The following is a 56,082-nucleotide window of genomic DNA, read 5'->3' as shown; positions in this document are numbered from 1 at the left end:
CGTGTCTTTCCGCCCCCTGCGCGCGCTCGGCCCAGGGATCGATCTGCGCTTTCCGCTGCGATTCCAGGAAGCGGGCGCGCAGCGCCTTGCGGCCCTCGGCGTCGTCGACGATGCGGCTGTGCACGTACGGCAATCCCACCCTTTCGATCCAGTGTGCGGTGCGTTCCAGGTAGCGGGCTTCTTCCCGGTACAGTTGCAGGTAGGCCGCGGCGTATTCCATGACCTCCTCATCCGTCTGTACCTTGCACAGGAAATCGGTCGCCCGCACTTTCACGCCGCCGTTGCCGCCGACATGCAGTTCCCAGCCGGAGTCGACCGCCACCACTCCGAAATCCTTGATCGTGGCCTCGGCGCAGTTGCGGGGACAGCCGGACACCGCCATCTTGACCTTGGCCGGCGTCCAGGAGCCCCAGGTCATCTTCTCCAGCTCGATGCCCAGGGTGGTCGAATCCTGTGTGCCGAAGCGGCACCATTCCTTGCCGACGCAGGTCTTCACCGTCCGCAGCGACTTGCCGTAGGCATGGCCGGACACCAGGCCATGCTTGCCCAGCTCCGCCCAAATGGCCGGCAGCCGTGCCTTGGGCACACCCAGCAGGTCGATGCGCTGGCCGCCGGTGATCTTGACGCAGGGGACCCGGAATTTCTCGGCCACGTCGGCGATGGCCCGCAGTTCGCGCGGATTGGTCACGCCGCCCCAGATCCGGGGAACCACGGAGTAGGTGCCATCCTTCTGGATGTTGGCATGGACCCGTTCGTTGATGAAGCGGGATTGCGGGTCGTCCCGGTATTCGCCCGGCCATTGGCACAGCAGGTAGTAATTGAGCGCCGGGCGGCAGGTGTGGCAGCCGTCTGGTGTTCGCCAGCCCAGCGCACCCATGAGTTGCGGGATGGTTTTGGGACCGTGGGTACGCACGGCTTCCCGCACCTCCTCGTGGGTGAGATCCGTGCATCTGCACAAGGGCTTTTTGGCGGGACTGACCGAGTAATCGCTGCCCAGGGTGCTCTGCAGGAGCTGTTCGACCAGGCCGGTGCAGGAACCGCAAGAGGCCGAGGCCTTGGTATGGGCGCGCACTTCGTCCAACGTGAACAGTTTCTTCTGGATTATGGCATCGACGATGGTCTTTTTGCAGACCCCGTTGCAGCCGCAGACCTCGGCGTCCTCCGCCAGCCGGGCGGCATGGCTTTCGGCGCCATGGCCGGAATCGCCCACGTGGGCCTGGCCGAACAGGATGTGTTCGCGGAACGCGGAGATGTCGGTACCGTCGCGCATCATCTGGAAATACCAGGCACCGTCCACGGTATCGCCGTACAGCACCGCGCCGGCGACTTTGTTGTCGCGGACCACCAGTTTCTTGTAGACGCCGCGCGAAGGGTCCTGGAACAGCAGTTCCTCGAAACCGGGTCCGCCCTGGTATTCCCCGGCGGAGAAGAGGTCGATGCCGGTCACTTTGAGCTTGGTCGAGGTGACCGATCCTCGATAGCGGGCGATGCCGAATTCGGCCAGATGGTTGGCGCAGACCTTGGCCTGTTCGAACAGCGGCGCGACCAGGCCGAACAGTTCACCGCGGTGCTGCACGCATTCACCGACCGCATAGACCTGGGGATCGAAGGTCTGCATCGTGTCGCTGACCAGGATGCCGCGCTCGCAATGGATGCCGGCGGCTTTGGCCAGTTCTATGTTGGGACGGATGCCCACTGCCATGACCACCAGATCGGCGGGGATTTCCGAGCCGTCCTTGAAGCGGACGGCGCGGACCCGGCCTTCGCCCAGCAAAGCCTCGGTCTGGGCTTCCAGCTTGAAGCTGAGGCCGCTGTTTTCCAGGGCCCGTTGCAGCAGGGCCGCTGCCGGTTTGTCGAGCTGCCGCTCCATCAGGGTGTCGAGCAGGTGCGCCACGGTGACGTTCATGCCGCGCTTCTTGAGGCCGTTGGCGGCTTCCAGTCCCAGCAGCCCGCCGCCGATGACCACGGCGTGGCGGTGCTTTTCCGAGGCTTCCAGCATCCGCTCGACGTCGCGGATGTCGCGGAAGCCGACCACGCCTTCCAGGTCCCTGCCCGGCACCGGCAGGATGAAGGGCGTCGAGCCGGTCGCCAGCAGCAGGCGATCATAGTCCGCTACGGTTCCGTCTTCGGTGCGGACGCGGCGGCGGCCCCGGTCGATGGCGACGACTGTCTTGCCCTTGTGCAAAGTGATGCCGTGTCCGGCATACCAGTCCTCGTCGTTGAGGATGATGTCGTCCAGCTTCTTTTCGCCGGCAAGGACCGGCGAGAGCAGGATGCGGTTGTAGTTGGGATGGGGTTCGGCGCCGAACACCGTGATGTCGTACTTGCCGGGCGCCAGCTTCAGCAGCTCCTCCAGCGTGCGGACGCCGGCCATGCCGTTGCCGACGAGGACGAGTTTGGGCTTGCTCATCGCGAGTCTCCGTTATCGTGAATCAAGGGGTTATTGCGGGATGCCGCTTCCGAAGGCGGGCGGCAGGACAGTGAGAGGCGCAGGCCGGCCATGGCCAGCAGGGCCAGCAGCAGCGCCGCGACGGCCTTCCAGAACTGCAGGGGATTGCGCTCATACAGCGGCAGGGGGCGGCGGGGGGGACGCCTGCCGCCACCTTTTTCCAGACCGGCTTCCAGCTCGTAAGCCAGTTCGACGGCATCGGCCGGGCGCTGCGCCGGATCGGCCGCGATGGCACGGGCCAGCACCGCGTCCAGCCAGGCCGGGAGGTCCGGGCGGTGGGCGGTCAACGGTCTGGGGCTGCCGAAACGGGGTGTGCTGAAGGGTTCGACCTCGCCATAGGGGTAGGCGCCGCCGGCGAACGTCCGGTAGAGGGTCACGCCGAGCGCGAACACGTCGGTGGCGATGCTGCCGCGTTCGCCCTGGAACATTTCCGGCGCCATGTAGCTGGGGGTGCCCGGGATGGGGTCGGCCTGATCCTCGTCCCAGGCCGGCAGCCGGGCGATGCCGAGGTCCAGCAGCTTGAGGCCGCCTTCCGGGTCCAGCAGGACGTTGTCCGGCTTGATGTCGCGGTGGACGATCTGCTGGCGGTGCAGCGCATGCACCGCCTTGCACAGCTTCAAGGCGAGATCGATCCCGGCTTCCAGGCCGATGCGTGGCCGGCGCGCCAGCTCGTGCTCCAGGGAGGCGCCGGGATAGAAAGGCATGACCGAATAGAGCCGGCTCTGGCGTCCGGGAGTCTGCTCGAGGATCTCGCCGACCCAGGGGCTTTTCACCCGGGCGCCGATCCAGGCTTCGCGCACGAAAGCGTCGTAGTATTCCCGTTCGCTGGCGACCCGGGGATGCGGAAACTTCACCACCACCGGCTTGTCCTGGCCCAGAGTGTCGGCAGCGAGGAACAGCGCGCTGTAGCGTCCCGAGGACAGCAGGCGCTCCAGCCTGAAACCGTCCACCTCGTCGCCCACCTCCGGCAGATCCAGCAGCGGCAGGGATTCGATGGCGAGGCGCAGCGACTGCTTCTCCGCGGGCGGGAGGGCGATGACGTCCACCACCAGGGCGGTGATATTGTCCTGGCTGCCCTGCTCGAATGCCAGGCGCGCCAGCGCCTCGGCCGTGGTTTCGGGGGTGGCCCGCTCCTGCAGGATCTCCCTGATCTGTTCCTGTTGGAGGCTGCCGTGCAGGCCGTCGCTGCACAGCAGAAAGCGGTCGTGCGGCTCCAGCGGGTACACGCTGTAATCGATCCGGAGGCCGGGATCGAGTCCGACCGCGCGGTACAGCACATGATCCAGCCCCGGTCCGCTCAGGGTGTGATCCGAGGTCAGCAGCTCGGGTTCGTCGCCGCGCAGGCGGTAAATCCGGGAATCGCCCACATGCACCAGATAGGCGCGGCGGCCGCGGAAGATCAATCCGCTGAAAGTCGTGCCCATGTGTGCCAGCTCGGGATCGAGCCGGCCCATGGCGTGCACCCAGCGGTTGGCCGAGCCCAGGCAACGGTCCAGCAACTGTTGCATGCCCAAGGTTTCGGACAGGCCGTAGTAGGCTTCCATGAAACTGCGCACCGACACTTCCGCGGCGACCCGGCCGCCGCGGGCACCGCCGATGCCGTCGGCCACGGCCGCCACGAAGCCGCGCGCAGCGGCATCCCGCGGCGATGGTTCGGCGATGGCGGCAAAGTCCTGGTTGTCTTCGCGCCGCCCTTGCAGGGTGACGACGGCGGCGCGGAGGACGGGCTGGCCGGAAACGCTCATGGCGCTGTCGGGATCCGGCCCGCGGTCAGACCCGCGCCCCGGAAACCGCGCCCCAGGTCGTGCGCCAGCGTTTCCTCACCAGCATCAGCCCGCCCAGGCCGAGCAGCGGAAGGACGGCGAATACGCTGAATCCGAGTGCGAAGCCGTGCTGTATTTCCCATGACAGGCCGAGGGTTTTCGCCAGGAAGAAGCCGCCCACGCCGCCGGCGCAGCCGACCAGGCCGGTGACCACCCCGATTTCCTTGCGGAAGCGCAGCGGCACCAGTTGGAACACCGAGCCGTTGCCCATTCCCAGCGCCAGGGTACCGGCGAAGAAGACGGCGACCGCTCCCCAGCCTTGTGCCGGCAGTTCCCCCAAGCCCCAGCCGGCCACCTTGGCGGTGCCCAGCGCTTCAGGTGCCGGGCCTTCGGGCATGAACGAGATCGCCAGGTAAGCCAGCGACACCACCACGAACAGGATCTGGAGGGCGCGGATGCCGCCGATGCGGTCGGCGAGATAGCCACCGACCGGACGGAACATCGAGCCGGCGAACACCACGATGGCGACCATCATGCCGGCCGCGATGCCGGAGACGTGATACCAGTGGGTGAAGTACAGCGGCAGGGCGTTGCCGAGACCGACGAAGCCTCCGAAGGTGATGGAGTAGAAGAACATGAACCACCAGGCGTCCGGGTCTTTCATGACCGCGGCATAGTTCGCCAGGGTGACCGGCGTCCGCTTGTCCGGGGCATCCTTCACCAGCACCGCGTAGACGGTCAGGACGATCACCAAGGGAATGAGCAGGAAGCCGAACACCGCCTGCCAGCCGAACTTCTCGGCCAGCCATGGCACGATCATGGAGTCGAGCACCACGCCCATGTTGCCGGCCCCGGCGATGCCCATCACCACCCCCTGGAACTTGGGCGGATACCAGCGGCTGGCCTGCGGCAGGGCCACGGCGAAGCTGGCGCCGGCCACGCCCAGCAGCAGGCCGAGCAGCTCCACTTCCAGCTTGGAGTGCAGACCGAACCCGAACACATAGGCGAGGCCCAGGATCACCAGCAGCTGGGCCAGGATGCCGGTCGGCTTGGGGCCGACATGGTCGGCCATGGAGCCCAGGATGATGCGGAACACCGCGCCGGAGAGGATGGGTATGGCGACGATGGTGAACTTCTCTTCGAGCGGCAGCGTCAGGTCCTTGGTGATATAGAGGGAAAGCGGTCCGAGCATCACCCAGACCATGAAGGACACGTCGAAATAGAGAAAGGCGGAGAGCAGGGTCGGCCAATGTCCGGCCTGCTTGAATTCTTTTAGGTTCATGACGGTTGCTCCGGGTTTTCGGCCTTGCGGTGCCGCATCGGGGTAAGTCTTGACGCAAAAAAAAGCGTCCGGGCTTCGCGGAGGGCATTCCGCAAAAGCCCAAGACGCCTTTGTCCTGGTGCCGCGCCGCCGTTGGCGCAGGTTTCAATACGAGTGAAGCACTACCTGTGCCATACGCAGGTATTTGCGCTTAACGTATTGATAAAATTGAACGAAGAGATCATGGGAAGAGGGATGGCGAGATGTTTTCGAATGATTCGGGCGCCATTGCGGAACACTGTGCCTCGAAATGAGGCAGAGGAAGGACGCTGCGGTCTTGGAGTAAGATCGGCTTTCCGGCTCGTAAGGAGGTTCGAATGAAAAGAATCGTGGCTTTATTGGCGCTCGGCCTGGTTCCGGCTGTTTCACGCGCAGCGCCCAGCCACTGCACCGCCGAGGAGAAAACGGTGTTCTCCTGCAGTGTGGGCGAGAAGACCGTGTCGGTTTGCGCCTCGAAGGAGCTGTCGCCGACGGCGGGTTCCATCCAGTACCGGTTCGGCCCGGAAGGCCATCCGGAAATCAGGCTGCCCGAGCCGGCCGCTCATCCGGCGGCTGCCGCCAAAGGCGCAACCCTGATGTATTCCGGGGGCGGTGGCGCCTTTCTGCGCTTCAGCAAGGGCCAGTACGACTATGTGGTCTATACCGGCAGCGGCAGAGGCTGGAAAAAGGATGGCGTCGTCGTCGACAAGGGCGGCAAGCTCATCGCGAATTTCCGCTGCAAGGGCGCACCCGTTTCCGAACTCGGTCCGGAGTTTTTTCAGGGATCCGGCGTGTCGGAGGATGAACGGGCGTTCGAAATTCCCTGAAGGACTGCCGCGAGACGCCGCTGGTCCGGCCCTTCGCGCTGGGCGTCGGTCGGGTCAGCGGCGTTTTGCCCATTCAGAGGGTGCCGAGAATGGCGCGCTTGACCGAGTCCAGCTCGGCTTCGATGGTGACGGGCTTCTGGGTGCACTGGGCGATGGCGGTATCGGGGTCCTTGAGGCCGTTGCCCGTCAAGGTCAGCACCACGGTGCTGCCTTCGGGGATCTTGCCGCTCCGGATGTCGCGCAGGGCGCCGGCCAGGGAAGTCGCCGAGGCCGGCTCGCAGAAGACGCCTTCGCGTTCGGTCAGCAGCTTCTGGGCGGCCAGGATTTCCTCGTCGCTGCATTCGTCGAACCAGCCGCCGGATTCGCGGCTGACCTGCCAGGCCTGCTCCCAGCTTTGCGGATGGCCGATGCGGATGGCGGTTGCCACCGTCTCCGGATGGTCCACCATGTGGCCGCGCAGGAACGGCGCCGAGCCGCTGGCCTGATAGCCGACCATCTTCGGCCGGCTGGTCGAGACCGGCCCGCCGCTCACGAAGCGGCATTCGCCGTTGCAGAACGCGCAGGCCTCGGTCACGCAGTCGCGCCCGCCGCAGGCGTATTCGCTGTAGCCGATCCAATGCGCCGTGATGTTGCCGGCGTTGCCGACCGGCAGGCAGTGGTAGTCCGGGGCCCGGCCGAGTTCGTCGACGATCTCGAAGGCCGCGGTCTTCTGGCCCTGCAGCCGGTAGGGATTGATCGAGTTGACGATGGTGACGGGCGCTTCCCCGGCCACTTCCTTGACCAGCCGCATGCCGTCGTCGAAATTGCCCTTGATCTGGATCACCACCGAACCGTACATCATGGCCTGGGCCAGCTTGCCCATGGCGATCTTGCCGTCCGGGATCAGTACGAAGGCGGTGATGCCGGCGCGGGCGGCATAGGCGGCGGCGGCGGCGCTGGTGTTGCCGGTGGATGCGCAGATGATGGCGCGGCTGCCTTCCTCGACCGCCCGGGTCACGGCCATGGTCATGCCACGGTCCTTGAACGAGCCGGTCGGGTTGAGCCCCTCGTACTTCACGTAGAGCTCGACGCGCCTGCCCAGCAGGCGGGGGATGTTTTCCAGACGGATCAACGGGGTGTCGCCTTCACCCAGACTGATGATGCGGGTCTCCGCACTGACCGGGAGGCGGTCTCGGTAGCGTTCGATGAGGCCGGTGTAGCGTGTCGTCATGGTCATGGTTTCTCAACGTGAAACAACGCGAAGCGTTTCTTTGTCCCCCTCTCCCGCGAGCGGGTCGGGGTGATCGTCAACCCAGCGTTTCGAGCCGGATGCGTTTGACCGCGCCCTTGATCGTCGGTAGCGCCTCGATTTCCCGCACGGCGGCGTTAAGTTCGCGCTCGGTGACCTTCTGCGTCAGCATGATCACTGGCAGATGGCTCTCGCCCTCCGGCATCTCCTTCTGCAGCACGGCTTCGATGCTGATGTGGTGGGCGGCGAGGATGCGGGTCACGTCGGCCAGCACCCCGGGCTTGTCCTCGGCAGAGAGCCGCAGGTAATAGGCGGTCTCGATCGCTTCGATCGGCAGGATCGGGATCTCGGAGATCGCGGCGGGCTGGAAGGCCAAGTGTGGCACCCGGTTTTCGGGATCGGAGGTCAGGGTGCGGACCACGTCGACGATATCGGCGACCACCGCGGAGGCGGTCGGTTCGGCCCCGGCGCCCGCGCCGTAGTGCAGGGTGGGCCCCACGGCGTCGCCCTTGATCAGTACGGCGTTCATCACACCGTTGACGTTGGCGATCAGCCGGCGCGCCGGAATCAAGGTGGGGTGGACCCGCAGTTCGATGCCCTTGGGGGTGCGGCGGGCGATCCCGAGCAGTTTGATGCGGTAACCCAGTGCCTCGGCGTATTTGACGTCGGCCGCGGTGATGCCGGTGATGCCCTCGATGTAGACCTTGCCGAACTGCAGCGGGATGCCGAAGGCGATCGATGCCAGGATGGTGAGCTTGTGGGCGGCGTCCACCCCCTCGATGTCGAAGGTCGGATCGGCTTCGGCGTAGCCCAGCCGCTGGGCTTCCTGCAGGACGTCGGCGAAGTCGCGGCCCTTTTCCCACATCTCGGTGAGGATGAAGTTGCTGGTGCCGTTGATGATGCCGGCCAGCCATTCGACCTTGTTGCCCGCCAGTCCCTCGCGGATGGTCTTGATGATGGGGATGCCCCCGGCCACGGCGGCTTCGAAGGCGACCATCAGGCCGCGTTCGCGGGCGGCGGCGAAGATTTCGTTGCCGTGCAGGGCGATCAGCATCTTGTTGGCAGTGACGACGTGCTTGCCGTTTGCCAGCGCCTTCATGACCAGATCCCGCGCCGGCGTCTCGCCGCCGATGGTCTCGACCACGATCTGGATGTCGGGGTCGGAGACGATCTCGTAGGGATCGTCGGTCAGGGCGATGCCGGTGGTGTCGCAGATGCGGGAGCGCGTCAGGTCGCGGGTCGAGGCGCGGCAGACCTGGATCTCGCGGCCGGCGCGGCGGGTGATTTCGTCGGCATTGCGCCGCAACACGTTGACCGTGCCGCCGCCGACCGTGCCGAGGCCGAGGATGCCGATTTTTACCGGGTTCAAGCTGCGTTCCTCAAGACTTGGGAAAAGGCAGGGATTATACGGCGTTGTCCTTGCGCATCATATCGCGGACGCCGCGGATGGCCTGGCGGGTGCGGTGCTCGTTTTCGATCAGTCCGAAGCGCACGTGGTCGTCGCCGAATTCGCCGAAGCCGATGCCGGGAGAAACCGCGACATGGGCGTCGAGCAGCATCTTCTTGGCGAATTCCAGCGACCCCAGGCTCTGGTACCGTTCGGGAATCCTGGCCCAGACGAACATGGTCCCCTTGGGTTTCTCTACCGGCCAGCCGATGTCATTGAGGCCCTTGCACAGGACGTCGCGGCGGTTCTGGTACATCAGCCGGATGTTCTCCACACAGTCCTGCGGACCTTCCAGGGCCGTGATCGCGGCCACCTGGATCGGCGTGAAAGTACCGTAGTCCAGGTAGGACTTGATGCGTCCCAAGGCCGAGACCAGCTCGCGGTTGCCGCACATGAAGCCCACCCGCCAGCCGGGCATGTTATAGCTCTTGGACAGCGTGAAGAACTCCACGGCGATGTCCTCCGCACCCGGTACCTGCAGGATCGAAGGGGCGACATAGCCATCGAACACCAGATCGGCATATGCCAGGTCGTGCACCACCCAGATCTTGTACTCGCGGGCGATTTCCACGACCTTCTCGAAAAATTCCAGATCCACGCATTGCGCCGTGGGATTGGCCGGGAAATTCAGGACCAGCATCTTGGGCTTGGGCCAGGAAGTCTTGATCGCCATTTCCAGTTCCGCAAAGAAATCGACGCCCGGCAACAGGGGGACGTGGCGGACGTCGGCGCCGGCCAGGACGAAGCCGTAAGGGTGGATCGGGTAGGCCGGGTTCGGCACCAGTACGGCATCGCCCGGGCCCACTGTGGCGAGCGCCAGATGCGCCAGGCCTTCCTTCGAGCCGATCGTCACGATGGCCTGGGAGTCCGGGTCGAGTTCGACGCCGTAGCGGTTCAGGTACCAGTGGCAGATGGCGCGCCGCAGACGGGGAATGCCTTTGGATACCGAATAACGGTGGTTGGTGCCTTTACGCGAAGATTCGATCAGTTTGTCGACGATGTGCTGCGGCGTGGGCTGGTCCGGATTGCCCATGCCGAAATCGATGACGTCTTTGCCCTGCGCCCGTTCCTTCGCCTTGAGCTCGTTGACGATGTTGAAGACATAGGGGGGCAGGCGTTTGATACGCTGAAATTCTTCCATCCTGGGGCCTGGCTGGGGGTGTGCCTCGAATCGGGACCGGTTGTGGCAAGCCGATCTGGAATCCGGAAAAAACACTCAACGTTACCGATCGGGGCTGCACATGTCAAACGGCCAGCACGGACTGTGCCGGTCGTCGTTCGTGGAGCCAGCGGTCGTAGCTTTTGAGCCGCTCCACCGTGCCGATGTCGAGCCAGAAGCCCGGGTGCAGCTCGCCGCTGACACGGCCGGCGTCCATGGCCTGTCTGAGCAGCGGTGCCAGCGGGGCCCGGCCCGGCGGAAGCGAAGCGAACAGTTCCGTGCGGTACAGACCGATCCCGGCGAACGTCCAGGTGCGGGCGCCGTCGCCAGGAGGTGTCACCTGCTCTTCCGTCAGTACGAAATCGCCTTGCGGATGATGGGGCGGGTTGGGTACCAGCACGAGATGGGCGTCGCCGCTCGGTGCGCGGCGCAGGCGGGCGAAGTCGTAATCCGTGCCGATGTCGCCGTTGACGACGATGAACGGCGCCGGGCCGAGCAGCGCCAGGGCCTGGCGGATGCCACCGGCGGTTTCCAGCGCATGGTCGCCTTCGTCGGAATAGCGGATGCGGGCGCCGAAACGCGCGCCGTCGCCCAACCGCTCGCGGATCTGCCAGCCGAGATGGGCGAGGTTGACGACGATATCCTTGAATCCGGCCCGCACCAGCGCTTCCAAGGTATGTTCGATCAGCGGGCGGCCGCCTGCGGGCAGGAGCGGTTTCGGGGTATGGTCGGTCAAGGGGCGCAGGCGCTCGCCGCGGCCCGCTGCGAGGATCATGGCTTTCATGCGGCGGCCTCGTTCAGGAACGGGCAGACCCGGACGTCGAGAAAACGGCGGAACTCGGCCGTCTCCGGGTATCTGCCGGCGACGTCCAGGACGTAGCGGAGGGTTCGTGGAATGTCCGGCAGGTAGCCGCTCTTGCCGTCGCGCAGATGCAGCCGGGCGAAGATGCCTATGGCCTTGAGATGGCGCTGCAGGCCCATCAAGTCGAACCAGCGCTGGAAGGTTTCGCCGTCGGTCTCGGCGTGTGCTCCGCCCTCGGCGAAGCGTTGCCGGTAGTCGTCCAGCCAGCGTCTGACGCGGGCCTCGGGCCAGGCGATGTAGCAGTCCCGGAGCAGGGACACGAGGTCGTAGGTGACAGGGCCCACGACGGCGTCCTGGAAGTCGAGTACACCGGGATTGCGTTCGCCGGTGACCATGAGGTTGCGGGAATGGAAGTCGCGGTGGACCACGACGGCAGGCTGCTGCAGGGCCGATTCCGTGAGGTTCAGGGAGAGTCGCCGGTACAGCGACTCCTCCGCCGCGTTCAGTTCCAGTCCCAGCAGTCCCGCGAGGAACCATATGGGGAAAAGTTCCAGTTCCCGCTGGAGCAGAGTCTCGTCGTAGGCAGGCAGGCCACAGCCGGCGGCGTCGATTCCGCGTTGCATCCTTACCAGCGCTTCCAGCGCATCGGCGTAGAGGGCTTCGGTGTCCCCCGCTGCCAGCTGCTGCAGGTAGCTGACGTCGCCGAAATCGGACATCAGCAGGAAGCCTCGCGTCTCGTCGACGGCAAAGATGCGGGGAACGTTGACCCCGGCTTTTTCCAGCAGCCCGGCGGCGTGAATGAAAGGACGGAGCTTTTCCCTGCCCGGCGGCGCGTCCATCGCGATGAGACTGGACTCGCCGGTGCTGACCCGGAAATAACGGCGAAAACTGGCGTCTCCCGAGATCGGCCGGACGTCGTCGGGAATACGGCCCAGGACGGTGGGAAGCCAGTGCAGAAGCGTTTCGGAACGGTCGTCGGTGGCAATGCCGGAAGAGTTAATCAAATGTGCAAACCTTGGGTTACAATGATCCGATTTTTCATGGTTCTTAATGATATAGGATTTGCGCGTCGCATGGCTGTCCGTTCCGTCGAGCTGGATACAAGCATTTCCTGGACCATCTCTCCCCCGCTTTTTCCGCATCCATGATCCGGTGGTTCTCCGTCGTCGTTCATGCCTTCTGGTCCGGCTCCGTCACTGGAGTGACGGTTTGATCGTGCGCGGGCCGGGACCGGCTTCCGCCGACATGGAAGGCCCGCCCACTGCCGCCCATGCGGCCGCCCCGCTGCGCACCGCGGTGTTCCTGGCGCTGGCGGCAAGCTGGCAGCAACCGGCCGTCGCGGTGGGCAACTGGAATTGCGCCCGCAGCACCGACGACAAGCAATGGGAGTGCGTAGCCAAGCGAAAGGACGGAGGTGCGGACACACCCGCCGCCCCGGGGCCGAAGGCTCCGCCGACGGCGCTGGGGGAGACCGCTTTGTCGCAGTCCAACCGTGCCGCGCCTTCGACCGCCGTCTCTCCGCCGACCGGGGCGGCGCCGGTGGCCGGAACCGGGCTCAGGCCGCCACCGCCGGTACCTTCCGCCGCGTCGCCATCGCTCTCTACGATGGCGGGCGGTCCCACCGAGGACGAGGAGGACGAGGAAAGCGAGTCGGCGGAGTCCGAAAAGGCGGAATCGACAGCGGCGCCCCAGGTCGCTGAAGGCGGATCCGCCGGTGAGCCGGGTGGGACGCCTCCGGCCAGGGCGCCCCGTCCGGAGACGCCGCTGGCCGCTTCGCGTTTCGTCCCCTCCGGTACCGTGTCGGTGCGTAAGGAGGCCGCCTCGCCCCAGTCCGTCGCCGCTCATGCTCCGGGCGCACCGGCCGGTTGGACCTGCAAACCTCAAAAGGAGAGCAGGAGCTGGGACTGCAACCTGGTGGGACCGGACCCCCGGGGGGTGGCGCGGCCGGTTGGTGCCGCGGGCGAGCCTCCCGAGGACTGGGCTCAGGCGGCGACGATCACGGAATACGACGAACAACGCTTCGACCGCCTGCTCGGTATGATGCCGAGCAACCCGTGGGCGGGAACCTGCGCCCGCGGAAAACGCGAATCCGATGCCGCCAAGGATTTCCTTCTCACCTCGAAAGACCGGCTCGCCCGTAAACGGGCACCGGTGGAAGTCCATGGCAATTACGGCGAAATGGACGACCAGGAGGTTGCGACCTTCACGGGCGACGCTGAGGTGACACGTTACGACCAGCATGTCAAGGGCGATTTCCTGAGTCTCAACACCGAGGCCGACACCGTGAACGCCCGCGGCAGTGTGTTCTACCGTGAAAAAGGACTGGCCTTTGCGAGCGACACTGCCTTCATGCGGATGGAAGAAGACAAGGGCGTGCTGCGCAACAGTCAGTTCATCGTCGAGACCATGCCTTCGCGCGGCGTCGCCCGGGTTGCGCACATGGACAGCGATACCCATTCGCACTATGAGACCGCCACCTATACCACCTGCCCGCCGGGCAATACGGACTGGATGCTGCACGCCGACGAAGTCACGATCGACAAGGAGACAGGGCGGGGGGATGCCAGCCATGCCTGGATGGAGTTCAAGGGGGTGCCGATATTCTATACCCCTTACATGGATTTCCCGGTGGACGACCGTCGGCAATCGGGATTTCTGTCACCGACCTTCGGCCAGTCGAAGGTCAACGGTTTCAACCTCTCGGTCCCATACTATTTCAATCTCGCGCCCGATTACGATCTGACGCTGCAGGCGCGGGAGATGACCAGTCGCGGGCCGCTGTTCGGCGGGGACTTCCGCTGGCTGACGGAGCACCAGCGCATCCGTCTGTTGGGGGAAGTCATCCCGGAAGACAGTCAGACGAAAACGACCCGCGGCCAGGCCGGCTTCGATGCCATGGGGCGGTGGACCGACAGTCTCTTCACCCTGGTCGATTTGAACTATGTTTCCGACAGCAAGTATCTGAACCAGCTGAACAATACGCTGGGGCTGGTCTCTAATACCTTCGTCCAGAGTCAAGCGTATGCCGATTACACGTATTCGAACGGGTCGGTCCGGCTGCTGGGCGACTATTACCAGAACATCGATCCCTCGATTCCTACCGAACAGACCCCGTATTACCGTCTGCCGAGCCTTCGGGGAAATTACAACGAGCAGATCGGCGATTCCGGGTTCCGATTCCAGGCCAATGCAGAGGTCGTGAATTTCGGTCATGGCGGCAACAACGTCAAAGGTCAGCGCCTGAACATCCGTCCGCAAATCTCCTATCCCATCCAGTCCCCGGGCAGTTTCCTCGTTCCCAGCGTCGCTTTGCAGAACACGACCTATATGCTGCAGAACCAGGCGGCGGGGACTGGCAGCAGCCTGAATCGCGTCGCTCCCATCTTCTCGGTGGACAGCGGTCTGGTTTTCGACCGGGATTTCGAGCTGGGATCCGCCTCGTTGCGGCAGACGCTCGAACCCCGCGTGTTCTACACCTATGTGCCGAAGATCAACCAGAACGACTATCCGATCTTCGACAGTAATTACTACGACTTCACGTATTACCAGCTGTTCCGTACCAACCGTTTCGCAGGCGCCGACCGCCTGGCGGACATGAATCAGGTGACACTCGGTCTGACTTCCCGTTTCATCGACCGCGACACCGGCTGGGAGCGCCTGACGGCGAGTCTGGGCAAGGTATTTTTCATCACCGACCCTTCGGTGACGCTGGTCAATCCTTACGGTGCCAACCCGCTGGGAGTGGTGTTGGGGCCGGATCAGGGACAGTTCGTCTACGGAAACTACAACAAGAGTTACGCCAACGTCATCGGGAAAGTCGATACCCGGCTGACGGAGGCCTTCTTCCTCGGCGGGGAGGCCCAGCTCTCGCCTTATACCGGCCGCTTCGAGCGCGGTTCGGTCGGCTTGCAATACAACGACCGGCAGAACAACCTGATGAATCTGAGCTACCGTTACCGTGAGCCGCTTCCCAACCAGCCGGCCATCGAACAGGCAGCCACGATAGGTCAGAACACGACGGCCCTCAACAATACGGACATATCCTTCCGTATCCCCTTCTTGAAGGACTGGCATGTGATCGGCCGCTGGCAGTATTCGCTGCTCTACAATCGGACGCTCGAGAGTCTGGTCGGGCTCGAACATGAAACCTGTTGCTGGCGCTTTACGGTGCTGGGCCGTGAATATCTCAACGGCGTCAATCAATCCAACGCTCCCACGACCAATACCGCGATTTTCGTCCAGATGGAACTCAAGGGTTTGACCCGCCTGGGTGATCAGGTCGACCGCTTCCTGTATCGCGCCATCAACGGTTACCGGATGCCGAATGAAGATTTCTAGTTTCAGAAAAGGGCGGTGGCTGGGCGCCCTCGCCCTGTTTGCCGTGGTTTGCTGGTCGATGGCGGATGCCGCCGTCGACCGTATCGTGGCCGTGGTGGACGACGGTGTCATCCTGGAGAGCGAGCTGGTCCGCAAGGTCGACGAGATCAAACGCAGTCTCCGCGCCAGCCGCGCTTCCCTGCCGCCGGATTCGGTCCTGGTCCGGCAGGTGCTCGAGCGCATGATCGTCGACAAGATCCAGATCCAGATGGCCGAAAAGATGGGTATCCAGGTGGACGACGATACCTTGCGCATGGCGGTGAGCCAGATCGCCCAGCGCAACAACCTCACGCCCGATCAGTTCCGCCGTTCCCTCGCCCGGGAGGGCATCGATTACGGCGACTTCCTGGATCAGGTGCGGAGCGAAATCGCCATGGGCCGGCTCCGCGCCAGCCAGATCAACAACCAGATCAAGATCAGCGACCGGGAGGTCGAGCATTACCTGGAGGCTCAGGGCGGTTCGGGGGCGGTTGCGGACCGCGAATATCGGCTGGGCCACATTCTCATCGCCACCCCGCGCGAAGCGTCACCGGACGAGGTCAAGAAAGCCAGGGAGCGGGCCGACAGGGTCGTCAAGGAATTGAAGGCCGGCCTCGATTTCAAGGATGCTTCGATCCGCTACTCGGACGATCCGCAGGCGCTGGAAGGCGGCGATCTCGGCTGGCGCAAGCTCAGCGAGATTCCCAGCCATATCGCCGAGGTGGTGGGCGGCATGAAGGACGGTGAGGTGAGCGATCCCATCCGCAGTCCCGGTGGTTACCACATCGTCAAGATGTTGGCGATGCGGGGCGTGGGCGAGGCCAAGCTGACCAAGACCCACGTCCGGCACATCCTGATCAGGCCGAACGAAGTGCTGTCGGACGAGGATGCCAAGAACAAACTGCTGGCCCTGAAGACCCGGATCGAGAACGGTGACGACTTCGCGGAGCTGGCGCGCGGCCACTCCGACGACAAGGGCTCGGCGATCAAGGGCGGCGATCTGGGGTGGGTCAAGCCGGGCGCCCTGGTGCCGCCGTTCGAGGAGGCGATGAACGCGCTGGACGAAAACCAGCTCAGTGATCCTGTCCAGACCCAGTTCGGCTGGCATCTGATCCAGGTGCTTGAGCGGCAGGAGTCGAGCGACACCAATGAGGTGCTGAAAAACCGGGCGCGCGATGAGCTGTTCAAGCGCAAGGTGGATGAGGAAACGGAACTGTGGCTGCGGAAGATCCGCGACGAGGCCTATGTCGAAATCCGCCTCGACGAGACGCCGGCATCCCCGGGCGAAGACGCGCCCGCCGGTGAAGATTCGCCCGAAACCTTCATGCGTTGAAACGGCGTTTTTCATGCCTCCCCGTTTGCTACTGACCAGCGGAGAGCCGGCCGGTATCGGTCCGGACCTGTGCGTGCTGCTGAGCCGGCGTCCGTTCCCCTGCGGCATCACTGTGCTGGGTGATCCCGATCTGTTGGAAAGCCGGGCGCGCCTGCTCGGCGTCCCCATCGAACTGCGCCGGGTCGTCTCCGGCGATGTCGTGCCGCCGCATGAACCGGGCGTGCTGCACGTCCTGCCGACCCGCCGGCGGCCGGGCACCGCACCCGGAAAGCTCGATCCGGCCAATGCCGCCTACGTGCTCGAAACCATCGCCGACGGGACGCGAGCCTGTCTGGCGGGGCATTACGATGCGCTGGTGACGGCCCCGGTGCAGAAGTCGGTCATCAATGAGGCCGGCATTGCCTTCACCGGTCACACCGAATTCATTGCCGGGATCACCGGCGGCAGCCCGGTGATGATGCTGGCGGCCGAAGGTTTTCGGGTGGCACTGGCCACCACCCATCTGCCTTTGGCCGAGGTGAGCCGGGCCATCACCGTCGAGCGTCTGACGGGGGTGCTGGGGGTCCTCCACGAGGATCTGGTCCGCCGTTTCGGTTTTTCGAGGCCGCGCATCCTGGTCTGTGGGCTCAACCCGCATGCGGGCGAGGGTGGACATCTGGGAGGCGAGGAGATCACCGTGATCGAGCCGGTGCTCGCGCGGCTGCGGCAGGACGGGATGGACCTGACTGGGCCGTTGCCGGCCGACACCCTGTTTCTGCCTCACAATCTCGATCGCGCCGACGCGGTGCTGGCGATGTATCACGACCAGGGGCTGCCGGTGCTCAAATATGCGGGATTCAGCCGGGCTGTGAACATCACCCTGGGGCTCCCCATTATCCGCACCTCGGTGGACCATGGCACGGCGCTGGACCGGGCCGGTACCGGCCAGATCGACACCGGCAGCCTGGAGGAGGCCGTCCGGGTCGCGATGGAAATGGCGACGGGCCGCCCGACGGAGCCGCCGTGAGACACGTCCCGCGCAAGCGTTTCGGCCAGAATTTCCTGCGTGATCCCGGCGTCATCCAGGAGATCGTCGCGGCCGTCGGCCCCGCCCCGTCGGACCGGCTGGTGGAGATCGGCCCTGGCGAAGGGGTGCTGACCCGCGAACTGCTGCAGTCCGGTGCCTGCCTGGAGGCGATCGAGCTGGACCGCGATCTGGTCGCGGCACTGAAACGGCGGTTTGCCGGTGTCGGACGGCTGCGGATTCACGAGGGCGATGCCATGAAGTTCGATCTTCGGACCATCGCCACCGGGGCGAGACTCCGGGTCGTGGGCAATCTGCCCTACAACATCTCCACCCCGCTGCTGTTCCATTTGTTCGACCAGATCGACGTGATCGAAGACATGCACTTCATGCTGCAGAAAGAAGTGGTCGACCGCCTGTGCGCGGGGGCGGGTGACGACCATTACGGGCGGTTGAGCGTCATGGCCGCGCTCTATTGCCAGGCGCAGCATTTGTTCGATGTGGGGCCCGAGTGCTTTCACCCCCAGCCCAAGGTGGTATCGGCGGTGGTGCGGCTGGTGCCGCATGCGGTTCCGCCGGATGCCGGAATGGTGAAGCGGGTGTCTGCGGTGGTCGTGGCGGCGTTCGGTCAGCGCCGGAAGACGCTGCGGAATGCGCTCAAGGGATTACTGGATGAAACCGCGATGGTCCGTGCCGGAATCGATCCCGGCGCACGTGCCGAGGAGTTGTCGTTGGCCGATTATGTCGGCCTGAGCCGGCAGCTGAATCCGTAAGGGCGCGACCCATCCGCTCGCATTCCCTGCGGGCATGACAAAACCCCGGAAGCGGATGCCGCCGGGGTTTTATTCGGTCGTATGTCTTCAGGACATCAATGATTATTTCATCATCGACTTCTTGAACATGCGGTCCAGCTTGCTGTTGGTTTCTTCTGCTGCGGCTGCAGCACGGCGAGCAGCGGCTTCTGCGGCACCGGCCTTGGATTCAGCTGCCTGAGCAGCGGAAAGAGCCTCGTCAGCCGTGCTCTTGATGGAAGCCTGCTCGGCCTTCAGACCGTCGATCTGGGTCTGCAGGTTGGTGATGTCAGACTTCGAAGCGCACCCGACGGTCAGACCGGCGGCCATCAGAACCACTGCGAACTTGGTTGCTTTCATCATGTCGCTTTCCTTCTTTTGCGGTGAACGAAATTTACTACACAAGTATCCATTCCGGAGGGAGTGATCCCGCGGCGTAGTTTGCCGCGAAATCGCGAGCCTTTCCAGTGTTTTTTGAGTTTTTCCGGGTCTTGCATTCGTGTCAACGAATGACTACCAGGGTGCCTTTTCTTACCCATGGGGTAAGCTGGTCGATCTGTTCGTTGGTCAGGGCGACACAGCCGTGGGTCCAGTCGAACATCTCGTGCACCTGCCGGTTGCCGGCGCCGACACCGTGTATGCCGATCTGTCCGCCCAGTGGGGTATCCTGAGGCGGAGTCGCTTCCACCAGATGGGCACGGAGGATGTGCCGCACCAGCTGCTCGTCGATGAGACCGCGGATGAAGCCGCGCTTGGCGATCTCGGGATTCGGGTAGGTCAGTCCGAAGAAACGGTGGAACTTGCTGTTTTCGTTGATCCAGCCGATGCGGTATTCGCCCAGCGGCGTCTTGTTGTCGTTGCGGCGTTTGTCCACGCCCGCACCGTGCTGCCCGATGGCGATCTTGGTGAACACCTCCACCGGCGTGTCGCCCTGCATCACCTTCAGGACGTGGGGCTTGGTTTCCACCAGCAGCCAGGGATCCGGATTTTCGCTCTGCGCCGCAGGGGCGGCCGATGACAGTAACAGGAAAAGCATCGATGGATGAAAACGCTTGAACACCTTTTCTGTTCTCCTCTGTGAAGCAGACGGTAGAATACTAGCGAAAAAGCTCAGGAATCGAAATGTGTTTCGCGTTCCCGGAGAATGCCTTGGCGGCCGGCAATAACAACAATTCCGAATTATAAAGGTCAAAAAAACATCACGATGGCAGTGGAAATCCGCAAAACGACGCCCTATCCGGACCAGAAACCGGGCACCTCGGGCCTACGCAAGAAGGTGAAGGTTTTTCTCCAGGGGAACTATCTCGAAAATTTCGTCCAGTCGGTATTCGATACCGTTGAAACGGCAGACGGCGCCACCCTGGTGGTGGGGGGCGATGGCCGCTATTTCAACCGCCAGGCGATCCAGATCATCCTGCGCATGGCGGCCGCCAATGGCGTGGGGCGGGTGCTGGTGGGGCGGGGGGGCTTGCTGTCGACACCGGCGGCCTCCTGCGTAATCCGTAAACACAGGGCACTGGGCGGTTTCGTGCTGTCGGCCAGTCACAATCCCGGCGGTCCGGAGGAAGACTTCGGCATCAAGTTCAACGTCGCCAACGGCGGTCCCGCCCCGGAGAGTTTCACCGACCGGGTGTACCAGCGCAGCCGGGTCATCGATGCCTACCGCATCGTGTCCGCTCCTGATCTGGACATCGACACCCCGGGCCGCTCCCGCATCGGTGACATGGAGATCGAAGTCATCGATCCGGTGGCCGATTATGCCGAGCTGATGGAGCACCTGTTCGATTTCGGGTTGATCCGCTCGGGTTTCCGCTCCGGCGCGCTGACCCTGCGCTTCGATGCGATGCATGCGGTCACCGGCCCTTATGCGAAGCGCATCCTCGAAGAGACGCTCAGCGCGGCGCCCGGATCGGTGGTCAACGCCGTGCCGCTGGAGGATTTCGGCGGCGGCCATCCCGATCCGAACCTGGTGCACGCCCGTGAGCTGGCGGCGGTGATGTACAGCGGCCGGCCGCCGACCCTGGGGGCTGCCTCCGACGGTGACGGCGACCGCAACATGATCATGGGTGCCAACTGTTTCGTCACGCCCAGTGACAGCCTGGCGATCCTCGCAGCCAACGCCCATCTGGTGCCGGGTTACAAGGATGGCTTGCGCGGCGTGGCCCGGTCCATGCCCACCGGCCGCGCGGTCGACAGGGTGGCGGCGGCGATGGGGATCGAGTGCTACGAGACGCCGACCGGCTGGAAGTTTTTCGGCAATCTGCTCGATGCCCGCAGGATCACGTTGTGCGGCGAGGAGAGTTTCGGCACCGGCTCCGACCACGTCCGGGAAAAGGACGGCCTGTGGGCCGTGTTGTTCTGGCTGAATCTGATCGCCCTGCGCAAGCAGTCGGTGGCCGCCATCGTGGCCGACCACTGGCGCCGGTTCGGGCGTGATTATTATTCGCGGCACGATTATGAAGGCATCGAGGTGCCCGTAGCCGAGGGGATCATGGGGCGTCTGCAGGATCTGCTGGCCGAGCTTCCCGGCCGCGCCTTCGGTGACTACCGGGTGACGCTGGCCGACGACTTCCGCTACGTCGACCCGGTCGACGGCAGCGTCAGTGAGCACCAGGGTATCCGGATCGCCTTCGACAATTCGTCCCGTATCGTGTTCCGCCTCTCGGGGACCGGCACCGAGGGCGCCACCCTGCGCGTTTACATGGAGCGCTACGAGCGTGATCCGAACCTGCACAATCTGCCGACCCAGGAGGCGCTGGCGGACTTGATCGCGATCGCCGAGGATCTGTGCCAGGTCAAAAAGCGCACGGGCATGGCCCAGCCCAGCGTCATGACCTGATTCGCAGGGCGAAAGGCCGAAGCGGCGGGAGGGCCGCTTCGGTTTCCGAAACAATGATCGATCCATGAGATCCGGTGACGAAACGCCGCGCGGGGACATGGTATAACCGAAGGGAAGGCCCCCGGGGGCTGCGGAAAGCCCCCCTTTCGGCTCATTCCCGTCGAAAAAAGCCGCGATGCCCGGCACGGCCTGACGGGAGCCGAGGCATCCGTTTGCTGACAACGAGGTCTATAGCCACTGCCAGTGCTCGAACATCGCCGCCTGTCCGGCTGGGGCGCCCAGCTCGTCGAGCAGGTTCCAGACCACGGCATCCTGGATGCGGAACCTGCGTCCCTGACGGCTGATCCGGACGCCGGAATAGCCGTCGACATAGCCTTGCGCCTCCACTCTCGCCAATAGCGCCTCCCGCCCTTCCTGATCACCGGCCTCGGCGGAGAGCCGGGAAGGCAGGGCGGTGATTTCCTCCCAATTCAGGCCGAACAGCGCCATTGCCGTCTCGTTGGCGTAGTTGAAAATGGGATCAGGAGCGGTGTCATGCGAAAGCAGCGCCAGTGGCGCCCGGAACAAGTAGCGCGCCGCTTCCGGGGCGGTCATGCGGGCGGGCACCAGATCCCTTCCGGTGCAGTGGCGGAAGCTGCGGCGCAGGAGAGCGATGTGGTCGGCCAGAAATGCATTGTCTTCGCTGGGGCGGGAGAAGGGCATGGGGGCGGAAACCTCCTGACGGAATGGTGGGCGGTTATACTAGGCGGTCTTTCCTCCTTCGCACAATCGCTGTCATGCCTCTCGTTCGACTCTCGGATGTCGGTATCGCCTTCGGCGTCAAACCCCTGCTCGAAGCTGCCCATTTTCAGGTCGATCCGGGCGAGCGGATCGGTATCATCGGCCGCAACGGCGAAGGTAAGTCGACTCTGCTGAAAGTCCTGGCGGGGCAGCTCACGCCCGACGGCGGCGAAGTCTGGCAGCAGCCCGGGCTGCGGATCGGCTTCCTCGAGCAGATGCCGGCGCTGCCGGCCTCCGCGACGATCTACGACGCCGTGGCCGACGGTCTGGGCGAGACCGGCCGGCGGATCGCCGAATACCACCACCTGTCCGAACGGCTCGCGGACGGTGACACCTCTTGTCTGGACCGGCTCGGCGTCTTGCAGCAGGCGCTGGAAGCCGTAGATGGCTGGAGTCTGCGCCGCCGGGTGGAATTCGTGCTCGGCCGTCTCGCTCTGCCGGGTGAAAAACCGGTCGAAGGGTTGTCCGGGGGCTGGCAACGCCGGGTCGCGCTGGCCCGCGCCCTGGTCATCGAGCCGGATCTGCTGCTCTTGGACGAGCCCACCAACCATCTCGACCTCGAAACCATCGTCTGGTTGGAGCAGCAGCTGCTCCAGTTCGCCGGCGCCGTCGTGCTCATCACCCATGACCGCGCCTTCCTGCAGCGGGTGGCCACCCGCATCGTCGATCTGGACCGCGGCAAGCTGACCTCCTGGCCCGGTGATTACCGGGACTACCTGGCGAAGAAGGCGGCGGCGCTGGAGGAAGAAGAGAAGCGCAATGCCGAGTTCGACCGCAAGCTGGCGATCGAGGAGGCATGGATCCGCCAGGGCATCAAGGCGAGGCGGACCCGCAACGAAGGCCGGGTGCGGGCGCTGAAGCGGATGCGCAGCGAGCGTGCAGAGCGCCGCTCGCGGCAGGGTATCGCCAGGCTTGAGCTGGAACAGGCCGAGCGCAGCGGTAAGCTGGTGTTCGAGATCGAACATCTCTCCATCGCCTTCGGTGGTGTGCCGGTGGTCAAGGATTTTTCCGCTCTGGTGCTGCGCGGCGACCGGGTGGGCCTCATCGGCCCGAACGGTGCCGGCAAGTCGACCCTGCTGAGGCTGCTGCTGGGGGAGCTGCAGCCCGATGCGGGAACGGTCAGGACCGGCACCCGTCTCAAGGTCGCTTATTTCGATCAGTTGCGCGCCCAGCTCGATCCCGACCAGACCATCGTCGAGGCGGTGGGCGACGGCAAAGAATGGATCAGCCTGAATGGCCAGCAGATCCACGTCATGTCCTACCTCGGCAATTTCCTGTTTTCCCCGGAACGCGCCCGCACACCCGTGCGCAGTCTCTCCGGCGGGGAGAAGAACCGGGTGCTGCTGGCCCGCCTGTTCAGCCAGCCTTGTAACATCCTGGTGCTGGACGAGCCCACCAACGACCTCGACCTGGAAACACTGGAGCTGCTGGAAGAGCTGCTGGGTGAGTTCGAGGGCACGGTGCTCCTGGTCAGTCATGACCGGGCATTCGTGGACAACGTGGTGACCAGTGTCTGGGTGTTCGAAGGCGATGGCGTGGTCGCCGAATACGTCGGCGGTTATTCCGACTGGTTGGCCCAACGTCCCTCCGGGGTCGAGCAGACTCCGGTGGCTCAGCCGGCTGCCGTCAGACCGTCCGCGCCGAAGCCGGCCGGTCCGCGCACGCGCCTCAGCTACAAGGAGCAGCGGGAGCTCGAGAGTCTTCCGGCGGCGATCGAAAACTGGGAAAGCCGGCAGGCGGAGCTGACGGCCCGGGTGAACGAGCCGGATTTCTATCGCCGCGATGCCGCCGAAATCAAACGGGTTCTGCAGGAACTGGAGACCCTGCAGGCGTCCTTGGAGGAAGGGTATCGGCGCTGGGAGGCGCTGGAAGCGCGGGCGGCGGAAGCGTCGTGAGTCCGCCTCAGAGGAGGTGGCTCACCATGGCGCGCTCCTCCAGAAGTTCCACCTCGGTGAGCCGCAGCCGTTCGCGGCTGAAGGTATCGAGCGGCAGGTCCTGCACGATCCGGAAACGGCCGTTTTCGATGGTGACCGGGAAAGAGAACATCAGTCCTTCGGCGATTCCGTAGCTGCCGTCGCTGCTGACGGTCATGCTGACCCAGTCGTCTTTCGGCGTTCCCAGAAACCAGCTCCGCATGTGGTCCAGCGCCGCGTTGGCTGCCGATGCAGCACTGGATTTGCCCCGGATCGCTATGACCGATGCCCCCCGCTGCTGCACCGTGGGGATGAATGTTTCCACGTACCAGGCTGGATCCACCAGGGACAGCGCCGGTTTGCCCTTGACCCGGGCGTGATGGAGATCGGGGTATTGGGTGGGCGAGTGATTTCCCCAGATGACGACCCGGGAGATTTCCGCGACGTTGCAGCCGCAATGTCTGGCCAGCAGGCTGGTGGCCCGGTTGTGGTCGAGCCGGGTCATGGCGGAGAAGCATCCCGGGGCGAGGTCCGGCGCGTTGCGCTGCGCGATCAGGGCATTGGTATTGGCCGGGTTGCCCACGACCAGAATCTTCACCCGGCGGCTGGCCGATTCGTTCAGCGCGCGCCCCTGGGCCGAAAAGATGTCCGCATTCACCTGCAGCAGGTCCCGTCTTTCCATGCCGGGGCCGCGCGGTGTGGCGCCGAGCATGAAGACGGCCTCGGCGCCGTCGAAAACCTCGGCGGGATCACTGGACACCTCGATTTCTTGAAGGAGCGGCGAGGCGCAGTCGTCCAGCTCCATGGCCACGCCCTCCAGGACACGCTCGGCCGAGGGAACGTCGAGCAGTTTCAGGATGACCGGCTGATGCGGCCCGAACAGATCGCCCACGGCGATCCGGAACAGCAGGGAATAGGCGATCTGTCCCGCGGCTCCCGTGACCGCGACATGCACCGGCGTTTTCATTCCATCACCTTCCGAATTCTGTACTTAGGGGGCCGCCCTCATTCAATGTCGCCCTGCTGCACGGGTAGCCGATGCGGATCGGACACTCGGGATGGATGTCCGGCGAAGGCACAGGTACCGCCAAGGTTCACGCGGTGGCCGGCTATTGGAAGGCATTCCGCCTTGAAAATCAATATTCCCGGCGCATGTTTCGCCGCCGCGCCGGAATGGCTCAGGCGACCGTGTATCCCTGGCCGGCAATCGCCTTGCGGATGGCATCGGGATCGATCCGGTCTGGATCGTATTCGACATCGACACGGTTTTCCTTGTGCGAGGCCGTGACCGAGGTGACGCCGGCGAGCGCGGCCACGGTCTTGACGACGGTGTTTTCGCAGCCGCCGCATTTCATGCCCGTAACTTGAAGCTGGATGGTAGCCATGGTGGTCTCCGTGCGAGATGAGAGGGATGGCCGGGTCGCCCCGGAATTCCGCGATTATATCCGATGCACCCCGCGGGAGCGTGCGGGCGTCTTCCGAACCGTCGCTGCGAGCCCTTCCTCCAGCCCGTAGGCCGGCTGCCAGGCGAGGCGGCTGCGCAGAAGGGAGTCGTCGACGGCGAGATCGCCCAGCAGACGGCCGATTTCGGCGCGCTTCCCGGTCAGTGCGCCGGTCACCCGCAGCAGCGCCGGGGGAATGGACAGCAGCCTGGGTTTGCGGTGCATTGCCCGGGCGATGCTCCGGACCAGTTCCGCCGTGGAAAGGGGCGGGCCGTCGCTGACCAGGAAGGTCTGGCCGATGGCATCGGCCCTCAGCAGGCTGGTGGCGACCGCATCGGCCAGGTTGCCGACGTAGACCAGGCTGCGGCGGTTCTGCACGGCGCCGAAGGGCAGCGGAACGCCGCGCCGCACCGCTTCGACCAGCCGCCCGAAATTGGCCCGGACGCCGGGACCATAGACCAGCGGCGGCCGGAACACCGTCACGCCCAGCCCGGTTTCTGCCGCGATTTCGGCGAGCGCCCGTTCGGCCTCCCATTTGGAGATCCCATAAGCGTCTTCCGGCGCCGGTGCCATGGCTTCGGTGAAGGGAGCCCCGCTCGGGCTGGTTTCGCCATGGACCTTGACGGAGCTGAGGTAGACGAGATGTCTGACGCCGGTGCGCGCGGCGGCCCGGGCGAGGCGCTCCGTGCCGAGCACGTTGACTTGGCGGAACCGGCTCAGGGGGGCGGGACCGGTTTCGCGCATGACATGGACCCGGGCGGCGAGATGGATCACCGCGTCGACGCCGTCGAGCAGGCCATCCCAATCGGTGTCCGGTCCGATGTCGCCGACGACCCGCATCTCGGCGATACTCGTCGGCGGCGCTGCGCCTTCACGCCGGACCGCGGCGGTGACCCAATGTCCCTGGTCGACGAGCAGGGCCGTCAGGTGGCGTCCGACGAAGCCGTTGGCGCCCGTGACCAGAATTCTCATCGTGCCAGCATCTCGTGGTACAGGGACAGCGTCTGGGCCACGACGCTCTCCAGGGAAAATTCTTCTTCCGCCCGGGCCCTGCCGCGTGTGCCCATTAAGCGGCGCGTTGCCGGGTCGGCGATGAGGCGGCTGAGGGCGGCGGCGAGCGCCGCCGGATCGCCGCGTGGAACCAGCAGTCCGTTGTACTCGTGGCGGACCGCCTCCCGGCAGCCGGGCACGTCGGTGGTGACGATGGCCCGCGTGCAGGCGGCGGCTTCGAGCAGGGATACCGGGAGTCCTTCCCGGTAGGACGGCAGGCAGACGATGTTGCACTGCGCGAGCACTTGCGGCATGTCGCTCCGAAATCCCCAATACTCGACCACGCCCGACCGTTCCCACTCCCGTAACTGCGCTTCCGCTATGGCCGAAGGGTTTTCTGCGTCGCGCTGACCCACCAGGGCGAAGCGGGCCCGTATCCCTGCCTCGCGCAGCCGCCGGGCGGCTTCCACGAATTCGCCCACGCCCTTGTCCCACAGCATCCGGGCCGGCAGCACCACGAGCGGCGGACCTTCCGGCTCGGGGCTCGGCGTGAATTTCGCCAAATCCACGCCCGAGCCGCGGATCAGGCGAATGCGTTCGGGTTCGACCACGCCGTCGTCAGTGAGCTGACGCAGGTCGTCGGGATTTTCCACGATGGTCCGGCAGACCGGGGCATTCAGCAGGCGCCGGAAGGCGGCCTCGACCAGCGGGCGCAGGAGCCTCGCGCTCGGGCGGTCCGAAGTGAACAGGAAACCGAGGCCGGTCAGCGCATTGACCACGGCGCGCCGGCCGGTCAGGCGCGCGGCGAGCGAGCCATAGATCACCGGCTTCATGGCGACATGGTGGACGATGTCCGGGCGCTCGCGCCGGTACAATCCCACCAGGTCCGCGATCAGCCGGGCTTCGGTCAAAGGATTCCTGCTGCGCCGCGACAGCTGCAGCGGGATCAGGCGGAGTCCGGCGGATTCGATGATGTGTCCGTGCTCGGCGACGCGGGTCGCCACGCTCACTTCGAAGCCGGCTCGTTTGGCCGCGACCGCCAGCGACAGGCGATGCAGGCAGAAGAACCAGTCCTCGGTGACGACGAACAGGAGGTGCGGCTGGGGCATGGGAATGCGCTTTCAGAATATTCGATGAAGATGCCAGGGACGGCGGGCCGAACGCCGCGAATGAAGGCCGGTCCGCGATTCTACACGGCAAAACCACCGTTGTGGGATGCAAGCCCGAATGTGCCGCTTTCCCCCGTTTGATTTGCGTCCGTCAGCCGGGTATCGCTAGAATTCATCCTCCTCGTCCCGCCAGCATAGAAACCGGTTCGGGCAGCTGCGCCGGCAAAACCATTTATCGGCAATGATCTCATGCTGTTCAATTCCTACGGATTCATTCTTGGATATCTGCCCCTCGTGTGGGGCGGTTTTTTCCTTGTCGCAAGACACAGCCGTAAGCTGGCCGCTTTGTGGCTCGCCGCGGCATCGCTGTTCTTTTATGGCTGGTGGAATGTCAAATTCGTTCCGCTGCTGCTCGCGTCGATCGCATTCAATTACGCAACGGGCTATGCCATCGGGCATGCGCGCGATCCCAGGACGGCGAGGTATCTGCTGGCCGCCGGTATCCTCGCGGACTTGATGCTGCTTGGCGTATTCAAGTACGCCAATTTCTTTATCGACAGCATCAACGATATTTTTGGTCTGAATATCGATCTGGCAAAGATTGTCCTGCCCCTGGGAATATCATTTTTTACGTTCACTCAGATTGCTTATCTCGTCGATGTATTTCGCGGTATCGCCAAAGAGTACGATTTCATCCACTATGTACTGTTCGTAACCTATTTTCCCCATCTCATCGCGGGGCCCATATTGCATCACAAACAGATGATGCCGCAGTTCGCATCGGCCTCCATCTATCGGCCGCAGTATTCGAACGTTGGGATAGGGTTGACCCTGTTCACGATCGGTCTGGCCAAGAAAGTCCTGCTGGCCGACTCCTTCGGGGAGTATGCCGACCCCGTATTCGCCGCGGCAAAGGACGGCTTCGAGCCGAAATTCATCATGGCCTGGACCGGGGCGTTGGCTTACACTTTCCAGTTGTATTTCGATTTTTCAGGATATTCCGACATGGCGGTTGGTCTGTCGCGGATGTTCGGCGTCCAGCTCCCCCTGAATTTCAATTCGCCCTACAAGGCCTGGAACGTCATCGAGTTCTGGCGGCGCTGGCACATGACATTGTCGGCCTTTCTGCGGGATTATTTGTACATTCCGCTGGGAGGCAACCGTCTGGGACCGGCGAGACGCCATGTGAACCTGATGATCACGATGCTGCTGGGCGGATTGTGGCACGGCGCCAATTGGACGTTCGTCGTCTGGGGCGGATTACATGGCTCGTTCCTGGTCGTGAATCATGCCTGGCACGCGCTGCGCAGGAGGTTCGGATTTCCCCCGGGCGAGCCGGTCGGGATGGCAAGGGTGGCAGGGGTTCTGGTCACGTTTTTCTGCGTGGTCATCGCGTGGGTCATGTTCCGAGCGGACTCCCTGACTTCCGGCCTTCTCGTAGCCAAGGGCTGCGTGGGTTTGTCCGGACTGGCAGTATCGCAAAAGCTGGAGGGCATTGGAGAGATATTGCGGAGCCACGGGGTGAATACCGCAAACGGGCTCGTATTCACGGGCTGGTTCGAAGGCAATGCCGCGCTGAATCTTCTGGGGGGCGTGAAAATCACTTTGCTGGCGCTTACCGGATTTCTGCTGATTTGGGGGTTTCCCAACAGTCAGACTTTGATACTGCCCGAGTGCAGGAAAGACCATCGTGTTCTATCCCATCCGCGCTTCACGTTCTGGCTCGCACTCGCTTCCGGTTGCATGGCGGCCGTGGCACTGTCCAGCATCAGCAAAATAAGCGCCTTCTTGTATTACCAATTCTGATCGTCGATGTCATACGATAAACGCTATTTGCTGCGCTTTTTCGGCGCAACGGCGGCGGGGCTGCTCGTCATCTTCGGTGCCGGATTCTATGCCGAGCCATTGAGCGGTGACCTGACGCGCGTCGGCGGATGGACGGAGCGTGAATTCGGCTGGACGGAGCCGCTGCCGGAAATGCCCATCGATGGCAATTTTCCGGACATGAAAGCAGCCGGAATCCTGGTGCTGGGCGATTCGTTCTCGCTAGCCAACATCTGGCAGACCATGGTCGGGCGGGAGCGGGGTTTGAACGTTGCATCGCACAACTATGAGCAATTCGTCTGCATCGAGCAGTGGCTGGAAATGCTGGAGTCGAACGGCGTTCTGGCCGGCAGGACGGTCATCGTGGAGAGCCTGGAGCGTTTCTTTCCCAGCCGTTTCGGGAATATCGGAACCTGCCGCAAATCGAAGTCCCGAGACAAATCGGCGGTGAAGCCGTTCGAGGCTTTTACTCATGGCGAGATTCCAACCTCCAGGAGAACAGGGGGAGAAATCCCTACCGACGTCGTGTACTTGCTCAAAGTGCTCAAGAACGCTGTTTTGGAGGCATTGCTGGGCAGTGACGCCACGATCCATGGCGTGGCAGTCAACGCGCCGCTGACGTCCCGCGATCTTTTTTCCAACCGTCGTTCGGACCGGATTCTTTATTATTACGAAGACGATGCGGAGGGCAGCTGGAGCGATGAGCAGATCGGCAAAGCCGTCTACTCTATATCAGCCATCCAGCGCCGTATCGAGGCGGCGGAGGGGCGGTTTATTTTCGTGCTGGTGCCAAACAAGTCGAGTGTCTACGCCCGTTTCATCGTCGGCAGACCGGATGCGGACCGGTATACCACCGTGATCCGGAGGCTGGGTGATGCGGGAGTGGCCACAGTCGATATGTTGGCGCCGTTCCGTGGGCATGCGGAAAAAGAAGTCGATTTCTATCTGCCGGACGATACCCATGTCAGTACGAAAGGGTATCGGGTCCTGGGCGAAGTCATCTCGGGAGAGATGAAAAAGATGGCGGCGCGGTGACCGTGTCCGCAGCTTTTTGCCGCCGGAGTCGGATGGTGTCGCGGGCGCGACGGTCCAGAAGGGGTGTGTACGCAGGTCTTCCAATGCCGATCTCAGCGGGGGGGCACGCCGCAGTTTTCGTTGGCGTCGGTCGCAATCGCCCCAGGATCCCGTGCCTGCCCCGGTCACGGAGATGGGTGTGTCGATGAAGGGCGCATCGATCGTACCGGGAATTTCGTGCGCGACGATTCGCGTGCCGTTGACGACGACCCCGGGGACGAAATGGCGGAGCAAGGCGATCGTCCGCGGCGAGTCGAAGGAATCGACCGGGATCACCCGGTCTTCGGGGCATCGGCGCGTCGTCGAGGCGGTGGGCCGAAATGAGCGCCCGGATCCCTTGGGCGGAAAACCACGCCAGAAACTTGATGCAGACACGGCATCGTCCATCGCTTTGGGGGCGAAGGCGCGGTCCGGGCAGGAGAGCTTTTTTTGGAAAAGAAGGATGCAGAAACCGGCTCGATGGGAAGTCACAGTGCCGCGTGGCGATGGCCGCTTCCATCGCATGGGTATGGCGTCCAGAGGTGTTGAAATAGGCAGCGAGGAACCGGAGCACTCGTCGCAGGCGGTTTCGGCCGGAACCACCGGTGGCCCGGTGAATCCAGCCCGCTTCATTGCCCGGCAGGATTTGATTCCCGACTCACGAAGGTATGGCTGGCGGTTTTCCTGGCCCGCAGGGGTGGCGATCCGCCCCATCGGTTCCGGGGCGAAGTGATGGCGGGGTCCAGATTGTGGTGAGGGCATGGCGCCTTCCGGTGGCGTTTCTGGTGTTTCGGCGGGGATGATGGCGGCCGATCTGGCTGAGGTTTACGACACTCGGAGAGCCCGGCTCGCGTGAATCCGCCGTGGTCCGGGTTCATGAATGGCTCCTTCGGCAGCCCTGGGGCCGGCAGGCAGATGCCAGTATCTCCCGCAGCCGGGGGAGCTGGCTCTGGACGGAATAGGTGCGCACGACCTTTTCGCGGGCGGCCCTGCCCATGCGCTCCCGCAGCGCGGCATCATTGGCCAGCGCCGTGATGGCCTCCGTCCATTCGCCGTCGCTGGAGGCGAGGAATCCATTGACGCCGTGTTCGACGATCTCGGCGTTCACGCCCACGGGGGACGCGATGACGGGTTTGCCGCAGGCCATGTACTGGATCAGCTTGTAGCCGCATTTCCCGCGTTCCCAGGGGAGATCGGCCAGGGGCATGATGCCGATGTCCAGCGTCTCCAGCAGCTCGTATTCCCGCTCCTCGGACCAGGCGAGGCGCTCGGCCCCGGAAATCCCGACATCCGTGTCGCCCGTGCCGATGAGGACCAGGCGCAGATCCGGCGCATCGGCGACCCGCTGCAAAGGCATGCGCACGCGCCGGAGAAAAGGCGCGGTCGAGGGCGTACCGATCCAGCCGATCCGGACTGGCCTGGCCGGGTCCCGCGGCCGGGCGGTTTCAGGTTCGGGATAGCGGTTGAGATCGATGACGCTGGGAACGATTTCCACCTTCGCCGCGCCCGCCTGCCGCGCCCGCTCTGCCAGATAGGGGTTGCCGGCGACCACGACCCCGGCATTGCGCATCACCTCGTCGATCTTGCGGCCCAGCAAGGTCCGGAACAGCGGATTCCGGTGTCCGTCGTAGTTGTGGAAAACGGCATCGTCGTAATCGGCCACGTACGGGATGCCCAGCCATTTCAGCACGGCTTCCGCCGCCGCCGGGAGCCAGGGGAACAGTTCCTTTTCGATCCACAGCAGGTCGAAATGCCGAACCCCGACGAGCGCTTGCAGGCGGCGGAAATAGGCCGGGACGATGTGGCGAAGCTGGCGGTCATGCCGTTCGTACAGGGTCACCAGGTAGGCGTTGGACAGGAAGGCAGAAGTCTCGATTTCGATACCGTCTTCGGCCAGATACGGGAAATACTGATAAAACCGCACGCGGCTGCTGGCACCCAGCGTATCGTAACGGGTGAGAGCGAGAATCCTCATCGGCCGTTTTCCCCAGGCCGGCAGAGCGAGGCGTAAAGCCCGCCGAAAGCCTTCCAGGTATCGGCAAACTCGCCCGGCCTGCCCCGCCCCAAGGCATAGGCCGAACGTGCCAGCGGTTCCAGCAGCAATACGGCGGCCGAGACCAGAAAGGCATCGATCCCGGCAAAGTGCTTCCGGGCGTAGCGCAGTTTGCTGTGAGTGAGGTAATGGAGCCGGCGCGCGCTGATCTGACGGGACACGCCGCCGCCCCGGTGGAATATCCTGGCTCCCGCCAGATAGCGGCTGCCCCAGCCAGCCCGGCGGGCGCGCAGGGCGAAGTCCAGATCTTCGTAATAGACGAAGAAGCGTTCGTCGAAACCGCCGAGTTGCTCGAACACGGCACGCCGCACGAAAAAGAAGGCGCCGATCACCTGGTCGACGTCGCGGTCGCTGTCGTGGGGCCATTCGCCGAGGAAGTGGGGAGGGATCCAGCGCGGAAACAGGCGGTCCAGCCCGAGCGCCTGGCCGACGAGCCGCCAGGCGGTGGGGAAGCGGGCGCAGCAGCGGGCGACGCCGCCGGTCTCGTCCAGACACTGGACGCCGCAGATGCCAACGTGCCTTCCCGTTTCCGATTCCATGAACCCTAGAGGTATGCTCAGGGCGCCCGGATGGAGCCGGGTGTCCGGGTTCAGGAACAGCAGATAGTCGGCGCTTCCTTCGCGGGCGCCGAGATTGCTGGCCCGGCCGAAGCCGAGGTTGGCCCGATTGCGGATCACGCGCAAAGGGCAGGACGGTTCCGGCAAACCGTCCGCCGAGCCGTCGCAGGATGCGTTGTCGACCACGGTCACCGTGAGTGGTTCCGCCTCGCCGACGAGATTTCCGATCGACCGCAGGCATTCGCGGAGCTGGTTTCCGGAATTCCAGTTGACGATGACGATGTCGATGCCTGGCATGTTCGAAGTCTTGCGGAGGGCGTTCAGAACTTCGGCCGTTCCCAGCTCAGCGAGAAGTCGTAGTTGTCCCAGGCCAGGTTGGGACTGTAGGCCGGGTCGTTGCGCAGGAAATCGCCCCAGCGCTCGCGCATGTAGGCGCATTCCCGACGGAATCGTTCGATCTTGTCCGGCGCGGTGTCGTTGCCGCGGCTCAAGGACTCGTGATGGTAGAGTTCCGCGGCGGGTGTCCAGACGTTCCGGTAGCCGGCGGCTTTCAGGCGCAGGCAGAGGTCCACGTCGTTGAATGCCACGGCCAGGTCCGGGTCGAAGCCGCCGACGTCCACGAAGCTCGCTTTGCGGATCACCATGCAGGCGGCGGTGACGGCGGAGAACTCCTGCAGCAGCACCGCCCGGTCGCAGTAGCCGGGCAAGCCGCGCGGCAGGAACTTGTGGGCATGTCCGGCCACCCCGCCAACCAGGATCACGCCGGCATGCTGCAGGCGGTCGTTCGGATACCACAGACGCGCGCCCACGGCGCCGATGCCGGGCCGGGCCGCGAGGCCGAGCATCTCGCCCAGCCAGTCGGGGGTGATCACCTCGATGTCGTTGTTCAGGAAGGCCAGATACTGCCCCCGGGCATGCTCGGCCGCCCGGTTGTTGATGGCCGAAAAATTGAACGGGGAGGAGTCCGGAATCACCCGCACCCCCCGGGCTGCGATCTCGCGGAAATAGTCCAGCGTCTGCGCTTCGTCGCTGCCGTTGTCGATGACCAGGATCTCGTAGTGGTCGTACGCCGTGCGCGCTTCGATGCTTTCGATGCAATTGCGCAGAAGGTCGGCCCGGTTCCGGGTGGGGATGATGATGGAGACCAGGGGACGTTCCGGGGCCGGTGGGAAATGGACCGAGAGGCCGCGGGTCGCTTCCCGGCTACGTTCGATCCTGGCAGGCTCCCCCCGCCGCCCCAGATGGGCCGCGACCGCCCTGCCGTAGATTTCGAGCTCCTCCCCGCAATCCTCGCGGCGAGAATACGGGCGATGGCAGAGGATCGCCGGAATGTGGGCGATACTCTCGCTGCCATGGTTTTCGTAAATCTTGAATATGACATCGGGGAGAGCGCAGTTCCCGGAAAGCGCCGAGAAGCCGAGCTTTTCCAGACTGGCGGCACTGAAGAAAACCGGCGTCTGGAGATAGAACCGGGCCAGTGAAAGCTCGTAGTTCCAGTCCGGTTTGAACTCGGCGAAACAGCGGTGCTTCCCTTTGATCAAGTAATCGTGATCGCTGTAGATCAGCTTGAATTTCGGATAGCCGTCGATGCACGCAGCGACCCGGCTGATCGCATCGGGGGTCAGTCTGTCTCCCGCCTGCAGGAAACACACGAATTCCGAGCCCTCCGGCACGGCCGCCCGGAAGCTGAGCGGAGGCAAGTCCGGCTCCATGACGGCGACATGGCTGACGAGCCCCTGGAAATCCTGGGTGCGGATCGATTCCAGCGTCACCTCGATGTCGTCCGGAGACGCCGAACCGGTGGACCCGACGACGAACGCGATGTCCAGTGTGTGGAGGTGAGAGGTCTCCACCTTGGAACGGATCTTCGCCTCGCCCCAGGGATGCCGGACCCAAAGGGCGTAAAACACCGTGTGATTCAAGGTACCCAGGAGCAGCATGGCCGCCTTTTTGATTTCCCCGGCCAGCAGCATGCCAAGCGCGCGCTTCAAGGCGTGTCCCAGCGGGTGCCGATAGAGGGGAATGAACGGCAGGCCGAACACCGACAGCGCGGTATAGCGCAAGGTTTTCACCACGCGCGAGCGCGTCAGGAATCCTGGCAGCAGGGTATGGCGAGGGATCGTCGGGTTGATCCGGAAACGGACGGTACGCATCGGGGGGCGATAAAGAGGGAATCGGGCTACTTCGTGACGGCCGGGATGGGGTCACGCATCAGGCAGCGAAAAAGCAGCTTGAGTATATAGCTTTTGGGGCCTTTCCAGGCCATCGCCGACTTCAGATAGGAGAACAGGACGGTGAGGCCATGGTGAGCGGAGCGTCCGCAGGCTGAATACCACAGCAGGGCGAAATCGCGATGGAGCCGTCCCAGCGGAAGGCCGCATCGGGTGGACACCGCCCGTGCCAGCGCTTCCAGCCAGCGGCGGGCGTCGGCCAGCTGGTCCGGGGAGCCCTGAAAGGCGAGGGAAAACAGGTCGATGTGGAGCGTCTTTTGGTCGGCGGCAGGCGCCAATCCGAATGATTCCAGATGTTCGAGCCTGACCCGGTCGCGGGTGGCTATCTGTTCTCCCTTGTTGGTGTTGCTGACGTTCTCGGGATGGGAGCGGTAACGCACCAGGACTTGGGGCAGGTTGCCGATGTGCGTATAGCGGGCGAGCCTTGCCCAGAGCTCGTAGTCTTCCGCAAGCCTGTAGTCCTCCCGGTAGCGGAGGCCGTGCCGGTTCAGCACTTCCATACGGACGATCACCGAACTGTGAAGGAAGACGTTGTCGTCGAGCAGCCCGTAGACGATCTCCTCGTGCCGGCATGGCGGCCGGATCGTTTGCCGGAGCGATTCGTGGAACAGCTCATAGGCGGTTCCACACATGCCGATGTCGGGATTCTCGTCCAGGAAAGCGATCTGCTTCTCGAGACGGTCTGGAAGTGCGATGTCGTCGCAATCCATCCGGGCCACGAACTCGGTCTGCACCAGGTCGAGCCCCCGGTTCAGCGTCTTCACCAGTCCCAGGTTCTTTGGATTTCGCTCCACCTGCACGCGGGGATCGCCGAAGGACCGGGCGATGGCGAGGCTGGAATCGCTCGATCCGTCGTCGATGATCAGCAGGATGAAATCCCGAAAGGTCTGGTCGAGAATGCTCTCCATGGCAGCGGCGAGATACTTCTCGCCGTTATAGACCGGCATGAGGATGGTCACGCGCGGGGCGTGGCCGGGAGGGCGGGAATGATGTGTCATGTCGCGGTGAGGGACATGGTGGGGGCCACTATGCACTGTGAAACCGGCAACCAAACAATGCCATTGCTGCGGGTGAAGCTAAGGATACCAAGTTGGCGCCTTCGTGTCTCACGCGATCCTGATACGTCTCCAGCAACGGTAGGCCAACTTGAGTGTATAGGCCGGATTTCCCAGAAAACCGAAGGGCTGCCGCAGGAACTGAGCGAATACTTTCAGTCCGTGATCGGCAAGCCTGCCGCAGGCTGAATACCACAGTTTGTTGAATTCGAGGAAGGTGCTCACGGGATTCTGGCGGCAACGCCGGACGCCGACACGATAGAGTTTCGAAAGCCAGATGCCTGCCGCCGTCAGCTCCGGTAAATCCCCCTCGAAGCGCATGTCGAACAACTGGCGATGCAATGCGGCATCGCCGGGCCGGGGCTCGAGTCCGAGATTGGTCCGGTGGATATGCCTTATCTTCGCCGCGGCGATCTGCTGCTCGTGCCTGAAGCGGGAACTGGTATTGGCCGGATGAAAGCGGTACCGGACCAGCACGCGGGGCAGGTTGGCTAGACGGCTGTAGCGCGCGAAACGGACCCATAATTCGTAATCCTCGGCGTAGGCGAACGCCGGATCGTATCTGAGCCGGTAACGCTCCAGCACGCTGCGCCTGAACATGACGGTATTGTGAGCCATCACGTTGTCGAAAATCAGCGCGTAACTGATGTCCTCATGAGTGGTTGGAGGGCGCACCACGATGCTTTCTGTATCCGTGAAGCGCTCGTAGTACCCCCCGCATAAACCGACGTCCGGGTGGGCATCCATGAACGCCAATTGCTCTTCCAGCCGATAAGGTGTCGCGATGTCGTCTGCATCCATGCGGGCGACATACTCGGACTGAATGAGATCCAGGCTTTCATTCAAGGTATTGATCAGCCCTCGGTTCCTGGGGTTGACCTTCACGGAAAGCCGAGGGTCCTTGATGGATCTAAGGATCTCCAAGCTGGAATCCGTCGAACCATCATCGACCGCGAGCAGTGAGAAATTACGATAGGTCTGCGTCAGAAGACTGTCCAGCGCTTCGCGCAGATACTGTTCACCATTATATACCGGCAACAAGACGGTAATTCTTGGCACGGGTGCGGGAGTTGTCACGACTTTGGAGTTGGCGACCGGAATCGCTTGATTCGATGGTGTTGTATGCCACGGCGGGCTAATCCGGAAGTTCGTAGGGATAGCCGAAGTTCACGAAATCATCCTGATATCTGGCGTAAACTGCATCCTGGCTCTTCTTGTCATAGAATTCATGGAGGCTGGCGCGTCCGGCTCCCGTCTTGTTGAGATGCCGCAGCGTCGGGATTTCATCTGCTGGGATACCCAGTTTATGAAACGTAGTCACATAGTCTGTCGCATAGTTTTCAAATCGACCGATGTAGGCATATGGAACCCTGCTGTAATGAATGTTGATGGACTGGCTCCGCCAATGCGGATCCATGTCATGGTCGGTCTGGCCTATGATGGCATCGATGAACTCTGAAAAACTGCCGGGGGCCGCACCGCGGGGCATTCTTCGAGCTTGGGGGTTATCCTTTGCGGTACTGTTGTCGAATTTGTTGAGGTAACAGGATAGCAAGCGCTGATAAGGGTTTCTAACGAAAGTTACGAAGCGGTAGTTATTCTTGATCAGGTTGCTTAGGGTCGGCTTTGGAAAGATCGGCACGAAAGATTTGAGGGGGGAGGAGTCATAGTGAATGACTTCGAGGTTCAGCGGATCGAGGTCACTCTTCCTCCCCCGAAGTTCCAATTCGGCCATGGCGGATTTCAGCGAGGTGCAGCCCGTCTTCGGGTTGTCTATGTATACGTAGCGATAGCGGCTCGAAATATAAATTCCAAAAATGAAATCCGTGAGCGGGATCACGCGCAGGGCGTCGCGGGTTATCGGGCAGATGAGTTGGGTGACCGCGAGCCGAGCACGTTCAACGCGGGTCAAATTTTTATGAAAAGCCATGCTGCTTTCTGGGCTCTATGGGAATGGAGGTGGATGCGGAATTCAATTGAATCCGCGGAAAAATTTCCTGTACGTCTTATAGACGATTTGCCGCATATCCTCCCTCTTTGATGTGTAGTATTGGCTATCAATATCCAGGCGTATTCCATGTTCGCCGAGAGTGCGTACGAAGACATCCAGCCGTTGCCGATAGGTGTCTCGGAACTCCGTGAATGCCTGCTTGGTGAGCAAACTGTCGACCAGATCGTGCGCTTTGGCGTCGCCGATGTCGGCGACTGAGATGTTCGGGAGTGCAAAAAAATCGGTCAATTCGCGAGCACGTTGATCGTTCCAGATAAAGATACTTGGTATCCCGGCCTGCATGGCGACAATGCCGCCGTGGAACCGGTCTCCCAGATAGAAATCTGCTTGGGCGCAGAAAACTCGCCAGGCGTCGAGATTCTGAAAATACCAGAAATCTTTGAATGGAATCCTGCTGCCCAGAATGCGTTCGAATATCGGTCTGCAAAGCTCAGTCCGGACTCTACCAGTCGCATCATTATATAATCTTTCGTCATCCTTGCAGGTTCTGGCAATAGCTAGGAATTCATCCTGCATGATGTAATGGCTATCCGCGTCGCGAAACAGTGATATGAGTTTCTGGCTCCTTATCGACGGGTTGATGAGATGTCCAGAAGCAATTGCCATGGCGTTGCTTCCTCCTGAGGGAGGAGAGACAGCGAGCAGGTTCTGTGGATATACATAAAGGCTGGGGCATCCAAGTGCCTTTGCACGGTTCAATCCGACCTGGTGAAGCCAGTTTTCCGTTTCTTTTCCTCGTACACCGAAGATGAGCGCCTTTTGATCAAACATGCGTAACAGTCGCTGCGAACCTTCGGGTAAGGTCGAGAGGGTAGGGGGTAAAGAATCCTGCATGCCTATACCGAAAACCATGAAGTCGGTTTCGAGCGCGCTTACAGCATCGGCAAGGTTGCCTAGGTCGAAATCCTTCCTGATGGCATTTGCCATCAGAAACACAACTAAATCGAAGTGTTTGTGGATTTCATCCCGTATGCGTTCGGCACTCCATCCTAGCGCCAGTAGCCGTGTGAGATTCAGATGGCAGGAACGGGGTCGGTTGAGTTCCAGGATTCGACTTAATGACTCGCCGATAAGCATGTTACCGGTATTTTCGGTGAGCGAAACATTTGTTTCTATATTACGCAAAGATGCTCTGGCCGGGCGTGGTATGCTGTCCGAAAGAGGCAGTTGGCCTTCGAATGGATAGCGAGTATTTGTCGGAAGACGTGTAAAAAGAACACGGGGCAATCGCATGGCTATTCGTTAATCGTGTTGATGGCTTTCTGACGCGTGGAGAATTTGAAGCGTAATGGGGGCGTAGCATCCGAGTTTGTCTCCCCTGCGGCGCGCGATGCTCTGGATAAGACGATCGTCCGTACTTGCTGAAAACAGATCGACTGTACAAACGTTATCCTGCTCCAGGAGATGTTCGTCGGAACCCCATAAATCCAGTCGGACGAAATAGGTTCCTGGTGTCAGGTGGTGGTCGCTGATGCGGAGTCTAAATTGTTGTGGCCCAGGTTCGAGATGGTCCAGTTCGGCTTTGCAAGTCAATACCAGCGCTCCAATGGTATTGATGAAGCCGATAGTGACAACGAGCCGCGAGGTGTGCTGCTCAGTGGTGAAGCAAAATTGGAAATTGAGCGGCTTGTTGAAGCCGATATCGGTTTCCTGGCGTAACCAACGGAAATTTACATCGTCAATCCAGTCTACCTTGGTTCTCATTGGCAAACTGATATCTTCTCCGGCGTCGGCGCTCAAATATTTGGTGACGGCATCGCGAGTATCTGCATCGCAAACCATTTGGCCCCGGTCGAGCACCAGTGCCCGCTGTGTCAATTGCATGATGGAATGCATGTTATGGCTGACGAACAGCAAGGTTCGTCCTTCCTCACTGATTTCATGCATCTTTCCAATGCATTTTTTCTGAAATCGGGCATCGCCAACGGCGAGGACTTCGTCGACGATCAAAATCTCGGGATCGATATGGGCCGCGACGGCAAAACCGAGGCGGACATACATGCCGGACGAGTAATGCTTGACCGGGGTATCGAGGAACTGTTCGACCTCGGCGAAGTCGACGATTTCGTCGAACTTCCTGCCGATTTCGGCCTTCGACATGCCGAGCATGGCGCCATTGAAGTAGATGTTTTCCCGCCCTGTCAATTCGGGGTGGAAACCGGTGCCCACCTCGAGCAGGCTGGCGATGCGTCCCCGGATTCTGATCCTTCCGGTGGAAGGTTCCAGCGTGCGGGAGAGGATTTTGAGGAGGGTCGATTTGCCCGCGCCATTCCGGCCCAGGAGCCCGATTCTCTCGCCTGGGCGGATTCCAAAAGAGATGTCCTTCAGTGCCCAGAATTCTTCCGTCTGGTCGGTCTCATCCCGACGGAGGAGCGACCGGCCGAGGTGAGACAACGAGCCGGCCAGGGCGTCCCGTAGACTGTCGTTGGGGCGGTTGCGCTGATGGTGGAGGATGAAGGACTTGCCGACGGATTCGGCCTGAATGGCGTAAGACATGTTCAGAGCAGTTCGGCGAAACGCTTTTCGATGCTGCGGAAATAGGCGATGCCGCTGGCGGTGGCGAGGGTGGCGATGCCCAGCGATATCGCGAGCTCCTGGAGCGGCGGCGTCGGCGAACTGGCAAAGACCGACCAGCGCAGTCCCTCGATGATCCCGGTGAAAGGGTTGAGCGCGTACCACACGCGCCAGCGCTCGGGAATGATCGCCGCGCTGTAGGCGATGGGCGAAATGTAGAGGCCCATCTGCAAGGCGAACGGCACGACCTGGCGGAAATCGCGGAAGCGTACGCTCAATGCGGAAACCCACACGGCGCAGCCGAAAGTCAGCAGCAGGGCCGGCAGAAGGATGAGCGGGAGGAAAAGCATGTTCAGGGTCACGGCGACCTGCTGCCAGGCCAGCAACACGGCCAGCATCGCCAGTCCGACGGCGAGTTCGACCAAGTTGACGATGGCCCCGCTGATCGGAATGATGATGCGCGGAAAGTAGACCTTGGTGATGATGTTCTCCTTGTTGGCGAGACCGAGGCTCGCCTCATTGACGGCGCTTGCGAAAAACTGCCAGGGGATCATGCCGACCAATACCAGTGCTGAATAGGGTGCTCCCTCTGAGGGAAGCCGCGCCAAACGCCCGAAAATCAGGGTGAACACGATGATGGTGAACAGAGGCCGAACGAGCGCCCAGGCCAGACCGATCGCCGTCTGTTTGTACCTGACCAGAATGTCGCGCCATGCCAGAAAATAAAACAGTTCACGGTAACGCCAGACATCTCTCCAGTAATGGTGTTCGCTTTTTCCTGCTTCTATGATGATTTCTGGATGGCTGGACACGGAGATTGGATTTGTGGTGGACGTAAAGTTTTCGCGCGTGTTTAGGCTGGGGTGTTTTTAGTGATCTGATTCCGGTGATTGTCGTTATTTTTCTGGTGCTGATGACCTCCTGATCATATATAATGAGGATGAAATAAACGGTAACGTACCAGTGTGTAATCTGCGGGACGTGCCGATGATACCAGTTGTGCCTCGCCACCACGCCCTTGCGCTCTGGATGTGGCATCGCAGGCGTCTATCGGAAGCAAATTTTACCAGCAAATGCCGAGGGGCGTCCAAGATTCGCTGATTACCGCATGCGCGGCAGCGTATGGATCGAAGATGAGGAGATCACGCCTAGGCGCCGGGCTCGCCGGAATGGGTGTCGGATCGTTCGAGCGGCTTGCTTTTAGGGAGCGACAAGCCGCTTTGATGCTGATTCGATCGGTTCGCCACATTTTCGGTTTGAGGAGAGAGTGGAGCCGTAGCAGGCTTAGGAACTGCGTTTTGATAATGGAGGCTGTCCCACGATCCCGTCAAGTTGTGCTGTCCGCCAGGCGGCTAGCCCTGAACGAAGTTGATGGGGGGCGAAGCGATCTGTCGCCAGCTTCGACTCTGCTCGGCCTGCGGCGGCTTGGGTCTGACTGAAGGTGTTTTTGGGGTGCGCAGCGTTTCGCAGTTCTTAAGGCATTGGCGTGGTGTCCTGAATGCGGTGATAATGAAATTTTTGTCTTCATGCTGACTTTGGTTTTTTTATGGTGATTGACTTTGGGTTTTTGGTAGAAAGATTTCGCAAGGAATGGGATTTGGTGAGATCAAGAGCGATCAATACGGATTCGGTGCGGACGGTATGTATGGTCTTGGGTCCTTACCGCAATCTGACGACGTTGACCGCATCAGTTCTATTTCTCCATCCTAAATGTCAGGTGCTGAATCATGGTGGCCAGCGAGTATTTGGTGATAGCAGGCTAGACTGGATTGCGCATTATGATGACAAGGTGTTCGAGAATTTCTTGCGTTACTCTATCTATATATCGAAAGGCGGGAGGCGAGGGCAGTATGGCGGGTCCATAGTTCACTCGCATGCCTTTGATGAGAAATACAATACGTCAACCCTTTTCAGGGAAGCTGCTCTTGGTCTAGTGAAAGAAAATATCGAGAGCTTGTTCTGGAAGGACTCTTTGCGGATATCGAATCATATCCGGTCGAGTGGTGTTGAACTCTTCGAGTTGCTTGAGAAAGAGCCGAGGATAAGGTTTTTGATGCCCATAAGGAATCCCATGGACTGTGCTAAATCAAACATTTTGACCGGGCATGTCGGCTTGTTTGGTAGGGGGCTCGAGCAACAGTCCGAAGAGGATGTGCTGGAGTTGATCCTTGACGAAATTCTTTGGTTTAAGAGGCTCCAATCATCTGAGCCAAATCGTTTCTATGATTTCTTTGAATTTGATCTTGGCTGGAATGTATTGGTTGATATGGAGAAATTTCTATGCCTGACCCCGAATGCCGAATGGGCTTCGATGGCATTAAAGGCGTGTTCGGTGGAATCCAAGTATGATCACAGTGATTCATTCGTTTCGTATTTTCGTGATTCGGTAACAAGGAAATTTGCAGAATATCCTGAATTTGCTGATAACATGTTGAAATTTGCGGCCGGAGCGACTTGAATAGGGTTCGTTCGGTTTGATTGGACTCGGTGTCGGATGATCGAGCTTTTGCGGCTTATCGATGGCTAAGCTTTACCATCCAATACAGAAGAGGATCGTCCGGCGCTCGTTGCAAGGTGGTGGGGAACTTGCGAAGAGAATGTCTTTAGCGTCGCCGCCGGACGCTTCGCCCTTGCTCGCCCGTCTCTATCAAAACCGTTCGGTTTTCACGCCGGAAGACTTGGGGCGCTCGCTGAACGAACTCCCGGCGCCGTCGTTGCTGAAAGGCATGGATGCGATGACGGCGGAGCTCGAGGCGGCGATCCGTGGGCAGAAGTCGATCATGATCGTGGCCGATTTCGATGCGGACGGTGCGACGAGCTGCGCGGTGGCGATGCGTGGCTTGCGGGCGCTGGGCGCCGAGCGGGTATCCTTCATCGTGCCCAACCGTTTCACTTGCGGTTACGGCCTCACGCCGGAGCTGGTCGAACTGATATTCCGGGGCGGCGCCACGCCCCCGGATGTGCTTCTCACCGTGGACACCGGCATCGCCTGCCATGCCGGCATTGCGGCGGCCAGGACGCGGGGCATGAAGGTGCTGGTCACCGATCACCACTTGCCCGGGGAGTCGTTGCCGGCGGCGGATGCGATCGTCAACCCCAATCTGCCCGGCGACGGATTTCCCGGGAAGGCGCTGGCGGGCGTCGGCGTCATCTTCTACGTACTTTCGGGGCTGCGCAGCCGTCTGCGTGAGAGCGGCTGGTTCGAAGGGGGGCGGCGGCCGCCGAATTTGGCGGAACTGCTGGATCTGGTGGCCCTGGGAACCGTCGCCGACGTGGTTCCCCTGGATCGGGTCAACCGTATCCTGGTGCATCAGGGATTGCAGCGGATTCGCGCGGGCCGGGCCTGCCCCGGCATTCGGGCGCTGCTGGAGGTGGCCGACGCGAAGCGCGGTGGCGCCGCTCCCACGGCGGGCACGCTCGGTTTCACGCTGGGACCGCGGCTGAACGCGGCCGGCAGGCTGGACGACATGAGCCTGGGCATCGCCTGCCTGCTGGCGGACGACATGAACGCCGCGAAGGAGCTTGCGGAACGGCTGGATGGGATGAACCGCGAGAGGAAGACGATCGAGGCCCAGATGCAGGCCGAGGCCTGGGCGATGTTGCGGATCGGGGCGGAGCCGCTCCCACGGCAATCCGATCGTTGGAGCGGCTCTGCCGCGATCGTGTTCGATCCCGCTTGGCATCAGGGGGTGATCGGCATTCTGGCCTCGCGGATCAAGGACCGGCTGCATCGGCCGGTGATCGCGTTCGCACGGGGTGAGGATGGGTTGCTCAGGGGGTCGGCGCGGTCCATCGCCGGGGTGCACGTGCGCGACGTCCTGTGCGCCGTAGCGGCCCGCCATCCCGGCCTGATCGTCCGCTTCGGCGGTCATGCGATGGCGGCCGGCCTCGCCCTGGAGGAGAGCCGTCTGGCGGCGTTCACGGAGGCGTTCGAGGCGGAAGTGGCGGGTGTGCTCGAAGGGGTGGACCTGGAGCATGCGGTGGTGACGGATGGGGAGCTGCCGCCGGACGACTTCCATCTGGACACGGCGCGCTGCCTGCGCGATGCCGGCCCCTGGGGCCAGGGGTTCCCGGAGCCCTTGTTCGACGGGGAGTTCGACGTGCTGGGCATGCAGATCGTCGGTGAGAAGCATCTCCGGCTGACGCTCGAGGTGCCGGGTGCGGCGCGCCAGGTGGAAGGGGTTGCGTTCTTCGTCGCCGATCCGCCGGCATGGCTGGGGTGCCGGCGGCTGCGCGCGGCCTACCGGCTGGACGTCAACGAGTTCCGGGGCGTTTCCAACCTTCAGCTCGGCATCGAGTACATGGAGCCGGTGTCCTAGCCGTCATCCGGCGGCTTGTCGGCCCAACGGACCGCGGAGGGGGAGATGTTGTCCGCCGCCGGGAGTCCAGCCCGCCCTGAGGCTCTGCCAGGTGAACCGCTGGGCCCACTCGACGGCGGCATCCATCGCGTGTCCCAGGGCGAGGTACCCGGCCACGGAGGCGGCGAGGGTGCAGCCGGAGCCATGATAGCTGTAAGGCAGCCGGGGCCACCGGTAGTCCCGCTTCCCGGTCGATGAATACAGCCGGTTGACGACGTCGTCCGTGGGAGCATGGGTGCCGGTGATGAGGACGTTCGGGCAGCCCAGGAGGCGGAGCCGCTCCGCATTTTCCGCTTCGGTCGCGCCGCCGCCGAGCCGGGAAGCTTCCGGCACGTTGGGTGTCACGAGGACTGCGCGCGGCAGGAGTTCGGTCCGCACGGCTTCGATCAGTTCTTCCGAGGCCAGATCGGTGCCTCCGCCGGCGGCGAGGACGGGATCGAGCACCACCGGGACTCCGCCGCCGAGTTCGTCCAGCAGGGTTGCCACGCAGTGGGCGATTCCCGCACTGCCGAGCAGGCCGATTTTCACTGCGGCGACCGGCAGGTCGCGGATCAGGGCGCGCCCTTGTGCCAGAAAGGCGTCAGGGGATTGGGGTTGCACGGCATGTACGTTCGAGGTGTCCTGGATCGTCAGCGCGGTGATCACCGTACAGGCCCGGCAGCCGATTGCGCCGACCGCTTCGATGTCGGCCTGAATGCCGGCGCCGCCCGTAGGATCGTGCCCCGAAAGGCTGAGGACGATGGCTGGCTGGTGGCTGGGAGTTGTCATCGAAGTTCCGATGGGGTCAAATGTCGCTTTGGCGCGACATGTGGTGCAGGGGCTGCGCCCTGTCTGCATAGGGCGACGTATTAGGCATCCATGGTCTACCTTTCCCTGATTTGCTGTCTACTCTTAACCGTAACGAGGTGCATCCGAAGGCGGTTTCGGAATGCAAGGCAAGCGATCGGCTCATCGGTACGGGAGTGAGGACTCGAATGAAAGGGTGTGCAACTAGCAGCGTGGCTACTTCGACCTCTTCTCCGGCACAATTTGCGAAAATTGCCGAAAAGTTCTGCCGGCTGGTGGAGGGTTTCGCCCGTTACGAACCGCAGGACTGGCTCGCGCTCATCGCCCGCGAACTGGGGCCGCTGGAAACGGCCGTGAGGGAATTGGCGGGTAGGGCGGGGATCGGCGACTACTCCATGCTGGCGGACATAGAGCAGCGGCATCGGATGTACGTGGAGCTCAAAACTTTCCTCGACGGCATGGACGACTACTGGACCGAGGCCGATCTCGAGGCCGGTGACGGTGTGATGACGGGTAGCTTGTCGGACAATGTCACGGAAATCTATTTCGCATTGAAGCGGGGGCTGGCCCACTGGAACAAGGGGCCGGCCGAAGCCGGCGCCGCGGTCGGTGAATGGCTCTCCGGTTTCGAGGTCAACTGGGGTTACCACCTGGCCAACCTCCGCTCCCAACTCAAGCACAAGGCCACCTTGCACTGACCCGTCCTGGGGCGCCGGGTTCGGTCCGCCGCGTCATCTTGCGGTAAAATCCTTCGGCATCGTAACTGGCGGACATATTCGGAGGGAGGTGGGGTGCTGGACATCATCAAGGGCGGCGGGCTGTTGATCTGGCCCATTCTGATCTGCTCCGTCGTCGCCCTCGCCATCATCCTCGAGCGTCTGTGGGCGCTGCGCACCAGCCGCATCCTGCCGGCTGAACTGGCATCGACGGTCTGGACGCTGTGGCGGAACGATCGGCTCGATGCCGGCAGTATCCGCCAGATTGCGCTGAATTCGCCGCTGGGCGCCGTCCTGGCGGCAGGGTTGGCCAACCACAAGCACGGGCGCGAGGTGATGCAGCGCTGCATCGAGCAGGCCGGCCGCCAGGTCGTCCACGCCATGGAACGTTATCTCAACACGCTCGGTACCATTGCTTCGATTTCTCCTTATCTGGGCCTCCTCGGTAGCGTGCTGGGGATGATGAAGGTGTTTGCCGGTTTTTCCGCCGCGCACGGCGCCGGAAATCCGGCCGTGCTGGCGGGCGGCCTGTCCGAAATCCTCATCACCACCGCCGCGGGGCTGGCCGTGGCCATTCCCAGCCTGATGTTCTACCGCTATTTCCGGGGGAGGGTGAATGAACTGTCCATGCGCCTGGAAGAGGAAGCGGTCCGCCTGATCGCCGTCTTACACGGTGAACGTGAAGAATGAGTGCGCCATGAATTTCCGCCCCCAGAACCGGGACGAGCCGGAATTGAACCTGATTCCGATGATCGACGTGCTGATCGTCCTGATGATCTTCCTGGTGATGACGACCACCTTCAGCCGGGAAACCGGACTCGAACTGCGGTTGCCCAAGGCGCAGGCCGTCCCTCAAGAAGAAGTGCCCAAGGGTGTGGACGTCGCCGTCGACGCCGAGGGGCGGTTCGCGGTGAACGGCACGCCGCTGCAGGACAACCGCCTCGAAGCACTGCGCGAGGCGATGAAGGCGGCGGCCGGCGGGCAGCAGGACCCGCTGGTGATCGTCCGGGCCGACAGGGCCACGCAGCACCAGCATGTCATCACCGTCCTGGAAGCCGCCGGCCAGCTGGGCTTCGGCCATATCGGCTTTGCCGCCGAGGCCGCTCCCGAGGGCAAACCTTGAGCCGGTCCAACGGGGTGATCGACGCTTGGCTGCAGCGACAGTGGTATGCGGAGGCGCAGCCGCCATGGGGTTTGCGCGCGCTGAGCCGGGGGTTCGGAGCTGCCGTCGCGCTCCGCCGCGGGTATTACCGCCGGAACGCGAAGGTCTCTCTCGGCGTTCCCGTCATCGTCGTCGGCAACCTCAGCGTGGGCGGTACCGGCAAGACGCCGCTGGTGATCGCTCTGGTGGAGCTGTTGCGACAGCACGGATGGTCGCCCGGCGTGGTCAGCCGCGGCTACCGCGGTTCCGCTAGGGCGCCGCTTGAAGTCTTCTGCGGCAGCGATCCCGCCGAGGTCGGCGACGAGCCCTTGCTGATCCGGCAGCGCACCGGGGGGCCGGTGTTCGTTTCGCCGAGACGTGTGGAGGCGGCCCGGGCCGTGCTCGCAGCCGGCGCGGACGTCGTCGTTTCCGACGACGGCCTGCAGCACTACGCCCTGCCGCGGGACGTCGAGATCGCCGTGGTCGACGGTGTCCGCCGGTATGGCAACGGCCGGCTGCTGCCGGCGGGGCCGTTGCGGGAGCCGGTCGAGCGGCTGGCAAGCGTGGACTTCGTGGTCTGCAATGGCGGCGAGCCGGGGCCCGGTGAATCGGTCATGACACTGGAAGGTAGGACGGCGGTGCGTCTCGCCGACGGCGAGCGGCGTCCCTTGGCCGCTTTCGCGGGACAGCGGATCGTCGCCATGGCGGGCATAGGCCATCCTGCGCGTTTTTTTTCGCACCTGGCCGCCTTGGGCCTGAACTTCGAGCCCGTGGCATGGCCCGATCATCATGCCTATTCGCCCGACGATTTCCGGTCCGTTCCGGAAGACACGCCGGTGCTGATCACCGAGAAGGATGCCGTGAAGTGCCGCCGGCTGGACGATCCCCGAATCTGGTACATTCCCGTCTCCGCCCGGCTCGATCCGGCCTTCGCGCCCCGATTACTGAACATCCTCGAGAGGTTTCGACATGGACAAACGACTGCTTGAAATCCTGGTCTGCCCTGTGTGCAAGGGCGGGCTGATCTATCTCCGCGAGCAGCAGGAACTGGTCTGCCTGGCGGACAAGCTGGCCTATCCCATCCGCGACGACATTCCGGTGATGCTGGACAGCGAGGCGAGGAGGCTCAGCCTCGAGGAGTACGACGCGCTTCGTCAACGGCGGGCTGCCCCGGTGGCCTGATGCCGGCGGATTTCACCATCGTCATTCCGGCGCGCTACGGTTCGACCCGGCTGCCCGGCAAGCCTCTGTTGGAACTCGGCGGCAAGCCGATGATCGCGCACGTCTGCGAGCGGGCGCTCGAAGCCGGTGCGGCGGAGGTCGTGGTGGCGACCGACGACGCGCGCATCGCCGAGGCGGTGGACGGCCTGCCGGTCACCGCGATGCTGACCCGGACCGAACATGCCAGCGGCACCGAGCGCCTGGCCGAGGTGGCCGAGCGCCGGGCCTGGAGCGACGATACCCTCGTGGTCAACCTGCAGGGTGACGAGCCTTTCATGGACGCCGCCCTGCTGCGCGCCCTGGCAGAGGCGCTGGGGCGGCGCGAAGACTGCCGGGTGGCGACCCTGGCCGCGCCGATCCACCGGCCCGAGGAAATCTTCGATCCCAACGTGGTCAAGGTGGTCACCGACGGTGAGAACCGGGCGCTGTATTTCAGCCGCGCTGCCGTGCCTTGGGACCGCGAGTCCTTCGCCGAAGGAGCGGGGGTGCCGATGCCGGGCATGCCTTATCGCCGCCATATCGGTGTCTATGCCTACACCGCGTCCTATCTGCGTCGCTACGTGGACTTGGAGCCGTCGCCGCTGGAGCACGTCGAGCGCCTGGAGCAACTGCGCATCCTCTGGCACGGTGACCGCATCCTGGTGGTGCCGGTGGAGGGCGCGCCTGCACCGGGTGTGGATACGGCCGCCGATCTCGAGCGGGCCCGGCGCCATCTGTCCGGCCGGGCGCCGTAACCGCGATGGACGCGTCGGCAGGCTTGTGGGGCTTGTTCGCCAGCGCTTTCGTCTCGGCGACCCTTGCCCCGGGGGGGTCGGAGGCGGTGCTGGCCTATCTGGTGCACACCGGCTATGCGTTGCCGACCGAACTCGTGGCGGTGGCCAGCGTGGGCAATACCCTGGGAGCGATGACGACCTGGGGGATGGGCTGGCTGTGGGCGCGCCGCCGCCCGCTGGAGGTCGAGGCGATCGAGAATCCGCGCCAGCGGCGCGCGGTCGCATCACTCAAGCGCTGGGGCGCCGGGATGCTGCTGGTCTCCTGGATACCGGTGCTCGGCGACGGCTTCTGCTTCGCCGCCGGCTGGCTGCGGCTGTCGCTGGTCCTGTCCGTGGCCTACATCGCCATCGGCAAGGCCATGCGCTACGCCGTGGTGGCGTGGCTGGCGGGCTGAGCTAGCGCTGGTATGGCGGCGAGTAGGGGCGGCTGCTCGAGACCCTGAGCGGCCGCGACAGCGACAGGATCTCGTCGGCGATGGTCGCGTAGAGTTCCCGCGTCCATTCCGGCTGGCCGGCAGCGGTCTGCTCCAGCGGCCAGGTCCTGGGATCGTGCGGGGCGATTACCACCTTCACGTTTTCCTTGCCCACCTGCGCCGTCAGTACGAACAGCTCTTCGATGGCCTCGTCGCCCATGGCCAGACATCCCGCCGACACCGCCCGGCCGTGGATGAAGATGTCAGACCCCGGCTGGGTGCGGCCTTCGAGCTGGGCATGATACAGGTCGAAATCGTTCGGGTAGTTCAGCTTCATCGACAGGTGATAGTTGCTGTTCGGATTCAGTCCCACGATCCGGTAAACGCCCTCCGGCACCTGCTTGTCGCCCTGGCGCAGCTTGGGCCCCGCCGAGCCGCTGGCGGCCTGGATGTCGTAATGGCGGATCAGCCGGTAGTCGCTGCCGTCGCGGGCCCACAGTTCGAGCTTCTTCTCCTGTTTCAGACCGACCAGTACCACTTCCCGTGGCGGAAAGGCCACACCGGCCCGTTCGAAATAGGGTTTGAGTTTCTGGACCGAATACGGGCCGAAATCGCGCAGCACGTCCGACACCGTGCGCTGATCAGAGCCGCCGAAGAACGGTGGCAGGTAGCCGGGCCGGCGGAATGCAGGCTTGGGAAGAGAGGTGCGTTCCGGCGCCGCGCCCGCGAGGTTCTGTTTCCGGCCCTGTTGGGCCGGGCCGGCACAGGCCGTCAGGAGCAGGGCAATGACGGGAAGAAGCGAGAGAACGGCTTTCGATGTCATGATCGTCACCTCGGCACGACAGTTTCCGGCAGCACACATTATGGCGACGTCGGAGCCTCCCCGCCAGTTGCCGCAACGCCCATCGGCGACTGCGGAAATCATTTCCAGGCATACGTATTGCCTGGATCAGGCGTAAACTTTCGTTGCCTACCAACCCACGGATCTCTCCACCATGGCCAGTTTTTCCCCCAGATACCTTTTGTTGAATTGCATTGCGTTGCTGGCGGTTTTGCTCGTCACCCCTTTGGCCTGGGCTGACGACCGCGACAAGGCCAACGACCTCCTGCGCGATGCCACCATCACCTTCAACGAATTCGTGGCCGATCCCAACATGGGCTGGTTCCGTGACAACGTGAAGGACGCCAGGGCCGTGGTGATCGCGCCACAGGTGCTGAAACTGGGTTTCATTTTCGGAGGCTCCGGCGGCAACGCCGTGGTGCTGGCCAAGGACAAGCAGACCGGCGAGTGGGGATACCCGGCGTTCTACACCGCCGGGGCTGTGACCGCCGGCCTGCAGATCGGCGGCGAGCTGACCGATGTGATCATGATGGTGATGACGGAGAGCGGCATGAATGCGCTGCTCAGCTCCAAGTTCCAGCTCGGGGCGGATGCCAGTATCGCCGCGGGCCCCGTCGGCACCGGCAGCCAGGTGGCGACCGTGGACATCCTGCAGTTCAGTCGGGCCAAGGGGATTTACGGTGGGCTGACGCTGGAAGGGGCGGTGATCACCCCGCGGGAGGACCTCAACGCCGCCTTTTACGGCCGGATCGTGGACCCGGTGGACATCCTCATCCGGCATACCGTGACCAATCCTCTGGCGGATCGGCTGAGAGCGGCGGTCGCCAAGGCGACGCTTTCCAGACCCGTCCTCCATTGATCTCACCAGGAGCCTTGCATCATGACGAATCCCTTGTTCCAGCCCTTCCGGCTCGGCCCGCACACGTTGAAGAACCGCATGGTGATGGCGCCACTCACCCGCTCGCGTGCCGGGCAGCCCGGCAATGTGCCTACGGCGCTGAACGCCGAATACTACCGGCAACGGGCCAGCGCCGGACTGATCATCTCCGAGGCCACACAGGTTTCCCCCCAGGGCCAGGGTTATGCGTGGACTCCGGGTATCCATTCTGCCGAACAGGTGGCAGGCTGGCGGCTCGTCGCCGATGCCGTCCACGGCGCCGGCGGCCTGATGTTCATGCAGCTCTGGCATGTCGGCCGCGTCTCCCATCCGGCGTTGCAGCCAGGCGGCGCACTGCCTGTGGCACCGTCCGCGATCGCGCCCACCGGCATGGCCTTCATCGTTAACGCCGAAGGCCAGGGCGAGCTGGTGCCTTTCGTCACCCCGCGGGCCTTGGAACTCGACGAGATACCTGGCATCGTCGGCCAGTACCGCGATGGCGCACGCAATGCCATGGCCGCCGGCATGGACGGCGTCGAAGTCCATGCCGCCAACGGCTATCTGCTCGATCAATTCCTGAATTCCAGCTCCAATCACCGTCGAGATGCCTATGGCGGCTCCCCGGAAAACCGGGCGCGTCTCCTGATGGAGGTCCTGGAGGCGGTCTGCGGCGTCTGGGGCGCGGACCGGGTGGGTGTGCGGCTGTCGCCACTGGGCACGTTCAACGACATGGGCGATGCCGATCCGGAAGCGACGTTCGGCTACGTGGCCGAGCGCCTGAACGATTTCGGACTCGCCTATCTGCACGTGGTGGAACCCTTCATGGCCGGAAACGCGCCCGCCGCAACCCCGGACCCGCGAGGTGAGGCCATCATGGCGATGATCCGGAAGAGCTTTCGTGGACCACTGATCGTCTGCGGCGGCTACGACCAGGCCAAGGCCGTCGCCTGCCTCGAGGCCGGTCGGGCCGACCTCGTCGCCTTCGGTCGGCTGTTCATCGCCAATCCCGACCTGCCCGAACGTTTCAGGCGAGGCGCCGCTCTGAATCGCTGGAATGAAGCCACCTTCTACGGTGGAGGCGCGGAAGGCTACACTGATTATCCGTCATTGACGGATGCCTGACGGGGGCTGTCGCCTTCGATCAAAGGCCCGAGCGGGTGGGTTGCCGTTTTGTCCCGGTCTTGCCCAATCGGTCTCGGGGGGCGGGCAATCCGGAAAGAAGCATGGTTCTGCCGTGGCTGCTGGCACCGGGACGGGGTTTTATTTATACTTGGCAGCCCGATTGCCGGGATGGCGAAACTGGTAGACGCGCCAGACTCAAAATCTGGTAGTGGAAACACTGTGTCGGTTCGATTCCGACTCCCGGCACCACCGATTCGTTCGCAGAAGTCCGCTAAAGTCCACGCAGCCCGCACCTCGCGGGCTTTTTCATGCCTTGCGTCGTCCGCCAACGTCCGCAGAAATCCGCTAGAAGCGCCGGTAGCGTATGTCAGCAGAATTGGCGGTAACCTGATCCTCTGGGGGCGTTACCGTCATGGCGCTTACCGACGCAGCCGTCCGCAACGCAAAGCGCAGCGGCGGCAAGGCTTGCGAGCTTTCCGACGAAAAAGGGCTGTACCTCATTGTCACCGTCAAAGGTGGTAAGTGGTGGCGGCTCGATTACCGTCACGACGGCAAGCGCAAGACCCTGTCCTTAGGAACCTAGACGGAGCACAAGGAAGTCGAGCGAAGCGAGCGAGTGCGACGTCCCCGCGAAGCCATAGGCCCGGATGTTTTGCCGGAATCCGCGGCTTCATCGCGGGTGGAGACGAAACATAAGGGATCCGACAAGGCGTCGAGTCATTGGGGGCGCCTTGTCGGAGTGCATCGCGGAGAGACCGACGGAGCCGGGGCGGACGCAGGACGGCGCGGGCCGCCGAAGGCAAGGACGTCGCCAGTTTTTTGCTCCCGAGGGGGACGGGGATGTCCCGTCGGGTTTCGCAAAAAATGGCGACGCTCCAGAGTAGCGACGGCCACGGTTTCATGGAGATACGGTGTTGCCCAAGGCGCAGCCGGCACCCTGTAATCCACGACCGACACCGTTTCGCCTGGCTTCCACCTCGCTCCCATCTTCGGCGCGACAGTGACCAGGCAATGCTCGGTGACCGAGCCGCAATCGATCGAAAACCCGCCAGCGATCACGTCCGCCATACCGGCCAGGACCCCGTTGTCGATGCGGTGGGCGTAGGCGACCCAGTCGGTGGGGTCTAGCGATTCGGTGAGGGTGCCATCGATGCTGGTCATCCGCCACCTCGCTTACGCCGGCTGGTTCATGCCGAATGCCCAGGTCGGCACGGTGATGAGATTGCCAGTCTGGATCACCTGGTTGCTGATTTCGTCCGTCACGACCAGCACCTTGCCGTTCGTCTCGTCGAGCAAGGCGATGTGGAGGTCGAGCGCGGCCATTACGGGGTCTGGAACTACCGGCAACATCGACACGATCGCCACGGGGGTCGAGATCGCGGGATCCATCCTGGTGGCGGTGCTGGCGGGCAAAGGCGCGGCTGCCGTGGCGGCCTTCGTCGGGAGCCAGGCGCGGGGGGCTTGCGCGATTGCTGCGGGCCATCGGCGGCTACGTTGGGGGGCGTCGCGCAACGCTTTTGGAGTTGAAGCTCTCACCGCTGGACCATACTTTTCATTTATGCCGCTGCGCCGTTTGCCAATGTGGAGGAAAGCCGACAGATGGTGGTTCATTGGGGTATTTCGGTGGGCCGGGCGACATACGGGGACTCGCTGAAAACGGCCATTCAGGCCGGTTTGCCGCTTGGACGGATTTTTGCTTGGCTCATATTCGGGGCCTGCCGGCCCCTTCAATGAACCTGCAACAGCCTGGTCCGAACGGAGCCATACGCCATGAATGAAAATACCGCAAGCATGGCCGAAATTCTCGCTGATCTGCTGAAATTGTCCTCTGATGCGATGGCCAATGTTTCAGAGCGGGAGCAGCTCAGCATCGCGGTGGAGTCATTGGTGATGTCCACCGAACATGCCAGACGCGCCCGCGATCAGATCGCCATCGCCCTGCTGGAACTGGAGGAATACCGTCGCCAGAACCGCAGGCTGGTCGAGACCTGCCGGAAGTGGGAGGCCATAGCCAATGACCTGCTGGCGCGGTTGGTCATGGTGACGCGGCCACCCGAACATTCCAGGCGGATGCATTGAGGCAGGGGGCCAGCCGACCCCCGGGGTTTTCTGCCGATGGGGCGAGCCGCAACGGCCGAGGGTCGATTTGTTGCCACGCCATAGCGCAATAGGGGTGGCTCGGACGGGCACGTTCCGGGGGGGTTGTGATTCTGAGGGGGAGTCTTATGAACGCGGAGCAATTTCTGCTTGCACTGGGTCTGGTCGAGGAGGGGGGCGTCTGGCGGCGGAAGACGGATGGTGGGATGGTCGGCGAGAATACCGAAGCGGCGCTGATCGCGATGAAGGGAGACATTCTTCGCATGGCGTTCGAACCCGGCATCGACGAACCCCTCTCCATGAAGCAGGCAATGGAGGCATTGCGGTTGCTCTCGGCGCTGGAAAAGCGGTAAATCCGACAGCGCGTCCCGGTGCCTGCCCCTTGCTGCGCGGAAGCCCGGCGGGGGCTGTATGCATCTCTCCCGGGCTGTCATGTCGTGACGTGCTTACCGCCGGTACAGCCGCATGAAGGAGGACGCGGCATAGATCATCACGGCGAAGAGAACCCATTCTTCGAGAGACACCGACGTCGGGTCATCGTCTACCAGTACGATGCCGGCGAGAGCGGCGGTTACGATGACGGCGTAATTGAACATCGGCGCACCTGATCGGCTTCAAGACAAGGGGAGATGACAATCTACCGCATTTGCCCCTTTTTGTTACAGGCGGCTGGTCGGGGCGCTTTTTCTTCGGTGTATCATTCGCGTGACCGCCTGTTTGCCAAAGGCCATGGAGCCCGCGCCAGGCGGTTCTCTCAGGAAGAACCTCAAAGATGATGCCGGCCAATCTTCGCAGCACACTGTCCCGCCATGTTCGGCTTCCCCCTTTGCATGCGGGACGACGGCTGAAGCTGAAGCGAAACAATTTCGGGTTCCTGTTGACCGGACTGGTATCGACCCTGATCACCG

General features: G+C 63.0%; 53 protein-coding genes and 1 tRNA gene (2 of these 54 cut by a window edge). 26 read left to right on the top strand and 28 right to left on the bottom strand.

Annotation, left to right across the window (positions count from 1 at the left end; all coding sequences use genetic code 11):
• The 3 genes in view from nirB to ACSHWJ_RS12270 are tightly spaced (at most 25 nt apart) and all read right to left on the bottom strand, a layout consistent with a single transcriptional unit that may run on beyond the window.
• On the bottom strand, positions 1–2,410 hold the 5' portion of the coding sequence (nirB, locus tag ACSHWJ_RS12280; protein WP_010959937.1) for a nitrite reductase large subunit NirB. It extends 53 nt beyond the left edge of the window; 2,410 of the gene's 2,463 nt are visible here — the first part of the coding sequence; it begins with the start codon at positions 2,408–2,410; its stop codon lies beyond the left edge, outside the window.
• On the bottom strand, positions 2,407–4,194 hold the full coding sequence (locus ACSHWJ_RS12275; protein WP_010959938.1) for a bifunctional protein-serine/threonine kinase/phosphatase: 1,788 nt from the start codon (positions 4,192–4,194) through the stop codon (positions 2,407–2,409). The genes nirB and ACSHWJ_RS12275 overlap by 4 nt, the downstream gene beginning before the upstream one ends.
• Positions 4,195–4,219: 25 nt before the next feature.
• Positions 4,220–5,494 (bottom strand): MFS transporter, encoded by a 1,275-nt coding sequence (locus ACSHWJ_RS12270; RefSeq protein WP_017365012.1) that lies wholly within the window; start codon positions 5,492–5,494, stop codon positions 4,220–4,222.
• Positions 5,495–5,850: 356 nt separating this feature from the next.
• Between ACSHWJ_RS12270 and ACSHWJ_RS12265 the strand changes: the two genes are divergently transcribed.
• A complete protein-coding gene (locus ACSHWJ_RS12265) occupies positions 5,851–6,339 on the top strand; it encodes a hypothetical protein (protein WP_017365013.1) in 489 nt (162 codons plus the stop codon).
• Positions 6,340–6,412: 73 nt separating this feature from the next.
• Here ACSHWJ_RS12265 and thrC read toward each other — a convergent pair whose 3' ends face one another.
• The 5 genes from thrC to ACSHWJ_RS12240 all read right to left on the bottom strand — a co-directional run bounded on the left by thrC (position 6,413) and on the right by ACSHWJ_RS12240 (position 11,979).
• Positions 6,413–7,555 (bottom strand): threonine synthase, encoded by a 1,143-nt coding sequence (thrC, locus tag ACSHWJ_RS12260; protein WP_432539816.1) that lies wholly within the window; start codon positions 7,553–7,555, stop codon positions 6,413–6,415.
• Between the two features lie 70 nt (positions 7,556–7,625).
• Entirely contained in the window at positions 7,626–8,936 is a 1,311-nt protein-coding gene (locus ACSHWJ_RS12255; protein ID WP_010959942.1) for a homoserine dehydrogenase, read from the bottom strand.
• Between the two features lie 34 nt (positions 8,937–8,970).
• Complete coding sequence (gene alaC, locus ACSHWJ_RS12250) at positions 8,971–10,155, bottom strand: alanine transaminase (RefSeq protein ID WP_010959943.1); 1,185 nt, start codon at positions 10,153–10,155, stop codon at positions 8,971–8,973.
• Positions 10,156–10,258: 103 nt separating this feature from the next.
• Complete coding sequence (gene murU / locus ACSHWJ_RS12245) at positions 10,259–10,957, bottom strand: N-acetylmuramate alpha-1-phosphate uridylyltransferase MurU (RefSeq protein ID WP_218797337.1); 699 nt, start codon at positions 10,955–10,957, stop codon at positions 10,259–10,261.
• Complete coding sequence (locus tag ACSHWJ_RS12240; protein ID WP_218797338.1) at positions 10,954–11,979, bottom strand: aminoglycoside phosphotransferase family protein; 1,026 nt, start codon at positions 11,977–11,979, stop codon at positions 10,954–10,956. Before ACSHWJ_RS12240 ends, murU begins: the two co-directional genes overlap by 4 nt.
• Before the next feature lie 211 nt (positions 11,980–12,190).
• Here ACSHWJ_RS12240 and lptD point away from each other — a divergent pair, with 211 nt between their 5' ends.
• Genes lptD through rsmA form a run of 4 tightly spaced genes read left to right on the top strand, consistent with a single transcriptional unit; the run spans position 12,191 to position 18,440 of the window.
• Positions 12,191–15,313, top strand: coding sequence for an LPS assembly protein LptD (gene lptD, locus ACSHWJ_RS12235; protein WP_256996579.1), 3,123 nt, complete (start codon positions 12,191–12,193; stop codon positions 15,311–15,313).
• On the top strand, positions 15,300–16,664 hold the full coding sequence (locus ACSHWJ_RS12230; protein WP_010959947.1) for a peptidylprolyl isomerase: 1,365 nt from the start codon (positions 15,300–15,302) through the stop codon (positions 16,662–16,664). Before lptD ends, ACSHWJ_RS12230 begins: the two co-directional genes overlap by 14 nt.
• Positions 16,665–16,677: 13 nt before the next feature.
• Positions 16,678–17,670, top strand: coding sequence for a 4-hydroxythreonine-4-phosphate dehydrogenase PdxA (gene pdxA / locus ACSHWJ_RS12225; RefSeq protein WP_218797340.1), 993 nt, complete (start codon positions 16,678–16,680; stop codon positions 17,668–17,670).
• A complete protein-coding gene (gene rsmA / locus ACSHWJ_RS12220; protein WP_218797341.1) occupies positions 17,667–18,440 on the top strand; it encodes a 16S rRNA (adenine(1518)-N(6)/adenine(1519)-N(6))-dimethyltransferase RsmA in 774 nt (257 codons plus the stop codon). Before pdxA ends, rsmA begins: the two co-directional genes overlap by 4 nt.
• A 102-nt stretch (positions 18,441–18,542) precedes the next feature.
• Here the strand turns inward: rsmA and ACSHWJ_RS12215 are convergent, their stop codons facing one another.
• Together ACSHWJ_RS12215 and ACSHWJ_RS12210 are read right to left on the bottom strand one after the other, a co-directional pair.
• Positions 18,543–18,821 (bottom strand): Lpp/OprI family alanine-zipper lipoprotein, encoded by a 279-nt coding sequence (locus ACSHWJ_RS12215; protein WP_026045896.1) that lies wholly within the window; start codon positions 18,819–18,821, stop codon positions 18,543–18,545.
• 139 nt (positions 18,822–18,960) lie between these two features.
• Complete coding sequence (locus tag ACSHWJ_RS12210; protein ID WP_143708449.1) at positions 18,961–19,518, bottom strand: L,D-transpeptidase family protein; 558 nt, start codon at positions 19,516–19,518, stop codon at positions 18,961–18,963.
• A 144-nt stretch (positions 19,519–19,662) separates the two neighbouring features.
• On the opposite strand from ACSHWJ_RS12210, the gene ACSHWJ_RS12205 reads away from it, so the two are divergent.
• Positions 19,663–21,297, top strand: coding sequence for an alpha-D-glucose phosphate-specific phosphoglucomutase (locus ACSHWJ_RS12205; protein WP_010959952.1), 1,635 nt, complete (start codon positions 19,663–19,665; stop codon positions 21,295–21,297).
• A gap of 228 nt (positions 21,298–21,525) precedes the next feature.
• Here the strand turns inward: ACSHWJ_RS12205 and ACSHWJ_RS12200 are convergent, their stop codons facing one another.
• Positions 21,526–21,999 (bottom strand): MEKHLA domain-containing protein, encoded by a 474-nt coding sequence (locus ACSHWJ_RS12200; RefSeq protein WP_010959953.1) that lies wholly within the window; start codon positions 21,997–21,999, stop codon positions 21,526–21,528.
• 74 nt (positions 22,000–22,073) lie between these two features.
• Here ACSHWJ_RS12200 and ACSHWJ_RS12195 point away from each other — a divergent pair, with 74 nt between their 5' ends.
• Entirely contained in the window at positions 22,074–23,972 is a 1,899-nt protein-coding gene (locus ACSHWJ_RS12195; RefSeq protein WP_218797342.1) for an ATP-binding cassette domain-containing protein, read from the top strand.
• Positions 23,973–23,979: 7 nt separating this feature from the next.
• Here ACSHWJ_RS12195 and ACSHWJ_RS12190 read toward each other — a convergent pair whose 3' ends face one another.
• The 4 genes from ACSHWJ_RS12190 to ACSHWJ_RS12175 all read right to left on the bottom strand — a co-directional run bounded on the left by ACSHWJ_RS12190 (position 23,980) and on the right by ACSHWJ_RS12175 (position 27,531).
• Positions 23,980–24,957 carry a malate dehydrogenase gene (locus ACSHWJ_RS12190; RefSeq protein ID WP_010959955.1) on the bottom strand — a complete coding sequence of 326 codons (978 nt, stop codon included), beginning with the start codon at positions 24,955–24,957 and terminating at the stop codon, positions 23,980–23,982.
• 211 nt (positions 24,958–25,168) lie between these two features.
• Complete coding sequence (locus ACSHWJ_RS12185) at positions 25,169–25,375, bottom strand: heavy-metal-associated domain-containing protein (RefSeq protein WP_010959956.1); 207 nt, start codon at positions 25,373–25,375, stop codon at positions 25,169–25,171.
• 54 nt (positions 25,376–25,429) lie between these two features.
• Positions 25,430–26,404, bottom strand: a complete 975-nt coding sequence (locus ACSHWJ_RS12180) for a UDP-glucose 4-epimerase family protein (RefSeq protein WP_432539817.1) — start codon at positions 26,402–26,404, stop codon at positions 25,430–25,432.
• Positions 26,401–27,531 (bottom strand): glycosyltransferase family 4 protein, encoded by a 1,131-nt coding sequence (locus ACSHWJ_RS12175; protein ID WP_432539818.1) that lies wholly within the window; start codon positions 27,529–27,531, stop codon positions 26,401–26,403. The genes ACSHWJ_RS12180 and ACSHWJ_RS12175 overlap by 4 nt, the downstream gene beginning before the upstream one ends.
• A 249-nt stretch (positions 27,532–27,780) precedes the next feature.
• Here ACSHWJ_RS12175 and ACSHWJ_RS12170 point away from each other — a divergent pair, with 249 nt between their 5' ends.
• From ACSHWJ_RS12170 to ACSHWJ_RS12160, 3 genes are all read left to right on the top strand, one after another.
• Positions 27,781–29,337 carry an MBOAT family O-acyltransferase gene (locus tag ACSHWJ_RS12170; protein WP_432539819.1) on the top strand — a complete coding sequence of 519 codons (1,557 nt, stop codon included), beginning with the start codon at positions 27,781–27,783 and terminating at the stop codon, positions 29,335–29,337.
• Between the two features lie 6 nt (positions 29,338–29,343).
• Positions 29,344–30,390, top strand: a complete 1,047-nt coding sequence (locus tag ACSHWJ_RS12165) for an alginate O-acetyltransferase AlgX-related protein (protein ID WP_238536835.1) — start codon at positions 29,344–29,346, stop codon at positions 30,388–30,390.
• 184 nt (positions 30,391–30,574) lie between these two features.
• Positions 30,575–31,141 carry a hypothetical protein gene (locus ACSHWJ_RS12160; RefSeq protein WP_432539820.1) on the top strand — a complete coding sequence of 189 codons (567 nt, stop codon included), beginning with the start codon at positions 30,575–30,577 and terminating at the stop codon, positions 31,139–31,141.
• Between the two features lie 141 nt (positions 31,142–31,282).
• Here the strand turns inward: ACSHWJ_RS12160 and ACSHWJ_RS12155 are convergent, their stop codons facing one another.
• The 9 genes from ACSHWJ_RS12155 to ACSHWJ_RS12115 form a co-directional block, all read right to left on the bottom strand.
• Positions 31,283–32,383: a glycosyltransferase family 4 protein gene (locus ACSHWJ_RS12155; RefSeq protein WP_432539821.1), complete on the bottom strand. Its 1,101-nt coding sequence runs from the start codon at positions 32,381–32,383 to the stop codon at positions 31,283–31,285.
• Entirely contained in the window at positions 32,380–33,315 is a 936-nt protein-coding gene (locus tag ACSHWJ_RS12150) for a glycosyltransferase family 2 protein (RefSeq protein WP_010959964.1), read from the bottom strand. Before ACSHWJ_RS12150 ends, ACSHWJ_RS12155 begins: the two co-directional genes overlap by 4 nt.
• Before the next feature lie 23 nt (positions 33,316–33,338).
• Positions 33,339–35,171 carry a glycosyltransferase family 2 protein gene (locus ACSHWJ_RS12145; RefSeq protein WP_432539822.1) on the bottom strand — a complete coding sequence of 611 codons (1,833 nt, stop codon included), beginning with the start codon at positions 35,169–35,171 and terminating at the stop codon, positions 33,339–33,341.
• Between the two features lie 26 nt (positions 35,172–35,197).
• On the bottom strand, positions 35,198–36,247 hold the full coding sequence (locus tag ACSHWJ_RS12140; RefSeq protein ID WP_143708451.1) for a glycosyltransferase family 2 protein: 1,050 nt from the start codon (positions 36,245–36,247) through the stop codon (positions 35,198–35,200).
• A 108-nt stretch (positions 36,248–36,355) separates the two neighbouring features.
• Complete coding sequence (locus ACSHWJ_RS12135) at positions 36,356–37,363, bottom strand: glycosyltransferase family 2 protein (protein ID WP_161625754.1); 1,008 nt, start codon at positions 37,361–37,363, stop codon at positions 36,356–36,358.
• 76 nt (positions 37,364–37,439) lie between these two features.
• On the bottom strand, positions 37,440–38,234 hold the full coding sequence (locus ACSHWJ_RS12130) for a sulfotransferase family protein (protein ID WP_333688381.1): 795 nt from the start codon (positions 38,232–38,234) through the stop codon (positions 37,440–37,442).
• Positions 38,235–38,276: 42 nt separating this feature from the next.
• Positions 38,277–39,548, bottom strand: coding sequence for a polysaccharide pyruvyl transferase family protein (locus ACSHWJ_RS12125; RefSeq protein ID WP_432539823.1), 1,272 nt, complete (start codon positions 39,546–39,548; stop codon positions 38,277–38,279).
• Positions 39,549–39,557: 9 nt separating this feature from the next.
• Positions 39,558–40,811 carry an ABC transporter ATP-binding protein gene (locus tag ACSHWJ_RS12120; RefSeq protein WP_010959970.1) on the bottom strand — a complete coding sequence of 418 codons (1,254 nt, stop codon included), beginning with the start codon at positions 40,809–40,811 and terminating at the stop codon, positions 39,558–39,560.
• Positions 40,812–40,813: 2 nt separating this feature from the next.
• Complete coding sequence (locus ACSHWJ_RS12115) at positions 40,814–41,641, bottom strand: ABC transporter permease (RefSeq protein WP_010959971.1); 828 nt, start codon at positions 41,639–41,641, stop codon at positions 40,814–40,816.
• Between the two features lie 734 nt (positions 41,642–42,375).
• Here ACSHWJ_RS12115 and ACSHWJ_RS12110 point away from each other — a divergent pair.
• Complete coding sequence (locus tag ACSHWJ_RS12110; RefSeq protein ID WP_282213560.1) at positions 42,376–43,287, top strand: hypothetical protein; 912 nt, start codon at positions 42,376–42,378, stop codon at positions 43,285–43,287.
• A 61-nt stretch (positions 43,288–43,348) separates the two neighbouring features.
• Positions 43,349–45,148, top strand: coding sequence for a single-stranded-DNA-specific exonuclease RecJ (recJ, locus tag ACSHWJ_RS12105; protein ID WP_432539824.1), 1,800 nt, complete (start codon positions 43,349–43,351; stop codon positions 45,146–45,148).
• A gap of 3 nt (positions 45,149–45,151) precedes the next feature.
• Here recJ and thiD read toward each other — a convergent pair whose 3' ends face one another.
• A complete protein-coding gene (gene thiD / locus ACSHWJ_RS12100) occupies positions 45,152–45,955 on the bottom strand; it encodes a bifunctional hydroxymethylpyrimidine kinase/phosphomethylpyrimidine kinase (RefSeq protein WP_218797351.1) in 804 nt (267 codons plus the stop codon).
• A 230-nt stretch (positions 45,956–46,185) separates the two neighbouring features.
• Between thiD and ACSHWJ_RS12095 the strand changes: the two genes are divergently transcribed.
• The 7 genes from ACSHWJ_RS12095 to ACSHWJ_RS12065 all read left to right on the top strand — a co-directional run bounded on the left by ACSHWJ_RS12095 (position 46,186) and on the right by ACSHWJ_RS12065 (position 50,219).
• The gene (locus tag ACSHWJ_RS12095) at positions 46,186–46,671 is read left to right on the top strand and encodes a DUF5063 domain-containing protein (protein ID WP_161625755.1); all 486 of its coding nucleotides are present in this window, start codon (positions 46,186–46,188) and stop codon (positions 46,669–46,671) included.
• A 93-nt stretch (positions 46,672–46,764) separates the two neighbouring features.
• Positions 46,765–47,379, top strand: a complete 615-nt coding sequence (locus ACSHWJ_RS12090) for a MotA/TolQ/ExbB proton channel family protein (RefSeq protein WP_010959975.1) — start codon at positions 46,765–46,767, stop codon at positions 47,377–47,379.
• 7 nt (positions 47,380–47,386) lie between these two features.
• Entirely contained in the window at positions 47,387–47,812 is a 426-nt protein-coding gene (locus tag ACSHWJ_RS12085; protein WP_010959976.1) for an ExbD/TolR family protein, read from the top strand.
• Positions 47,809–48,819, top strand: a complete 1,011-nt coding sequence (gene lpxK, locus ACSHWJ_RS12080; protein WP_010959977.1) for a tetraacyldisaccharide 4'-kinase — start codon at positions 47,809–47,811, stop codon at positions 48,817–48,819. Before ACSHWJ_RS12085 ends, lpxK begins: the two co-directional genes overlap by 4 nt.
• Positions 48,800–49,012, top strand: coding sequence for a Trm112 family protein (locus ACSHWJ_RS12075; RefSeq protein ID WP_010959978.1), 213 nt, complete (start codon positions 48,800–48,802; stop codon positions 49,010–49,012). Before lpxK ends, ACSHWJ_RS12075 begins: the two co-directional genes overlap by 20 nt.
• Entirely contained in the window at positions 49,012–49,785 is a 774-nt protein-coding gene (gene kdsB / locus ACSHWJ_RS12070; protein WP_017365040.1) for a 3-deoxy-manno-octulosonate cytidylyltransferase, read from the top strand. Before ACSHWJ_RS12075 ends, kdsB begins: the two co-directional genes overlap by 1 nt.
• Before the next feature lie 5 nt (positions 49,786–49,790).
• On the top strand, positions 49,791–50,219 hold the full coding sequence (locus tag ACSHWJ_RS12065) for a YqaA family protein (protein WP_017365041.1): 429 nt from the start codon (positions 49,791–49,793) through the stop codon (positions 50,217–50,219).
• Position 50,220: 1 nt separating this feature from the next.
• Here the strand turns inward: ACSHWJ_RS12065 and ACSHWJ_RS12060 are convergent, their stop codons facing one another.
• Positions 50,221–51,060: a L,D-transpeptidase family protein gene (locus ACSHWJ_RS12060; protein ID WP_228370267.1), complete on the bottom strand. Its 840-nt coding sequence runs from the start codon at positions 51,058–51,060 to the stop codon at positions 50,221–50,223.
• 172 nt (positions 51,061–51,232) lie between these two features.
• Between ACSHWJ_RS12060 and ACSHWJ_RS12055 the strand changes: the two genes are divergently transcribed.
• From ACSHWJ_RS12055 to ACSHWJ_RS12040, 4 genes are all read left to right on the top strand, one after another.
• Complete coding sequence (locus ACSHWJ_RS12055) at positions 51,233–51,937, top strand: lipid-binding SYLF domain-containing protein (RefSeq protein WP_218797352.1); 705 nt, start codon at positions 51,233–51,235, stop codon at positions 51,935–51,937.
• Between the two features lie 21 nt (positions 51,938–51,958).
• On the top strand, positions 51,959–53,077 hold the full coding sequence (locus tag ACSHWJ_RS12050) for an alkene reductase (protein WP_282213559.1): 1,119 nt from the start codon (positions 51,959–51,961) through the stop codon (positions 53,075–53,077).
• 162 nt (positions 53,078–53,239) lie between these two features.
• A tRNA-Leu gene (locus ACSHWJ_RS12045) sits at positions 53,240–53,326 on the top strand.
• 163 nt (positions 53,327–53,489) lie between these two features.
• A complete protein-coding gene (locus tag ACSHWJ_RS12040) occupies positions 53,490–53,660 on the top strand; it encodes an Arm DNA-binding domain-containing protein (RefSeq protein WP_010959985.1) in 171 nt (56 codons plus the stop codon).
• A gap of 590 nt (positions 53,661–54,250) precedes the next feature.
• Here the strand turns inward: ACSHWJ_RS12040 and ACSHWJ_RS12035 are convergent.
• Positions 54,251–54,688, bottom strand: a complete 438-nt coding sequence (locus ACSHWJ_RS12035; protein ID WP_282213558.1) for a hypothetical protein — start codon at positions 54,686–54,688, stop codon at positions 54,251–54,253.
• 159 nt (positions 54,689–54,847) lie between these two features.
• Between ACSHWJ_RS12035 and ACSHWJ_RS12030 the strand changes: the two genes are divergently transcribed.
• Positions 54,848–55,156: a hypothetical protein gene (locus tag ACSHWJ_RS12030; protein WP_010959986.1), complete on the top strand. Its 309-nt coding sequence runs from the start codon at positions 54,848–54,850 to the stop codon at positions 55,154–55,156.
• Positions 55,157–55,302: 146 nt separating this feature from the next.
• Positions 55,303–55,527, top strand: a complete 225-nt coding sequence (locus ACSHWJ_RS12025) for a hypothetical protein (protein ID WP_010959987.1) — start codon at positions 55,303–55,305, stop codon at positions 55,525–55,527.
• Positions 55,528–55,620: 93 nt separating this feature from the next.
• Here the strand turns inward: ACSHWJ_RS12025 and ACSHWJ_RS12020 are convergent, their stop codons facing one another.
• Positions 55,621–55,770, bottom strand: coding sequence for a hypothetical protein (locus ACSHWJ_RS12020; protein WP_010959988.1), 150 nt, complete (start codon positions 55,768–55,770; stop codon positions 55,621–55,623).
• A gap of 176 nt (positions 55,771–55,946) precedes the next feature.
• Here ACSHWJ_RS12020 and ACSHWJ_RS12015 point away from each other — a divergent pair, with 176 nt between their 5' ends.
• Positions 55,947–56,082: the start of a potassium channel family protein gene (locus ACSHWJ_RS12015; protein WP_282213557.1), read on the top strand. The gene runs 611 nt beyond the window's last position; only the first 136 of its 747 coding nucleotides appear in the window; it begins with the start codon at positions 55,947–55,949; its stop codon lies beyond the right edge, outside the window.

Origin of the sequence: Methylococcus sp. S1M, from assembly GCF_051295855.1 — a bacterium.
Taxonomy (GTDB): domain Bacteria; phylum Pseudomonadota; class Gammaproteobacteria; order Methylococcales; family Methylococcaceae; genus Methylococcus; species Methylococcus capsulatus.
This window is presented reverse-complemented; position numbering and strand designations above follow the sequence as displayed.

What these genes read in the sequence shown, in the direction of transcription:
- thiD (WP_218797351.1), bottom strand. Translation starts at nt 45,955, where the DNA reads ATGACAACTCCCAGCCACCAGCCAGCCATCGTCCTCAGCCTTTCGGGG.
- pdxA (WP_218797340.1), top strand. Translation starts at nt 16,678, where the DNA reads ATGCCTCCCCGTTTGCTACTGACCAGCGGAGAGCCGGCCGGTATCGGT.
- ACSHWJ_RS12195 (WP_218797342.1), top strand. Translation starts at nt 22,074, where the DNA reads ATGCCTCTCGTTCGACTCTCGGATGTCGGTATCGCCTTCGGCGTCAAA.
- ACSHWJ_RS12035 (WP_282213558.1), bottom strand. Translation starts at nt 54,688, where the DNA reads ATGAACCACCATCTGTCGGCTTTCCTCCACATTGGCAAACGGCGCAGC.
- ACSHWJ_RS12140 (WP_143708451.1), bottom strand. Translation starts at nt 36,247, where the DNA reads ATGACACATCATTCCCGCCCTCCCGGCCACGCCCCGCGCGTGACCATC.
- ACSHWJ_RS12175 (WP_432539818.1), bottom strand. Translation starts at nt 27,531, where the DNA reads ATGCCCCAGCCGCACCTCCTGTTCGTCGTCACCGAGGACTGGTTCTTC.
- ACSHWJ_RS12150 (WP_010959964.1), bottom strand. Translation starts at nt 33,315, where the DNA reads ATGCCAGGCATCGACATCGTCATCGTCAACTGGAATTCCGGAAACCAG.
- ACSHWJ_RS12275 (WP_010959938.1), bottom strand. Translation starts at nt 4,194, where the DNA reads ATGAGCGTTTCCGGCCAGCCCGTCCTCCGCGCCGCCGTCGTCACCCTG.
- ACSHWJ_RS12160 (WP_432539820.1), top strand. Translation starts at nt 30,575, where the DNA reads ATGAAGGGCGCATCGATCGTACCGGGAATTTCGTGCGCGACGATTCGC.
- ACSHWJ_RS12025 (WP_010959987.1), top strand. Translation starts at nt 55,303, where the DNA reads ATGAACGCGGAGCAATTTCTGCTTGCACTGGGTCTGGTCGAGGAGGGG.
- murU (WP_218797337.1), bottom strand. Translation starts at nt 10,957, where the DNA reads ATGAAAGCCATGATCCTCGCAGCGGGCCGCGGCGAGCGCCTGCGCCCC.
- thrC (WP_432539816.1), bottom strand. Translation starts at nt 7,555, where the DNA reads ATGACCATGACGACACGCTACACCGGCCTCATCGAACGCTACCGAGAC.
- ACSHWJ_RS12205 (WP_010959952.1), top strand. Translation starts at nt 19,663, where the DNA reads ATGGCAGTGGAAATCCGCAAAACGACGCCCTATCCGGACCAGAAACCG.
- recJ (WP_432539824.1), top strand. Translation starts at nt 43,349, where the DNA reads ATGGCTAAGCTTTACCATCCAATACAGAAGAGGATCGTCCGGCGCTCG.
- ACSHWJ_RS12120 (WP_010959970.1), bottom strand. Translation starts at nt 40,811, where the DNA reads ATGTCTTACGCCATTCAGGCCGAATCCGTCGGCAAGTCCTTCATCCTC.
- ACSHWJ_RS12130 (WP_333688381.1), bottom strand. Translation starts at nt 38,234, where the DNA reads ATGGCTTTTCATAAAAATTTGACCCGCGTTGAACGTGCTCGGCTCGCG.
- ACSHWJ_RS12055 (WP_218797352.1), top strand. Translation starts at nt 51,233, where the DNA reads ATGGCCAGTTTTTCCCCCAGATACCTTTTGTTGAATTGCATTGCGTTG.
- ACSHWJ_RS12170 (WP_432539819.1), top strand. Translation starts at nt 27,781, where the DNA reads ATGCTGTTCAATTCCTACGGATTCATTCTTGGATATCTGCCCCTCGTG.
- ACSHWJ_RS12190 (WP_010959955.1), bottom strand. Translation starts at nt 24,957, where the DNA reads ATGAAAACGCCGGTGCATGTCGCGGTCACGGGAGCCGCGGGACAGATC.
- kdsB (WP_017365040.1), top strand. Translation starts at nt 49,012, where the DNA reads ATGCCGGCGGATTTCACCATCGTCATTCCGGCGCGCTACGGTTCGACC.
- ACSHWJ_RS12075 (WP_010959978.1), top strand. Translation starts at nt 48,800, where the DNA reads ATGGACAAACGACTGCTTGAAATCCTGGTCTGCCCTGTGTGCAAGGGC.
- alaC (WP_010959943.1), bottom strand. Translation starts at nt 10,155, where the DNA reads ATGGAAGAATTTCAGCGTATCAAACGCCTGCCCCCCTATGTCTTCAAC.
- ACSHWJ_RS12230 (WP_010959947.1), top strand. Translation starts at nt 15,300, where the DNA reads ATGAAGATTTCTAGTTTCAGAAAAGGGCGGTGGCTGGGCGCCCTCGCC.
- ACSHWJ_RS12180 (WP_432539817.1), bottom strand. Translation starts at nt 26,404, where the DNA reads ATGAGAATTCTGGTCACGGGCGCCAACGGCTTCGTCGGACGCCACCTG.
- ACSHWJ_RS12200 (WP_010959953.1), bottom strand. Translation starts at nt 21,999, where the DNA reads ATGCCCTTCTCCCGCCCCAGCGAAGACAATGCATTTCTGGCCGACCAC.
- ACSHWJ_RS12050 (WP_282213559.1), top strand. Translation starts at nt 51,959, where the DNA reads ATGACGAATCCCTTGTTCCAGCCCTTCCGGCTCGGCCCGCACACGTTG.
- ACSHWJ_RS12270 (WP_017365012.1), bottom strand. Translation starts at nt 5,494, where the DNA reads ATGAACCTAAAAGAATTCAAGCAGGCCGGACATTGGCCGACCCTGCTC.
- ACSHWJ_RS12040 (WP_010959985.1), top strand. Translation starts at nt 53,490, where the DNA reads ATGGCGCTTACCGACGCAGCCGTCCGCAACGCAAAGCGCAGCGGCGGC.
- ACSHWJ_RS12060 (WP_228370267.1), bottom strand. Translation starts at nt 51,060, where the DNA reads ATGACATCGAAAGCCGTTCTCTCGCTTCTTCCCGTCATTGCCCTGCTC.
- ACSHWJ_RS12215 (WP_026045896.1), bottom strand. Translation starts at nt 18,821, where the DNA reads ATGATGAAAGCAACCAAGTTCGCAGTGGTTCTGATGGCCGCCGGTCTG.
- ACSHWJ_RS12155 (WP_432539821.1), bottom strand. Translation starts at nt 32,383, where the DNA reads ATGAGGATTCTCGCTCTCACCCGTTACGATACGCTGGGTGCCAGCAGC.
- ACSHWJ_RS12065 (WP_017365041.1), top strand. Translation starts at nt 49,791, where the DNA reads ATGGACGCGTCGGCAGGCTTGTGGGGCTTGTTCGCCAGCGCTTTCGTC.
- ACSHWJ_RS12165 (WP_238536835.1), top strand. Translation starts at nt 29,344, where the DNA reads ATGTCATACGATAAACGCTATTTGCTGCGCTTTTTCGGCGCAACGGCG.
- ACSHWJ_RS12125 (WP_432539823.1), bottom strand. Translation starts at nt 39,548, where the DNA reads ATGCGATTGCCCCGTGTTCTTTTTACACGTCTTCCGACAAATACTCGC.
- ACSHWJ_RS12185 (WP_010959956.1), bottom strand. Translation starts at nt 25,375, where the DNA reads ATGGCTACCATCCAGCTTCAAGTTACGGGCATGAAATGCGGCGGCTGC.
- ACSHWJ_RS12265 (WP_017365013.1), top strand. Translation starts at nt 5,851, where the DNA reads ATGAAAAGAATCGTGGCTTTATTGGCGCTCGGCCTGGTTCCGGCTGTT.
- ACSHWJ_RS12110 (WP_282213560.1), top strand. Translation starts at nt 42,376, where the DNA reads ATGGTGATTGACTTTGGGTTTTTGGTAGAAAGATTTCGCAAGGAATGG.
- ACSHWJ_RS12085 (WP_010959976.1), top strand. Translation starts at nt 47,387, where the DNA reads ATGAATTTCCGCCCCCAGAACCGGGACGAGCCGGAATTGAACCTGATT.
- ACSHWJ_RS12020 (WP_010959988.1), bottom strand. Translation starts at nt 55,770, where the DNA reads ATGTTCAATTACGCCGTCATCGTAACCGCCGCTCTCGCCGGCATCGTA.
- ACSHWJ_RS12030 (WP_010959986.1), top strand. Translation starts at nt 54,848, where the DNA reads ATGAATGAAAATACCGCAAGCATGGCCGAAATTCTCGCTGATCTGCTG.
- ACSHWJ_RS12145 (WP_432539822.1), bottom strand. Translation starts at nt 35,171, where the DNA reads ATGCGTACCGTCCGTTTCCGGATCAACCCGACGATCCCTCGCCATACC.